A 55,679-nucleotide genomic window follows, 5' to 3' on the forward strand; every position below is an offset into this window, starting at 1 on the left:
TGCTGCGGCCGGAAGGTTCACCGGCTCGCGACGCCCGGCACGGCGCCTCGCCGCGTTGTCGCATCACCCGAGTACATCCGCGCTGTCCAGGCGCTCGGCGTCTACGACGACTTCCGCTTCTGCGCCTGGAGCGACTGCACCACCTGTGCCGCGACCTTCCGGCCGGCGGCCGCGCCGTTGTCCGAGTCGGCCGTCGACATCAGGGTCAGGACGCCCGTGCCGACGCGCGCGGAGATCAGCGTGCTGCCGTTCTCCCAGGAATTGCTGGTGAGCGTGATGGTGTAGGCCTCGTCGCTGAGCCCCGGGGTCTCCTTGCCGGTGACCTTCACCTTGGCGTGGGCCTGGGTGTCGGTGTAGGTCGGGCACGCGGCGACCGCGGCCCGCACGTCCTTCATGACCGACTGCGCGGCCGTGCCCCGGAAGCCGTCCAGTTCCTGCGTGATCTCCTCGGTCTGGTCCGGCTGCTCGGCGAAGTCGGACTGCGCGAACGACACGCCGCCCTTGAGGCCGGTGATGTCCAGCCAGTACGTGTTGCCGAACTTGGCGCAGTCGGTCTTGCCCGAGGCCTTCGCGGGCGGCGAGAGGAACTCGTCACCGCTGTCCGCCGCGCCGTCCTGGACGGGGGTCACGCCCTTCGGCATGAACGAGGCCGGGGCCAGCGCCCGCTTGAGCTGCGTTCCCGTCAGCACACCGGCATCGGGGGCCGCGCTCTCGCTGGGCGACGCCGACGCCGACGCGGGCGCCGCCGCCGGGTCGTCGGAGCCCGAGGAGCCGGAGGAGCAGGCGGCCAGGGAGAGGGCCAGGGGGAGTGCCGCGACGGCGAACGCCGCACGGGCGGCACGGAACGGGAGACGCATCTGGATCCTTGCGTGAAACATGAAAAGTGAGACATGCGCGTGGGGGCCCGGTGAATCTACGGAGTCCGCGGCCACGAAGCGGTCTCAGCTCGCTCAAAGCTGGGCCAAAGGTCCGGGCGGGGCGGCGGTTTCGCGGGGGTACGCGGATCCGGTGGTCTCCGAGTGGCTGACGGCCGCGCCCGCCGCCACTCGGAGGAGACGCGGACGCGAGGCGGCGGCGGTGCCCGAAGTCGCGGTGAATCGTTGGTCCAATGGCTTGGCCGGAGCCCGGCCGCTGCCTACCATCGATCACCGCAAGACTTTGTGCACCGCCGCACAAACTCTCCTCGGGAGGTTTCCTTGCACCGCCGCCGTCGCACCGCGCTCGTCCTGTCCGCCGCGATCGCCGCGGCGGCCCCCCTCCTGACCGCCTGCGGCAGCGACGCGCATCCCGGCGCCGCGGCCGTGGTGGGCGGTCAGCGGATCACCGTCGCGCAGTTGCAGAGCCGGGTGGACGAGGTGCGCCGGGCGCAGCGCGCCGCGGTCCCCGACCAGGCGCAGTACGAGCAGGCCGTCGCCCGCACCGGCACGCTCTCCCGGGACACCCTGCACCAGATGGTGCTCGACCGGGTCCTGGACCGCGCGGCCCGGGACGCGGGCGTCAGCGTCACCCGCCGCGAGGTCCAGCAGCTGCGGACCGGTCTGGAGCAGCGGGCGGGCGGCGCCAAGGCCCTGGAGACCGCCTGGCTCCAGCAGTACGGCGTGGCCCCCGAGCGCCTCGACGACAACCTCCGCCTCCAGGTGGAGGCGCAGAAGCTGGCGACGAAGCTCCACACCGACACCTCCCAGCCCGCCTTCTGGCAGGCCCTGTCCACCGCCTCCGGCGAACTCCGCGTCGACCTCAATCCGCGCTACGGCGCCTGGGACGTCCAGAAGGGCGGCGTCGAGGCCAAGGCGCCGTGGCTGCGGGACGTCACGTCGGCGGGCGCGTCGCCCTTACCCTTCCCATCCCTGGGGGCTGCCGCCCCCAGACCCCCACTGTCGGCCTGAACGGCTTCGTCCTCAAGCGCCGGACGGGCTGGAACAGGCGGGGTGGGTGGGCAAAGGCTGCCGCCCCGGGCCCCGCTGTCGGCCTGAACGGCCTCGTCCTCAAGCGCCGGACGGGCTGGAACAGGCGGGGCGGGTGGGCAAAGGCTGCCGCCCCGGGCCCCGCGTCGGCCTGAACGGCCTCGTTCTCAAGTGCCGGACGGGCTGTTACAGCCGGCCTCGGCCTCGAACGGCGGACGGGCTGTTGCAGCCGGCCCGGGCTTTTGGGCCGGGCCGGCTGAGGGGGCGTCAGGTCATGCTGACGCCGGGGGGTACAGGCTTCTCGGGAGTTGGGCGGCTGCTGCTGTGTCCAGGAGCCAGAGGGTGCGGGTGCGGCCCTGGGCTCCTGCCGCGGGGGCCTGGATCTCGCCCGCGCCCGAGAGGGCCATGGCGACCGCGTTCGCCTTGTCCTCGCCCGCCGCGAGCAGCCAGACCTCACGGGCCGAGCGGATCGCGGGGAGGGTGAGGGAGATACGGGTGGGCGGCGGCTTCGGCGAGCCGTGGACGCCGATCACCGTGCGCTCGGTCTCCCGTACGCCCGGATGCTCCGGGAACAGGGAGGCGACGTGGGTGTCCGGGCCGACCCCCAGCATCAGGACGTCGAAGGAGGGCACCGCGCCGTGGTTCTCGGGGCCGGCCGCGCGGGCCAGCTCCTCGGCGTAGGCGTCCGCCGCGGCCTCCACGTCCGCGCCGTACGGACCGTCCGACGCGGGCATGACGTGCACGCGCTTGGGGTCCAGCTGCACGGAGTCCAGCAGCGCCTCACGGGCCTGCGTGACGTTGCGCTCGGGGTCGCCCTCCGGCAGGAACCGTTCGTCGCCCCACCACAGGTCCAGACGGCCCCAGTCGATCGCGTCGCGGGCGGGCGCGGCGGCCAGCGCGGCCAGCACGCCGTTGCCGTTGCGGCCGCCCGTCAGGACGACGTTCGCCGAGCCCGTCGAGGCCTGGGCGTCCACGATCCTCGTGATCAGCCGGGCCGCTGCGGCCTGCGCCATCAGGTCCTTGTCGCGGTGGACGACCAGCTGTGGAGTGCTCACTTCGCCGTCGCCTTCCGGGTCGGGGCCTTGCGGGCCGTCTTGGCGGCGGCCCGGCGCGCGGGCGCCTTCACCGCCTCCTCCTCGGGGGTGGCGACCGCCACCGGCCCCTGCTCGGCGGGTTCCCGGTCGCCGCCGCCGAGCCGGTCCACGCCGTAGCGCAGCGCCGACGCGTAGGTGTCGTCCGGGTCCAGCCGCCGCAGCTCCTCCGCGATCAGCTCGGCCGTGTCACGGCGCTTGAGCGCCACCGCACGCTCCGGCTGGCCCTCGATGGACAGCGTCGCCAGCCGTCCGTCGGCGCGGTCCAGCCGGATCGAGCCGCAGTTCGTGTCCATGCGGACCGCGGTCAGCCCCGGCCCGGCGGACAGCGTCCGCTTCACCGGCACGTCCAGCCGGTCCGCGAGCCACATCGCCAGCAGCTCACAGCTCGGGTTGGACTCCTCGCCCTCCACCTCGACGCCGCCGACCTCGCAGGTCACCTGGTCGAGCGCGGCGGCCAGCATGGAGCGCCAGGGCGTGATCCGGGTCCACGACAGATCGGTGTCGCCGGGGGCGTACGCCGCGGCCCGCGCCGTCAGCTCCCGTACCGGGTCCTCGCAGGCGTAGGTGTCGGTGACCCGGCGCTGGGCCAGGGCCCCCAGCGGGTCGCCGGCCGGGTCGATCGGGGCGTCCACCGGCCACCACACGACGACCGGCGCGTCCGGCAGCAGCAGCGGCAGCACCACCGACTGGGCGTGGTCGGAGACCTCGCCGTACAGCCGCAGCACCACCGTCTCGCCGGTGCCGGCCTCCGCGCCCACCCGCACCTCGGCGTCCAGCCGCGAGGAGGTGCGGTCGCGCAGGGTGCGCGAGACGCGGCGGATGACGACCAGGGTGCGCGAGGGGTGCTCGCGCGAGGCGTCGCCGGCCGCCTTCAGGGCGTCGTAGGCGTTCTCCTCGTCGGTGACGATGACCAGGGTGAGCACCATGCCGACGGCGGGGGTGCCGATCGCGCGGCGCCCCTCGACCAACGCCTTGTTGATCTTTCCGGCCGTGGTGTCCGTCAGATCGATCTTCATGGCCGGCGCCAGCTCCGTCCGTCTCGTGCGAGCATCTCGTCCGCCTCCGCCGGGCCCCACGTCCCCGACTGGTACTGCGCGGGCCTGCCGTGCGTGTCCCAGTACTCCTCGATCGGGTCGAGGATCTTCCAGGACAGCTCGACCTCCTCCGTGCGCGGGAAGAGGTTGGAGTCGCCGAGCAGCACATCGAGGATGAGGCGCTCGTAGGCCTCGGGGCTGGACTCGGTGAAGGACTCGCCGTAGGCGAAGTCCATCGACACGTCCCGGATCTCCATCGACGTGCCGGGCACCTTGGAGCCGAAGCGCACGGTCACGCCCTCGTCCGGCTGGACGCGGATGACGACCGCGTTCTGCCCGAGTTCCTCGGTGGCGGTGGTGTCGAAGGGCGAGTGCGGGGCGCGCTGGAAGACCACCGCGATCTCGGTGACCCGCCGCCCCAGCCGCTTGCCGGTGCGCAGATAGAAGGGGACGCCCGCCCAGCGGCGGTTGTCGATGCCGAGCTTCACGGCCGCGTAAGTGTCGGTCTTCGACTTCTCGTCGATGCCGTCCTCTTCGAGGTAGCCGGTGACCTTCTCGCCGCCCTGCCAGCCGGCCGCGTACTGGCCGCGCACCGTGTGGGCGCCCAGGTCGTCGGGCAGCCGGACCGCGCCGAGCACCTTCTCCTTCTCCGCCGCGAGCGCGTCCGCGTCGAACGAGGAGGGCTCCTCCATCGCGGTGAGCGCCATCAGCTGGAGCAGGTGGTTCTGGATGACGTCGCGGGCGGCGCCGATGCCGTCGTAGTAGCCGGCCCGGCCGCCGATGCCGATGTCCTCGGCCATGGTGATCTGCACGTGGTCCACGAAGGACCGGTTCCATATGGGCTCGAACATCTGGTTGGCGAAGCGCAGCGCCAGGATGTTCTGGACGGTCTCCTTGCCCAGGTAGTGGTCGATCCGGAACACCTGGTCCGGCGCGAACACCTCGTGGACGATCGCGTTCAGCTCCTCGGCCGACTTCAGGTCGTGGCCGAACGGCTTCTCGATGACCGCGCGCCGCCAGGAACCGCCCGACTGGTCGGCCAGAGCGTGCTTCTTCAGCTGCTGGATGACGACCGGGAACGACTTCGGCGGCACGGACAGGTAGAAGGCGAAGTTGCCGCCCGTGCCCTGCGCCTTGTCCAGCTCGTCGATCGTGCCGCGCAGCCGCTCGAAGGCCTCGTCGTCGTCGAAGGTGCCCTGCACGAAGCGCATGCCCTGGCTGAGCTGCTGCCAGACCTCCTCGCGGAACGGCGTGCGCGCGTGCTCCTTGACCGCGTCGTGCACGACCTGCGCGAAGTCCTCGTCCTCCCAGTCGCGCCGGGCGAAGCCCACCAGCGAGAAGCCCGGCGGCAGCAGACCCCGGTTCGCGAGGTCGTAGACGGCCGGCATCAGCTTCTTGCGGGACAGGTCGCCCGTGACGCCGAAGATGACCAGGCCCGACGGCCCCGCGATACGCGGGAGCCGTCGGTCCGCAGGGTCACGGAGCGGGTTCGCCCCGGTACCGGAAAGGGGTGACAAGGCGTCAGCCCTCCGCGGGGGCGAGGCGCTGCAGCTCCGCCTCGGTCGACTTCAGCAGGTCGTTCCAGGAGCCCTCGAACTTCTCGACGCCCTCGTCCTCCAGCACCTGCACGACCTCGTCGTAGGAGATGCCGATCTTCTCCAGCGCGTCCAGGTCGGCGCGGGCCTGCTCGTAGGTGCCCCTGATCGCGTCGCCGCGGATCTCGCCGTGGTCGTCCGTGGCCTCCAGCGTGGCCTCGGGCATGGTGTTCACCGTGTTCGGCGCGACCAGCTCCTCGACGTACATGGTGTCCTTGTACGCCTTGTCCTTCACACCGGTGGACGCCCACAGCGGACGCTGCTTGTTCGCGCCCGCGTTCTCCAGCGCGTCCCAGCGGTCCGAGGAGAAGACCTCCTCGTAGGCCTGGTAGGCCAGGCGCGCGTTGGCCACGCCCGCCTTGCCGCGCAGGGCCTTGGCCTCGTCGGTGCCCATCTCGTCGATGCGCCGGTCGATCTCGGTGTCCACGCGGGAGACGAAGAACGACGCCACCGAGTGGATCTTGGAGAGGTCCAGGCCGCGCTCCTTGGCCTTCTCCAGGCCGGTCAGGAAGGCGTCCATGACCTTGCGGTAGCGCTCCAGCGAGAAGATCAGCGTGACGTTGACGCTGATGCCGTTGCCGATGGTCTCGGCGATCGCCGGCAGACCCGCCTCGGTTGCCGGGATCTTGATGAGCGTGTTGGGGCGGTCCACCAGCCAGGCCAGCTGGCGGGCCTCGGCGACGGTCGCCTTGGTGTTGTGGGCCAGGCGCGGGTCCACCTCGATGGAGACCCGGCCGTCCTGGCCGTCGGTGGCGTCGAACACCGGCCGCAGGATGTCGGCGGCGTCGCGGACGTCCGCCGTCGTGATCATCCGGATGGCCTCTTCGACGGTGACCTTGCGGGCGGCCAGGTCCGACAGCTGCTGGTCGTAGCCGTCGCCCTGCGAGATCGCCTTCTGGAAGATCGTCGGGTTGGTGGTGACGCCCACGACGTGCTGCTGGTCGATCAGCTCGGCGAGGTTGCCGGACGTGATCCGCTTGCGCGACAGGTCGTCCAGCCAGATCGCGACGCCTTCGTCGGAAAGGCGCTTCAGTGCGTCTGTCATGGAAAATGCATCTCCTACGTGTCGTCTGTGAGCGTCAGCGCTGGGCGGCGGTGAGCGATTCCCGGGCCTTGGCGGCCACGTTCTCGGCGGTGAAACCGAACTCGCGGAAGAGCACCTTGGCGTCGGCGGAGGCGCCGAAGTGCTCCAGCGAAACAATGCGTCCGGCGTCCCCGACGTACTTGTGCCAGGTCAGCCCGACGCCCGCCTCGACCGCGACACGCGCCCGCACGGCCGGCGGCAGCACGCTGTCCCGGTACCCCTGGTCCTGCTCCTCGAACCACTCGACGCACGGCATCGACACCACGCGGGTCGGCACGCCGTCGGCCTGGAGCTGCTCGCGCGCCTCGACGGCGACGTGCACCTCGGAACCGGTGGCGATCAGGACGACCTGCGGCTCGCCGCCCTCGGCCTCCAGCAGGACGTAGCCGCCCTTGGCCGCGTCGTCGTCGGGCTCGTACGTCGGCACGCCCTGGCGGGTCAGCGCCAGCGCGTGCGGGGCGCCCTTGCCGTACTCCTTCGTCCAGCGGCGGTGGATCTCGCGCCAGGCGATGGCGGTCTCGTTGGCGTCGGCCGGGCGGACCACGTTCAGGCCGGGGATGGCGCGCAGCGAGGCGAGGTGCTCGACCGGCTGGTGGGTGGGGCCGTCCTCGCCGAGGCCGATGGAGTCGTGCGTCCACACGTACGTGACCGGCAGGTGCATCAGCGCGGACAGGCGCACGGCGTTGCGCATGTAGTCGGAGAAGACCAGGAAGGTGCCGCCGTAGGCGCGGGTGTTGCCGTGCAGCGTGATGCCGTTCAGCTCGGCGCCCATCGAGTGCTCGCGGATGCCGAAGTGGACGGTGCGCCCGTACGGGTTCGCCTCGGGCAGCGGGTTGCCCTCGGGCAGGAACGACGACGTCTTGTCGATCGTCGTGTTGTTCGAGCCGGCCAGGTCGGCGGAGCCGCCCCACAGCTCGGGAACGACCTCGCCGAGCGCCTGGAGCACCTTGCCGGAGGCGGCGCGCGTCGCGACCGACTTGCCCGCCTCGAACACCGGGATCTTCTCGTCCCAGCCGGTGGGCAGCTCGCCCCGGGCGATGCGGTCGTACTCGGCGGCGCGCTCCGGGTTGGCCTCGCGCCAGGCCCGGAAGGACTTCTCCCACGCGTCGCGGGCCGCGCGGCCGCGCTCCAGGGCGCCGCGGGTGTGGGCGAGGACCTCGTCGGCGACCTCGAAGGTCTTCTCCGGGTCGAAGCCGAGGACGCGCTTGGTGGCCGCGACCTCCTCGTCGCCGAGGGCCGAGCCGTGCGCGGCCTCGGTGTTCTGCGCGTTCGGGGCGGGCCAGGCGATGATCGAGCGCATCGCGATGAAGGACGGCCGGTCGGTGACGGACTTGGCCTCCTGGATCGCGGCGTAGATCGCCGCCGGGTCCAGGTCGCCGTCCGCCTTCGGCTCCACGCGCTGGACGTGCCAGCCGTAGGCCTCGTACCGCTTGACGGTGTCCTCGGAGACGGCCGTCTCGGTGTCGCCCTCGATCGAGATGTGGTTGTCGTCCCACAGCAGGATCAGGTTGCCCAGCTTCTGGTGGCCGGCCATCGACGACGCCTCGGCCGAGATGCCCTCCTGCAGGCAGCCGTCACCGGCGATGCAGTAGATGAAGTGGTCGAACGGCGACTCGCCCTGCGCGGCGTCCGGGTCGAACAGACCGCGCTCGTAGCGGGCGGCCATCGCCATGCCCACCGCGTTGGCGACACCCTGGCCGAGCGGGCCGGTCGTGGTCTCCACGCCCTCGGTGTGCCCGTACTCGGGGTGGCCCGGGGTCTTCGAGCCCCAGGTCCGGAACGCCTTCAGGTCGTCCAGCTCCAGGCCGAAGCCGCCCAGGTACAGCTGGGTGTAGAGGGTCAGGGAGGAGTGGCCCGCGGACAGTACGAAACGGTCGCGTCCCACCCACTGCGTGTCCGCGGGGTCGTGCCGCATCACCTTCTGGAACAGGGTGTAGGCGGCGGGAGCGAGGCTCATGGCCGTACCCGGATGGCCGTTTCCGACCTTCTGTACGGCATCGGCGGCCAGGACACGCGCGGTGTCCACCGCACGCTGGTCCAATTCGGTCCACTCGAGGTCTGTGGTGGTCGGCTTGGTGCTCACCCTGGCTCAGGGCTCCTCTCCACTGTCGGATGCCGGTACACGTGCCCGCGCACCGGCTGCCGGCGTTCTCGGCGTCGGCCGGCCGTTGTTGAGCCTACCCTCGTAAAGACGTGCGTTTTTTCGTGTCATTCAAGAGTGCCGGGACTCTTCGAAATCCGCCTGCCGACCGGCCCGGAAGCGTATTCGGCAACTGAATACGGACCCGCTCATCCGATCGCTCAATCGAGCCGTCACGCGCCCGTCGGAACATTGTTCCGACGCTGTTCGCGGACCCGTCCCACCGGGTTCGCGCACCCGCCCGGCGGCCCCTGCGCGGGGGGTGCGGCCAACACGACCCGACCCCCGCGAATGTCCGGGTCTGGGCAACGTCTACAGTGGCGTGGTACGCGCGAGCCTTTACCGTCGGTTCACATCGGCGGGGCTCGCTGGGAGTCTCTGTCAGGGGTGTGCGTGACGGCCGTCGAATCCCGTCCTGGGGGTCCCTCCCAGACCCTTAAGGTTCTGGGGGAGGGAGCACTCGGTGCAGGCCAGAGCCCGAGCCACCGGCCGTTCGGGGCCCGTGTCAAGGCGTTCGTGGCACTGACCAAGCCACGGATCATCGAACTGCTGCTGATCACCACCGTTCCGGTGATGTTCCTGGCGCAGCAGGGCGTGCCCGATCTGAAGCTGGTGCTGCTCACGTGCCTCGGCGGCTACCTCTCCGCAGGTGGCGCCAACGCGCTGAACATGTACATCGACCGCGACATCGACGCGCTGATGGACCGCACCTCGCAGCGGCCGCTGGTGACCGGCATGGTCAGCCCGCGCGAGTGCCTCGCCTTCGGCATCACGCTGGCGGTCGTCTCGACGCTGCTGTTCGGGTACACCGTCAACTGGCTGTCCGCCTGGCTGTCGCTCGGAGCGCTCCTCTTCTACGTCGTCGTCTACACGATGATCCTCAAACGGCGTACGTCGCAGAACATCGTCTGGGGCGGGATCGCCGGCTGCCTGCCCGTGCTGATCGGCTGGTCCGCCGTCACGAACTCCATGTCGTGGGCGCCGGTCGTCCTCTTCCTCGTCATGTTCTTCTGGACGCCGCCGCACTACTGGCCGCTGTCCATGAAGGTCAAGGAGGACTACGCGCGCGTGGGCGTGCCGATGCTGCCGGTCATCGCCTCCAACAAGGTGGTCGCCCGGCAGATCGTGATCTACAGCTGGGTGATGGTGGCGGTCTCGCTGCTGCTGACCCCGCTCGGCTACACCGGCTGGTTCTACACGGTGGTGGCGCTCGCGGCCGGCGGCTTCTGGCTGTGGGAGGCGCACGGGCTGCAGAACCGGGCCAAGGCCGAGGTGACCGGCGCCAAGCTGAAGGAGATGCGGCTGTTCCACTGGTCGATCACCTACGTGTCGATCCTCTTCGTGGCCGTCGCGGTGGACCCCTTCCTCCGCTAGCCCCCTTCACACCCGCCGACGGGCGGGGTGCGTGGTCAAGGCCACGCACCCCGCCCGTCGCCGTTGGATCTACCGCTGGGTAGCATCCAGCCATGGCAGACGACACGCAGCAGGTTGACCCCAAGGCTGACCCGAAGGCCGAGCGCACGGCGGCCCGCCTGGCGCAGCGCATCGGCTCGTTCTCCAAGGCCCATGGCGGCGCCGAGGGGCAGGTCGCGTACATCGGACAGCGCGGCGCGCGGATCGTCCTGGTCGGCGAGGACGGCGCCTGGGGCGACATCGTGGCCCCCACCTACGCCGTCGCCGAGCAGGCGGTGCGGAAGTCGGGGATCACGGTCCACGAGTCCTTCGACGGCGAGTTCGCGGCGAAGGTGAAGACCGGCCCGTACGAGTGGTCCCGGATGGCCGGGCTCCAGCTCGGCGGCCCCAGCAACGGCTGAACGGACTGAAGGCTCGTGGGGCCGGACAGACACTGTCTGTCCGGCCCCACGAGCCTTCAGAGTGCGGCGAGGCGGCCGGGCGTCCGCCGGGCGCCGCCCGGCCGCGACGTCACGCCGTGGCCAGCTCCGTCTCGGCGGCCGGGCCCGGCAGGCCGGCCACCTGGACGGGCCGCTCGCGCAGCGACAGCAGCACCCGCAGCACCCCGATCCACATCAGGCACGAACCGAGCATGTGCGCGGCGACCAGCGCCTCGGGCAGATGCGTGAAGTACTGGACGTAGCCGATGACGCCCTGCAGCAGCAGGACGACGAACAGGTCCCGCGTCCGGTCCAGCGGGCCCTTGGGCGCGTCGACGGCCTTGAGGACGAACCACAGGGCGAACGTCAGCGTCACCACGATCCAGGCCAGCACCGCGTGCGCCTTGGCGATCGTCTCCCAGTCCAGCGGGATGCGGTCGACCTTGGCCGAGTCGCCCGCGTGCGGGCCCGCGCCGGTCACCACGGTGCCCACCGCGATCAGCAGCACGCTCGCCACGACCAGGAACCACACCAGCTGCTGCACCGCCTTGCCGACCAGCGGACGCGGCTCGGCGTCGCCCTCGCGGGTGCGCTGCCACATCACCGCGGCGACCGCGATCAGCGCCGTCGACAGCAGGAAGTGCGCCGCGACGGTGTAGGGGTTGAGGCCGACGAGGACGACGATGCCGCCGAGCACCGCGTTGCCCATGACGATCCAGAACTGGAGCCAGCCGAGCCGGGTCAGGGCGCGCCGCCACGGCTTCTCGGAGCGCGCGGCGACGATCGCCCAGCCGACGGCGGCGCACAGCACGTACGTCAGCATGCGGTTGCCGAACTCGATCACCCCGTGGAAGCCCATCGCCCGCGTGGTGGTCAGCGAGTCGTCGGTGCAGGTGGGCCAGGTCGGGCAGCCGAGACCCGAGCCGGTCAGGCGGACGGCGCCGCCGGTCACGACGATGACGACCGCCATGACGAGCGCGGCGAGGGCCGCCCGCCGGACGGTCCGCGGCTGCGGGGTCCAGCGTTCGGCGATGAAGGCGAGCGGGTTGCGCGCTGCGGATACGGCGTCGGCGCGAGTCAGCTTTGGCACGCGTCCCATGGTAGGCGTCCGCTTGTGCACGCGTTCACGAGGGTCCCGCGCGCCGCCCGGACGGCCTACTCCCAGCGGAAGAACCGCCCGGCCGCCGCCAGCGCCACGACCGCCCACCCGGCGAGGATCCCGAGGTCGCCCCAGGGCATGCCCGCGCCGTGCTGCAGGACGTCCCGCAGCCCGTCGGACAGGGCCGAGATGGGCAGCAGCCCCAGCACGTCCTGCGCGCCGGAGGGGAACTTGTCCAGCGGGACGATGACCCCGCCGCCCACCAGCAGCAGCAGGAACACCAGGTTCGCGGCGGCCAGCGTGGCCTCGGCCTTCAGGGTGCCGGCCATCAGCAGGCCGAGCCCGGAGAAGGCGGCCGTGCCGAGGACCAGCAGCAGGAGCACCGCGAGCGGGTCGCCGTGCGGGGACCAGCCGAGCGCGAAGGCGATCACGGTCAGCAGGACGACCTGGAGCACCTCGGTGACCAGCACCGACGCCGTCTTGGCGGTCATCAGAGCCCAGCGCGGCAGCGGCGAGGCGGCCAGCCGCTTCAGCACGCCGTAGCGCCGCTCGAAGCCGGTGGCGATGGCCTGTCCGGTGAACGCCGTGGACATCACGGCGAGCGCCAGGACGCCCGGTGTGAGGAAGTCCACGGCCTTGCCCGCGCCGGTGTCCACGATGTCCACCGCGCTGAACAGCACCAGCAGCAGGGTGGGGATCACGACGGTGAGGAGCAGCTGCTCGCCGTTGCGCAGCAGCATCTTCGTCTCCAGCGCCGCCTGCGCCGCGATCATGCGCGACAGCGGAGCCGCGCCGGGCCGCGGGGCGTACGCGCCGGTGGCGGCGCCGCTGTCAGCGCCGGTGCCGGTGGTGAGAGTCATGAGCGCAGCTCCTTGCCCGTCAGCTCCAAGAAGACATCCTCCAAAGTGTGCCGCTCCACCGAGATCCGGTCGGGCATCACCCCGTGCTGCGCGCACCAGGACGTGACCGTGGCGAGCAGCTGGGGGTCGACCTTGCCGACGACCCGGTAGGAGCCGGGGGTCAGCTCGGCGGCCGAGGAGTCCGCGGGCAGCGCCTTGAGCAGGGACGCGACGTCGAGGCCGGGGCGGCCGGTGAAGCGCAGGGTGTTCTCCGCGCCGCCGCGGCACAGCTGCTCCGGGGAGCCCTGGACGACGACCCGGCCCGCGTCGACGATCACGACGTCGTCGGCGAGCTGCTCGGCCTCCTCCATGTAGTGCGTGGTGAGGATCACGGAGACGCCGTCGGCGCGCAGGTCGCGCACCAGGTCCCAGGTGGCCCGGCGGGCCTGCGGGTCGAGACCGGCGGTCGGCTCGTCGAGGAAGACCAGCTCGGGCCGGCCGACCACGGCCATGGCGAGCGCGAGGCGCTGCTGCTGGCCGCCGGAGAGCCGGCGGTACGAGGTCCGGCCGCAGCCGCCGAGCCCGAGCCGTTCGATCAGCGCGTCCACGTCCAGCGGATGGGCGTGCAGCCTGGCGACGTGCCGCAGCATCTCGTCGGCCCGCGCGCCCGAGTACACGCCCCCGGACTGGAGCATCACGCCGATCCGCGGCCGCAGCGCGGCCGACTGCCGCACGGGGTCGAGGCCCAGGACGCGCACCGTGCCGGAATCCGGCTTCCGGTACCCCTCGCAGGTCTCGACCGTCGTGGTCTTGCCGGCGCCGTTGGGACCGAGCACGGCGGTCACGCCCGCCCGGGCCACCAGGTCGAGGCCGTCCACCGCGGTCTTCGTGCCGTACCGCTTCACCAGGGCCTGTACTTCGACCACGGGCTCACTTCGCATGGGTCCAGAGTCTAGGTTCGCGCCGGGCGGCTCAGACCCCCGGGTGGGTGAAGTCGTCCTCGCGGGGCCGGTGCACCGGGAGCCAGCGCTCGGCGTACGCCACCGCGTCCGCCAGGGGGAACAGCCGGGCCTCGGCGGCGCCCGCCCGGCCCCGGACGACCGGCCGGTCGCGTTCGAAGTCGTGCCCGAGTTCGTCGAACCGCTCGGCGCTGATGGACACCTCCGTCAGGACCTCCCAGCCGTCCGGTCCGGGCCGGCCCACCTCGACGAGCGGCGCCGGTATCCGGTACTCGGCCAGGTGGAAACAGGTGCAGGAGCCATATCCGGCGCCGAGCAGCAGCACCCGGGCGCCCGCGGCCTCCAGCTTGGCCAGCGGGCTGCGCTCGCCGAGCCGGCAGTCCACGGCGTGGTCCGCCGTCAGCTCTCCCGCGCGCGGGCCGATCGCCGCGAACGAGGCGTGGGGATGCGCGCTGCGTACGGCGCCCGGCCAGGTGCGCACGGTCTCCGGGATCACGCCGACCCCGCGCGTGGGGGTGGTCCTCGGGTCGTAGACGGGCATCGACGCGCGGATGGTCTCCCACCATTGCCGGGGCACCGGCGGCCGGCTCCACAGGGCGGGATCGGAGAGGCCGCCGGAGTGCGCCGGGACCACCAGCGTGCCGTCCGGACCGAGGGCGTCCAGCAGGGCCTGGACCACCGCGACCGGGCCGCCGCAGACCCAGCCGAGGGAGCTGAGCGAGGAGTGGACGAGGAGGGTCTCACCAGGGCGTACGCCGAGGTCGCGCAGGTCTTCGGCGAGGGTGGCGCGGGTGACGAGAGGGCCGGTCGGCGGGGGTGTGGACATGGTCTGGGAGTGTGGTGCACGGCCCTCGCGGGCGCCACCCGTTTTGATCGATCAAAGATCGTTTCCGCAGGTCAAGTTAGGTCTGCCTAAGTGATGCAGGGCACCACCCATGCGGATCAAGGGCGCTTGTCAGGCCGCGAGGAATTACGCAACAATGGCGTTGTGAAAAACGTCGGCGAGGCTCGGGAGACCCCCACGGGGACCCCCCAGGAGGAGCTAGCGACCGGTGAGCGCTCCACGCGCAACCGGGTCGCGCGGTCCATCCTGGACCACGGCCCGTCGACCGTCGCCGAACTGGCCGGACGGCTGGGACTCACCCAGGCCGCCGTGCGGCGCCATCTGGACGCCCTGCTCGCCGACGACGTCGTCGAGGCGCGCGAGCGGCGGGTGTACGGGGCGCGGACGCGCGGCCGGCCCGCGAAGGTCTTCGCGCTCACCGACTGCGGCCGCGACGCCTTCGACCAGTCGTACGACAAGCTCGCCGCGGACGCGCTGCGCTGGATCGCCGAGCGGGAGGGGGGCCAGGAGGCGGTCGCCGCCTTCGCCCGCGCCCGTATCGCCGCGCAGGCGCGCGCGTACCGCAAGGCCATCGAGGCGGTGGGCCCCGACGAGCGCGCCGGAGCGCTGGCCAAGGCCCTGAGCGCCGACGGGTACGCTGCTACGGCGCGCAGCGCGCCCCTCCCGCACAAGGGCGAGCAGCTCTGCCAGCACCACTGCCCGGTCGCCCACGTCGCGGAACAGTTCCCGCAGCTCTGCGAGGCGGAGACCGAGATCTTCGCCGAGCTGCTGGGCACCCATGTCCAGCGACTGGCGACCATCGCGCACGGCGACGGCGTCTGCACGACGTTCATCCCCCAGATTTCCACTGACGCATCTGCTAGCACGGCCGGGAGGAACCCCGCATGACTCTCCCCACGGAGACTGCCCACCCCGAACTCGAGGGCCTGGGCAAGTACGAATACGGCTGGGCCGACTCCGACGAGGCCGGCGCCTCCGCGAAGCGCGGTCTGAACGAGGAAGTCGTCCGGGACATCTCCGCCAAGAAGAGCGAGCCGGAGTGGATGACCAAGCTCCGCCTCAAGGGCCTGCGCCTGTTCGAGAAGAAGCCCATGCCGAACTGGGGCTCGGACCTGTCGGGCATCGACTTCGACAACATCAAGTACTTCGTGCGCTCCACGGAGAAGCAGGCGGAGTCCTGGGAGGACCTGCCCGAGGACATCAAGAACACCTACGACAAGCTGGGCATCCCCGAGGCGGAGAAGCAGCGCCTGGTCGCGGGCGTCGCCGCGCAGTACGAGTCGGAGGTCGTCTACCACCAGATCCGTGAGGACCTGGAGGAGCGGGGCGTCATCTTCCTGGACACCGACACCGCCCTCAAGGAGCACCCGGACCTCTTCAAGGAGTACTTCGGCACGGTCATCCCGGTCGGCGACAACAAGTTCGCGTCGCTGAACACCGCGGTGTGGTCCGGCGGCTCCTTCATCTACGTCCCGCCGGGCGTCCACGTCGAGATCCCGCTCCAGGCCTACTTCCGCATCAACACGGAGAACATGGGCCAGTTCGAGCGGACCCTGATCATCGTCGACGAGGGCGCCTACGTGCACTACGTCGAGGGCTGCACCGCTCCGATCTACAAGTCCGACTCGCTGCACAGCGCGGTCGTCGAGATCATCGTCAAGAAGAACGCCCGCTGCCGTTACACGACCATCCAGAACTGGTCGAACAACGTCTACAACCTGGTCACCAAGCGCGCCGTGGCCTACGAGGGCGCGACCATGGAGTGGATCGACGGCAACATCGGCTCCAAGGTGACGATGAAGTACCCGGCCGTCTACCTGATGGGCGAGCACGCCAAGGGCGAGACCCTGTCCATCGCCTTCGCCGGCGAGGGCCAGCACCAGGACGCCGGTTCCAAGATGGTCCACATGGCGCCCAACACCTCGTCCAACATCGTCTCCAAGTCGGTGGCGCGCGGCGGCGGCCGCACCTCCTACCGCGGTCTGGTCGAGATCGGCGAGGGCGCCGCGGGCTCCAAGTCCAACGTGCTGTGCGACGCGCTGCTCGTGGACACCATCTCCCGCTCCGACACCTACCCCTACGTGGACGTCCGCGAGGACGACGTGTCCATGGGCCACGAGGCGACCGTCTCCAAGGTCTCCGAGGACCAGCTCTTCTACCTGATGAGCCGCGGTCTGTCCGAGTTCGAGGCGATGGCGATGATCGTGCGCGGCTTCGTCGAGCCGATCGCCAAGGAACTCCCCATGGAGTACGCCCTGGAGCTGAACCGGCTGATCGAGCTGCAGATGGAGGGCGCGGTCGGCTGACGACCGCCCTCCCCAGCGGCGACGGCCCGCCCCCGTGGGCGGGCCGAGGATCACAATTGACGCAGGAAAGAGAGCAGACCGACAGCCATGGCTGAGGCTCAGAACTCCCCCAAGTCCTCGACTTCGCTCGGACAGGGGGCGCCCCCACCGGTGGGCTCCACCACCGCCGGACAGATCGCGGTGGCCGCCGAGTCGACCGTCGCCACGCGCATGAGCGCGCCGCCCTCGTTCGACGTGGCGGACTTCCCGGTCCCGTACGGCCGTGAGGAGGAGTGGCGCTTCACCCCGCTGGACCGGCTGCGCGGTCTGCACGACGGCACCGCGAGCGCCACCGGCGGCGTGAAGGTCGACGTCCAGGCCCCCGAGGGCGTGCGCGTGGAGACCGTCGGCCGCGACGACGCCCGGCTCGGCCGGGCCGGCGCCCCGGTGGACCGCGTCGCCGCCCAGGCCTACTCCGCCTTCGAGCACGCCTCGGTCGTGACCGTCCCCAAGGAGACCGTCCTCACCGAGCCGATCCGCATCGCCGTGCACGGCGAGGGCGGCACCGCCTACGGCCACCAGGTCATCGAGCTGGAGGCCTTCGCCGAGGCCGTCGTCGTCATCGACCACACCGGTGACGCGGTCCTCGCCGCCAACGTCGACTACCTGATCGGCGACGGCGCCAAGCTGACCGTCGTCTCCGTCCAGGACTGGGACGACAGGGCCGTCCACGTGGGCCAGCACAACGCCCTGATCGGCCGTGACGCCGCCCTGAAGTCCGTCGTCGTCACCTTCGGCGGCGACCTGGTCCGGCTGCACCCCCGGGTGACGTACGCGGGCACCGGCGGCGAGGCCGAGATGTTCGGCCTGTACTTCACCGACGCCGGCCAGCACCAGGAGCACCGCCTCTTCGTCGACCACAACACGCCGCACTGCAAGTCGAACGTGGTCTACAAGGGCGCCCTCCAGGGCGACGACGCGCACGCCGTGTGGATCGGCGACGTCCTCATCGAGGCCAAGGCCGAGGGCACCGACACCTACGAGATGAACCGCAACCTGGTGCTGACCGACGGCTCCCGGGTCGACTCCGTGCCGAACCTTGAGATCGAGACCGGCGAGATCGTCGGCGCCGGCCACGCCTCCGCCACCGGCCGCTTCGACGACGAGCAGCTCTTCTACCTGATGGCCCGCGGCATCCCGGAGTACGAGGCCCGCCGCCTCGTGGTCCGCGGCTTCTTCGCCGAGCTGGTCCAGCAGATCGGTGTCTCCGACATCGAGGAGCGCCTGCTCGCCCGGATCGAGGAGGAGCTGGAGGCGTCCGTCGCATGAGCGGTGCCTTTGTCCGCGTCTGCGGGCTGAGCGAGCTGGAGGAGGACACCCCCAAGCGGGTGGAACTCGACGGCACGCCCATCTCCGTGGTGCACACCGAGGGCGAGGTGTTCGCGATCCACGACATCTGCTCGCACGCGAACGTCTCGCTGGCCGAGGGCGAGGTCGACGACTGCCACATCGAGTGCTGGCTGCACGGCTCGCGCTTCGACCTGCGCTCCGGCAAGCCCGACAGTCTTCCGGCGACGCGTCCCGTCCCCGTATACCCCGTAAAGATCGAAGGGGACGACGTGCTCGTCTCCCTCTCCCAGGAGTCCTGAGGCACCCATGGCAACGCTTGAAATCCGAGACCTGCACGTCACCGTCGAGGCCGACAACGCCACGAAGGAGATCCTCAAGGGCGTCGACCTGACCGTGAAGCAGGGCGAGACGCACGCCATCATGGGCCCCAACGGCTCGGGCAAGTCCACCCTCGCCTACTCGCTCGCGGGTCACCCCAAGTACACGATCACCGGCGGCACCGTCACCCTCGACGGTGAGGACGTCCTGGAGATGTCCGTCGACGAGCGCGCCCGCGCCGGCCTGTTCCTCGCCATGCAGTACCCGGTCGAGGTCCCCGGCGTCTCGGTCTCCAACTTCCTGCGCACCTCCGCCACCGCCATCCGCGGCGAGGCCCCCAAGCTGCGCACCTGGGTGAAGGAGGTCAAGGAGACCATGGAGCGGCTCCACATGGACCCCTCCTTCGCCGAGCGCAACGTCAACGAGGGCTTCTCCGGCGGTGAGAAGAAGCGCCACGAGATCCTCCAGCTCGAACTGCTCAAGCCGAAGATCGCGATCCTCGACGAGACGGACTCCGGCCTGGACGTCGACGCGCTGCGGATCGTCTCCGAGGGCGTCAACCGCGTCCGCGAGACCGGCGAGGTCGGCACCCTGCTGATCACGCACTACACGCGCATCCTGCGCTACATCAAGCCCGACCACGTCCACGTGTTCGCCGGCGGCCGCATCGTCGAGTCCGGCGGCCCGGAGCTCGCGGACAAGCTGGAGAACGAGGGCTACGAGGCATACGTGAAGGGTGGCGCATCCGCGTGACACAGCTGCCGGGCCTCCTCGACACCGAGGCGCTCCGCAAGGACTTCCCGATCCTGGACCGCACGGTCCACGACGGCAGGAAGCTCGTCTACCTCGACAACGCGGCGACCTCGCAGACTCCGCGCCAGGTCATCGACGTCCTGGACGAGTACTACGAGCAGCACAACGCCAACGTGCACCGGGGCGTGCACGTGCTCGCCGAGGAGGCCACGGCGCTGTACGAGGGCGCGCGCGACAAGGTCGCCGCGTTCATCAACGCGCCGAGCCGCGACGAGGTGATCTTCACCAAGAACGCCTCCGAGTCGCTCAACCTCGTGGCGAACATGCTCGGCTGGGCCGACGAGCCCTACCGGGTGGACCACGACACCGAGATCGTCATCACGGAGATGGAGCACCACTCCAACATCGTTCCCTGGCAGCTGCTCGCGCAGCGCACGGGCGCGAAGCTGAAGTGGTTCGGCCTCACCGACGACGGCCGGCTCGACCTGTCGAACCTGGACGAGGTCATCACCGAGAAGACGAAGATCGTCTCCTTCGTGCTGGTCTCCAACATCCTCGGCACCCTCAACCCGGTCGAGGCGATAGTCCGCCGCGCCCAGGAGGTCGGCGCCCTGGTATGCGTCGACGCCTCGCAGGCCGCCCCGCACATGCCGCTGGACGTCCAGGCCCTGCAGGCCGACTTCGTGGCCTTCACCGGCCACAAGATGTGCGGCCCGACCGGCATCGGCGTGCTCTGGGGCCGCCAGGAGCTGCTGGAGGACCTGCCTCCGTTCCTCGGCGGCGGCGAGATGATCGAGACCGTCTCGATGCACTCCTCGACGTACGCGCCCGCCCCGCACAAGTTCGAGGCGGGCACCCCCCCGATCGCGCAGGCGGTCGGCCTCGGCGCGGCGATCGACTACCTGAACTCGATCGGCATGGACAAGATCCTCGCCCACGAGCACGCGCTGACCGAGTACGCGGTCAAGCGGCTGGCGCAGGTCCCGGACCTCAGGATCATCGGCCCGACGACGGCCGAGGACCGCGGTGCGGCGATCTCCTTCACGCTGGGCGACATCCACCCGCACGACGTGGGCCAGGTCCTCGACGAGCAGGGCATCGCGGTGCGCGTGGGCCACCACTGCGCGCGGCCGGTCTGCCTGCGCTACGGAATTCCTGCGACCACGCGAGCGTCGTTCTATCTGTACTCCACGCCGGCCGAGATCGACGCCCTGGTCGACGGCCTGGAGCACGTACGGAACTTCTTCGGCTGACGGGACGGGACGAGCGATCGCATGAAGCTGGACTCCATGTACCAGGAAGTCATCCTGGACCACTACAAGCACCCGCACGGGCGTGGTCTTCGGGATGGCGACGCCGAGGTGCACCACGTCAACCCGACGTGCGGCGACGAGATCACCCTGCGCGTGAAGTACGACGGCACGAAGATCGAGGACGTCTCGTACGAGGGCCAGGGCTGCTCCATCAGCCAGGCCTCGGCGTCCGTGCTCAACGACCTCCTGGTCGGCAAGGAACTCGCCGACGCGCAGAAGATCCAGGAGACCTTCCTGGAGCTGATGCAGTCCAAGGGGAAGATCGAGCCCGACGACGCGATGGAGGAGGTCCTGGAGGACGCGGTGGCGTTCGCCGGGGTGTCCAAGTATCCGGCCCGGGTCAAGTGCGCCCTGCTGAGCTGGATGGCCTGGAAGGACGCGACGGCCCAGGCGCTGGACGGCGCCGAAGCCGAAAGGAAGACCGCATGAGCGAGACCGTGGAGATGAAGCCGGCCTCGGAGGAGGAACTCCGCGAGGCCCTGATGGACGTCGTCGACCCCGAGCTGGGCATCGATGTCGTCAACCTGGGCCTGATCTACGGCATCCACGTCGACGACGCGAACATCGCGACCGTCGACATGACCCTGACGTCGGCGGCCTGCCCGCTCACCGACGTCATCGAGGACCAGGCCAAGTCCGCCACGGACGGCCTCGTCAACGAACTGCGCATCAACTGGGTCTGGATGCCCCCGTGGGGCCCCGACAAGATCACGGACGACGGCCGCGAGCAGCTGCGGGCGCTCGGGTTCAACGTCTGAGACCACCGGCGGGAACAGCCCGCGGGAGCGACCACCAGCGGGAACAGCCCGCAGAAGCAAAGGGAACGGCGAGGTCCACCAGGACCTCGCCGTTCTCCGTCTCCCCGGGGCACGGGGGCTCGGCCAGAGGCGATGTGTACGCGCGTACACATGGCTCACTACGCTTCCCCGCATGGGTTACCTGATGCTGGCCGGGGCCATAGCCGCCGAGGTCGTCGCCACCACGGCGCTGAAGTACAGCGAGGGGTTCAGCAGGCTGTGGCCCTCGCTGCTGACGGCGCTCGGGTACGTGATCTCCTTCGTGCTGCTCGCCCAGGCGCTGAAGTCGGTGCAGATCGGCACCGCGTACGCGATCTGGTCGGGAGTGGGCACCGCGGCCATCGCCGTGCTCGGGCTGCTGCTGTTCGGGGAGGAGCTGACCGCGGCCAAGGTGGGCGGCATCCTGCTGATCGTCGGGGGAGTGGTGGTGCTCAACCTCGGCGGGGCGAGTCACTGATGCCCCGGCGCCACGACCCCGACCGGCGCCGGCGCATCATCGACGCGGCGATCCGCGTGGTCCGGCGCGCCGGCATCGCGGGACTCAGCCATCGCACGGTGGCGGCGGAGGCGGACGTGCCGCTCGGCTCCACGACGTACCACTTCGCCACCCTGGACGAGCTGATGGTCGCGGCGCTGCGCCAGTCGGGCGAGGGCTTCTGCCGGGTGGTCGCCGCGCGCGAGGGACTGACCGACCCCGGCGGCGACCTGGCCGGCGAACTCGCCGCCGCCCTGGGGGAGTGGCTGGCCGCCGGCCGCGCCGGAGCGGAGCTGGAGTACGAGCTGTACCTCGCCGCCCTGCGCCGGCCCGCCCTGCGCCCGGTGGCCGCCGGATGGGCGGACGACCTCGCCGCACTGCTGGCCCCGCGCACCGATCCGCTCACCGCCCGCGCCCTGGTCGCGCTGATGGACGGCATCTGCCTGCACGTGCTGCTGACGGGCGGTTCGTACGACGAGGAGTACGCGCGGGAGGCGCTGGCCCGGATGATCCCCTGAACCGGCGCCCGGCACATGAGACACGGTTCGCTCCCGCGCCCCGCCCCACGTTAGGTTTTCCCCATGACCGACACTGCTTCCCGTACCACCGGCGCCGTGGCCGCCGGCCTCGCCACGATCGCCGCCGACGGCACCGTTCTCGACACCTGGTTCCCGGCTCCCGAACTGACGGACGAGCCCGGCCCGGCCGGCACCGAGCGACTCTCCGCCGAGCGGGCCGCCGAACTCCTCGGCGGCGGCGCGACCGCGGCGACCGGCCCGGACAACCGCCGGGGCGTCGAAGTGGTCGCGGTCCGCACGGTCATCGCCTCGCTGGACGAGAAGCCCATCGACGCGCACGACGTGTACCTGCGTCTGCACCTGCTCTCCCACCGGCTGGTCAAGCCGCACGGCCAGAACCTGGAGGGCATCTTCGGCCACCTCGCCAACGTCGCCTGGACCTCCCTCGGCCCGGTCGCCGTGGACGACATCGAGAAGGTCCGCCTCAACGCGCGCGCCGAGGGCCTGCACCTCCAGGTCACCTCGATCGACAAGTTCCCGCGCATGACGGACTACGTCGCCCCCAAGGGCGTCCGCATCGCCGACGCCGACCGCGTCCGCCTCGGCGCGCACCTCGCCGAGGGCACCACCGTGATGCACGAGGGCTTCGTCAACTTCAACGCGGGCACCCTCGGCACCTCCATGGTCGAGGGCCGCATCTCCGCGGGCGTCGTGGTCGGCGACGGCTCGGACATCGGCGGCGGCGCCTCCACGATGGGCACGCTCTCCGGCGGCGGCAACGTGATCATCTCCATCGGCGAGCGCTGCCTGGTCGGCGCGGAGGCGGGCGTGGGCATCGCGCTCGGCGACGAGTGCGTGGTGGAGGCCGGCCTCTACGTCACCGCGGGCACCCGCGTGACCATGCCGGACGGAGAGATCGTCAAGGCCCGCGAACTCTCCGGCGCCTCCAACATCCTCTTCCGCCGCAACTCGGTCACCGGCGCGGTGGAAGCCCGCCCGAACAACGCGGTCTGGGGCGGCCTGAACGAGATCCTGCACAGCCACAACTGACCACGGGCGGCCGTGACCTGCGGCCGCCGAGTCGATCAACGTCCTGACCTGCTGCTGAGCTGTCGGTAGCTGTCGACGTTGGTCATCGTTGAGCGCCCTTCTACGGCCCGAGGGTGGCGCGGGAGGGCGCTCGTGCGTGAGCACCGCTTTAGGAGTTCGATCTACCCCTGTCCTGAATGGGGCTTGCCCCGTGTACCGGTGCCAGACGTGGATGCTGGGTGTCGCCGCCGTCCGAGCTCGTTGATGTCAGTGATGGACGTCAGAACAGCCCAGGATCGGGCAGGCCTCCGGTAGGCCCGCCAGCCGTCGCCCTTCCGCTTGGAAAGGACGAAGCCGCCAGACTTCATGGACTGGCTGCACTCAGGATAAGCCGGGGCGTAGGGTGGCTCGGCGACGCTCGCGTCAGCGGGAGTCCTCTGTATCTTCAGGAGCCCAATTTCCGCCAACTGTTGGCCGAATGTTCTCCTCTAGGTCCCTGCGGAACCGATCGATCTCAGAATCGACTTGCTGTAGCTGCTCGTGAACGCCTCTCGCTCGGAGACGGGCTTCTTCGAGTTTATCCGTCAGCTGAGCGAGTTCCACTTTCATCTGATTGGCCTGGGGAGGGTTGGTGGATAGATAATCCCGCACATTCTTCTGCTTTGCCTTGAATAGCCTGATCTGATGACCAGCATCCGCTACAAGCTGTCTCGCCTGCTCGCGTCTAACGATTAGTTCTTTTGCTCTTTCGTAAGCCTCAGAAGGGGCTGCATCGTCCTCTTGCATCCTGATCAGCAGCTCGTCCAAGGTCTTGGCTCGGGCCATTGAAACACGCATCCCTTGAGTTCTGGCCGCTGGCACAGGATTGTCAGGAATGTTGAGGGCTACCGCTTTCAAGGTTTCTTTACTAACCTTGGTACCAAGATGCTCCTGAGCCAGCGCAAGAAATTCGCTGGGGCGCACTAGATAGAATCGCACCCCCGCCCTCTTTTTCATTTCTGCCACCAACTCTGGCCGAGGCCCCAAACGGTACTCCCTATCTCTCCTCACCCAGTCCTCCTTGTTGTCACGGGTGACGAAAAGTACCGATCTTGAGCCGCTTCCAGCCTCCTTCAGTATCTGCTCCCAGAGAACCAAATCACCCACAGCTCTGGCCTTGTCCTTATGTGCATCGCAGTAGCCGGGCGGGATCTTCTTCTCAAACCTAACCTCTGCCTGCTTGGAGACGCGATCAAGCTCTTCGGTAGATAGAGGTGGTCCGACCTTGCCTTTGAGTATTTCATCCACAGCACGCAAGATGTGGTCGTCGCGCAACGCACTCTCGATACTAATGTCAGACGAATCTCGCATCGCGCTGACTTCGTCGATAATGCGGGAGATGGACTTAGAAAGTGCGCGCGCTGCCCCGGAAAAGCTGTCCTGCGGTGCGCCGCACGCCTCCCTGAGGCGCTCAATCGATGCGAAAGCCTGCTTCTTTACGCCTTCGAATTCTTCAAGGCAATTCTTAAACAATGCGGCCTGGTCGCGAATTGCGTTGAATCGACGCTCGTGAAACTCCTGACCCACACGATTGGGGACCCAGAGTCTTTCCCCCACCGCCCTGAACGCATTAATCTGCTCAGCTCGCACATCCGGAATTACGCGATAGAAGTCGAGTAGGACATTTGCGTCGAGTACGACAGTGGCCTCTTTGAGGGCTTCTTCTAATTCTGTCGCGGTAGGGCTATAGTGCCCCGGAAACCAGTCTCTGAGATCCCCTGCTGGTAAAACGTCTTCCTGCTCCATGTTCGACCCCCAAGTACGCGAGCAAGGAGAGAAGCATATAGGATCTTCCGGGCGCATTCACGCGGTTTGTGGTACTTACGTGACCCAGGTCGGCGTAGCGGCTTTGGCCTGGAGCTGCTTTGGGGCGAGTGATCATGGCCCCGTAAGCTTGCGGCGCGTCGGGCAGTCTGTGGACCTGCCCGTTAAAGCACGACGTTGGGGCCATGATCTTAGAGGCTCGCCCCAAAGTGGCTGCCTAGAGCCGTGGAGCCGACCGCCCTAGCCACAGAGGGTTTCTATCCACGCCATGCCCGCAGCCGCCGGGCCGCGCCGTAGAGGCGGCGCGCGCCCGCTCCGTGCGCGGGCCTTGATGAAGTGCGGAAAGTTGTACCGCGCCCATGATCGGCATCGCTCGGTCATCGCCCTGTCGGCTCACCGCGCCTCTTGGATACCGATCCGGTATGCCTTCTGCACTGGACACGCCCCAGGGAACGTCTGCACTCGCCGAGTCCCTGCTTCCTCAGCTCGGGAACCGCTGGCTGCATACTCAGGCAGTGGCCGCCCGTGCTCAAGAGGCTGCCGCGGCTGTGCCCGAGGCTGATCGGGGTCTTCTCGTCGCCGCTGCGTGGCTGCACGACATCGGGTATGCACCCGAACTGCGGGATACCGGGTCCATCCCCTCGACGGCGCCCGTCACCTGGAGGCGCTTGGTGCGCCGGCGCGTCTGGTTGCCCATCACTCCGGGGCCGTGTACGAGGCAGAGCAGCGCGGGCTGTCCGCAGAGCTGGTCGTCTCTACGAGCGGGAGGACTCCCCGGTCCTCGATGCGCTGATCTTCGCCGACATGACGACCGGTCCTGCCGGGGAGTCTTTCGACTTCGACACCCGGATTGACGAGATTCTCGTCCGCTATGAGCCGGGCAGCGAAGTGCACACCGCGATCAGCAAGGGATGTATGTACCTCCACGCCGCCGTGGAGCGGGCCCTCGACCGCCTGGCCGTTCAGCCGATGTAGGCCTCCGTCCGCCCGGCCAATCCGTGCTCGGCCCGCATGTGCATCGGCGGGTGGGTGTTCTGCTTGTCCAGCGACTTCCCTCCGTGTTCTCGCTGCTCGTCCGCGGTCGGCCGTCGATGCTCCGGGCGTGACGGGCCTCGCCGTCGTCCTACGCCATGACCTGCCCAGGATTCGTGTAGATGACGACCAGGCGGCCGGTTGCCTCCGCGTCGAAAGACCGATGTCTTACTGGCTCGCGTACCGTCGCGTCGGCTGCGGAGGGGGCGAGGCTGGATAGGTCAGCAGGTCGTAACGCGTTCGTACGTTGCCAGGAGGGACGCTGTCGTCTCCGGGTCGGCGGGGCGTAGTGGGGGGCGGGGTGGGCCTGCGGGGTGGTTCAGGGTGGTGAGGAGGGTCTTCGTGGTTACTGTGCCGGGGAGGGGGGTGTGCATGATCGATTCGATGAGGGGCGTGGCCTGGTGTTGGAGGCGGGCGGCCCGCTTTGTGTCGCCCTTGTCGAATTCGTCCAGGACGGAGCGGAGTTGGGCCGGGATTACGTTTGCCACCGTGCTTACGTAGCCCGTGGCGCCGACCGCGTAGAGGGCGAGGTTGCGTTCGTCGCAGCCCGCGTAGTACGCCAACTCCGTGCGGGACAGCAGCTTCTGGGCGGCGAGGAAGTCGTTGGAGCAGTCCTTGACCGCCACGATCGACGGGTGCTCGGCCAGTCTCAGCAGCGTGTCCGGTTCGATGCGGACGCCGGTGCGCGCGGGGATGTCGTACAGCATCACCGGGACTCCGGAGGCGTCCGCCACCGTGCGGAAGTGTTCCTCGATCGCCTCCTGCGGCGGCCTGCTGTAGTACGGCGGCACGACCAACACCGCGTCCGCGCCCGCCTTCTGCGCCGCGTGGGTCAGTTCCACCGTGTGCCGGGTGTCGGCCGTGCCCACGCCGGACACGATCGGGGCGCCGTCGCCCACCGCCTCCCGTACCGCCCGGATCAGCTCCGACTTCTCCGCGTCCGTGGTGGTCGGCGACTCGCCCGTCGTGCCGTTCAGCACCAGGCCGTCGCATCCCTCCGCCACCAGACGCGCGGCCAGCCGCTGGGCTCCGGCCAGGTCGAGAGCCTCGCCCCCCGCCGTGAACGGCGTGATCATCGCGCACAGGGCGCGGCCGAAGGGAGCGGGGGCGGGAGGGGTGCGTGGTGTCGTGGGTGTCTTCATGGACGGTAGTCTCGGGGAGCAGAAGGTGAAGCTCCACTTAAATCTTCTACGGGGTATTGCGTAGCAGTGCTGGATTCGCCTCCGTGCGCTGTGTCCAAAAGGGCCGGTCTGGGTCACCATGGGCATGAGGTCCATCGAGGCCCACCGACGGGCAGCTCATGGGAGGCGTCATGAAGCTCGGCAAGGCACTGGCCACCGGAGTAGCGCAGGAGCGGCAGCAGCCGCGGGGCGAGGAGGAGAGCCCCGGACGTCCCGTGGAGATCCAGCAGGAGCAGCAGCCGCGGACCGCCGCGCCCGAAGAGGTGCCGGCCGCCCGATGAGGCTGCGGCTGCCGACCGAGCACCCGGCGGAGCCGCCGACCGGCTACAAGATCGCCCACCCCGTGCTGTCCCAGGACGGCGTCCGGGCCGGTTTCACCGGGGTGTCGCTCGGCGGCGCGCTGCCGTACGGCGTCGTCGCCGACGCGTCCTGTCTCTACGGCCGCCGGCACCGGCCGCCCGCCCGCCTGTGCGACTGCGGCTTCCACTGCGTGCACGACCGGGCGGCCGCCGAGGCCCTGCTGTGCACGGCCGAGCACCGGGGCGCCGTGCTCCTGGAGATCACCGTCCTCGGCGCCTACATCCGCTTCGAGCACGGTTTCCGCTACGCCCGGCAGCGGGTGCGTACGGCGACGGTCGGGCCGTGCGGCTGCGGCGCGCCCGCCGTCGCGCTGGCCGACGCGGGCTGGGGCCGGCCCGGCCGCCTCGCCCTGGCCGCCGCCTGCGCGGGCTGCGTCCGCGGTCGTACGTCCGTCACGCTCGCCGCCTTCGCCCGGCTGGCCGGGGAGGGGCTGCGGGTCGTGGCCGCTCCCGCCGTCGCCCCCGCCACTGCCGCCGCTCCTGCCTCCGCCTCGCGCACGGTCGGTGCGGCCGCCCTGCCCGACGGGCTCGGCGTGCCCGAACTCGTCGCCGAGGCCGCCCTGTTGCAGGCACGGCTCGACTGGTTCCAGAGCCAGCTGGCCCGCCTCGGCGAGCACGGCACCGGCGGCACGGCGGACCGGGACTGAGGGGACTGAGGGACAGGGGCAGGGCGGGAGGGGGCAAGAGAGGGGTGGGTACGGCCCCGTCCCCATCCGGCGGCCTCCGCAGCGCGCGCCCCGCGTGCGACGCCGAGGGTAGTAGCCCCGGCCACGCGGGGTACCCGGGTGTTCCGAACCGAGAGGAGGCGGGACACCGTGACCGGGACCATCGACGCCAGGCCTGCCAGGCCGGTACGCGAAGAGCGCCCCTTGGTGGGCGACCGCCCGGCGGGCGAGCACTCGGTGGGCGAACTCGTCCACCAGGCGACCGAACAGATCTCCCTGCTGATCCGGCAGGAAGCGGCCCTCGCCAAGGAGGAGCTGACCGCCAAGGGCCGCAGCATGGGCCGGGGCGGAGGGCTGCTCGGCGCCGCGGGAGCCGTCGCCTACGTCGGGCTGTTCGCGCTCGCCGGTACGGGCGTCGCCGCGCTCTCGCTGGTGCTGCCCGTGTGGGCCGCGGCGCTCATCGTGACGGGCGTGCTGTTCGCGATCGCGGGCCTGCTGGCGCTGACCGGCCGGGCCCAGCTGCATCGCGCCGGACCGCCCACGCCGCAGCAGACGATCGGCAGCGTCAAGGCGGATGTCGAGGAGATCAAGGAAAGGGCGCACCACCGATGACGGACAGGACGCAGGGGGCGGGCGGCGGATCGACGGGAGCCGTCGGCGCGAAGGGCCCCGACGAGCTGCGGCAGCAGATCGAGCGGACCAGGAGCCAACTCGGCGACACCGTCGAGGAACTGGCCGCCAAGGCCGATGTGAAGGGCCGGGCCAAAGCCCGCGCGGCCGACCTGAAGGACAAGGCCGGCGCGCTGACGGTCCAGCTGCGCAGCACCGCGGCGCAGGCCGGCCACCGGGTCCAGGAGAAGACCGCGCTGGCCGGGCACCGGGTCCAGGAGAAGACGGCCGAAGCGGGCCACAGGGTCCAGGAGAAGACCGCCGAGGCGGGGCACCGGGCGCAGCTGACGGCGCAGCGGGCCGGGCACACGACCGGGGACTCGGTCCGGCGGCCGGTGTCGGGCGCGGTCGAGGTCTGCCGGCGTCACCCGCGCCAGTTGATGATCGTGGGCGCCGTCGGCGCCGCCGCGCTGGTGGCCGGGCTGCTGGCCCGCCGCCGCGGCAGCGGGTGCCACTGACGTGACGCGTCGCCGCTGACGCCGGGCGGCAGCGCGTACGTGTCCGCCGCCCCCGCGGGGCGGATGGGCGAGCGCCCCTCGTAGGAGAGCGGAAGGCGCAGGGAAAGAAGCGGGAGGCCGCCTCCACCCAGGACGGGTGGAGGCGGCCTCCCGCTGTGCCGCCGCCCGGTTACGGGCGGAACCTCAGCACCTGCGGGTCGTGGTCGCTGATCTGGTCGTGGAACTCCGAGTTGATGTGCACGCTGTCGTACGCGAAGTCGCCGCGCCGGATCGACGGGCTGACCAGGATCTGGTCCAGGACCTGCTCGTTGCCCTGGTAGTCGTAGGTGTACCGCTCGTTCTTCGGGAGCGACTTGATCGCCGACCAGAGTTCGCCGCGGCCCTCCAGGATCTTCGCGGTGTCGGAGAACTCGAAGTCGTTCATGTCGCCGAGCGCGATGACGTCCGCGTTCTTCTGGACCTTCAGGATGTCCTTGACGAAGGCGTTCACCTCGGTCGCCTGGAGGTGGCGCTGCGTCTCGGAGCTGCGCGCCGGCGGCTGGTACTGCGCGGTCAGCCCCTGGTCGCCGCCCTTGGAGGCGAAGTGGTTGGCGATCACGAAGACCGTACGGCCGCGGAAGACGAACTCGCCGGCCAGCGGCTTGCGGCTGGACTTCCAGGCGTCGCTCGCCGGATCTATGCGGCCCGGGGAGGCGGTCAGGGCGGCCTTGCCGTGCACCTTGGTCACGCCGACGGCGGTGGTGGAGTCGCCGCCCGGGCGGTCGGTGAAGGAGACCCGCGCGGGGTTGAACAGGAAGACCTGGCGGATGTTGCCGCCGGGCTCGCCGCCGTCCTGGTCGTTGACCGGGTCGATGGAGCGCCACTCGTAGCGGGGGCCGCCGGCCGCGACGATCGCGTCGATCAGCTTGGTCACGGTCTTGCTCGCGCCGACCGTGCCGTCGTCGGTGGCGCCGTTGTCGTCCTGGATCTCCTCCAGGGACACGATGTCGGGCGAGTTGAGGTTGTGCACGATCGCCGAGGCGTGGGCGTCGAAGGTGCTGTCCGACGGGTCGAGGTTCTCGACGTTGTACGTGGCGACCGCCAGCTCGCCGCGCGACTGCTTGGCCGTCGTCTCGCGCTCGAGGCCCCCGCTCCTGAGGGTGCCGAGCTGCGCGGCGACCAGCGTGTAGCCGCCGAACTGGTTGTAGTCGAGCGGGCCGACGGTGGACCCGGCGAGCGTGTCGCCGACGTTCGCGACGGGGAAGTCGGCGGTCGAGCCGAGCGACTGGATCTGGAGCCGGCCGGTGTTCTGGGAGTCGTAGGAGCCGTACACCGTGCCGCCGCGGCGGCTCTTGTGCTCGTTTGGCTTCACCGTGACCCACAGCTCGGTGTACGGGTCGGTGCCGGTGACCACGCGGGCGTCGGCGACCTTGACGTTCATGCCCTCCAGCGACTCGTAGTAGTCGAGGGCGTACTTCGCGGGCCGCAGCGTCAGGCCGCCGATGGAGCCGTTCGCGGCCGGGTCGCCCGCCGGGGTGTAGGCGGCCGGGACCGACCGGGCGCTGATCACGACCGGGGCGGGCACCGCGTTGCCGCTGGAGACCACGGTGACGACGGGCTTGGTGATCTCCGTGACGGACTGGTTGCCGGAGGAGACGCCGCCGGGCACGTACTCCGAGACCGTGCCGGTCACCGTCACCGAGTCGCCCACGGCGACCTTCGGGGCGGAGCTGGTGAAGACGAAGACGCCTTCGCTGGTGGCCGGATCGGCGTCCGGGGTCGGGTCCTGCAGCCAGAAGCCCTTGGACGAGCCGTAGCCGCGCACGCCGGTGACGATTCCGGCCACGTCCGTGACCTTCTGGCCGGCGTACGGGGACGTGCGGGTCGTGCCCTGGATGTCGTGGATGCGCACGGACTCCGCGTGCGCGGGCGCGGTGAACAGGATCGTGGACGCCGCGGAACAGGCGGCGGCGACGGTCAGCGCGGCGAGACGCGCGGAAGACTTGCTCGGCAAGGAAATCCCTCCGGGGACATGACAAGCGCCGGGACGAGGGTGGAACAGTGGTGGAACTGAGGTGGTACGGGAGTGGAACAGGTGTGGCGCTGTGGTGACGCGCGTAGAAGAGGGGTGCGGTGCACAGCCGTCACCCGACTTCTACGCGCGTCAATCTCCTGCGTGGCCAGTGCAGTTGTCAAGGTTTCGGCCATGTACGGAACCCGACGGGGAGATGAACCGGGCGGCATGGGTGGAAATCCGTCTAGGCTGAGCGGTTGAGTCGTCAGGCTTTCCGGGCCCGCCGGCGTCCATGCCCGCGAGGCCCCCAGGTCCGCTAGGAGAAACCAGCCGATGTCAGACAGGTCCCCGCTCCCGCCGGTGCGGCTCGCTTCCGAACCGGAGCTGGCCCGGGACGCCCTCGCCACCCCGCTGCTCGCGCGCGCCGCCCGGCTCGCCCGCTGGGCCGGGCCCGCGACGCGGATCGACGCCGGCGGCGCGCTGGTGGAGGAGCAACTGCCCGCGGCGGCCGAGGTGCTGGGCCTGAGCGGCGACGACGCGGCGGCCGAGGCGAGCGAGGCCTGGCGCACCGCCGTGGACACCGGGCTGGTCGAGATCACCGACGAGGACACCGGCGCGGTCGCCGCCGGCCCGGAGCTGCGCCTGCTCACCGGCGGCTCGCCGCACGACGTGCTCACCGTCTGGCTGAGCGCGCTGGACGCGGTGCTCGCGGACGCCAGCGTGCCCGACCTGGACGGCCTGCTCGACGCGATGGACGAGGGCGGCACGGTCGACTTCGACTCGCTCCCGTGGGACCCGCAGGCCGAGGCGGACTTCCTCGACGGGGTGCTCACCAACCTCTATCTGCTCACCGTGGGCGAGGACGGCCCCGGCGGACCGGTGCCGCTGCCCGCGCTCGCCGCCTCCGTGATCGTCCCCGGCGACATGGGCGAGCCCACCAACGACATGCTCCAGCAGGTCTCCGACGCGATGATGCGGCTGGACGACCAGTTCCGGCTGCTGGAGCCGGTGGGGCTGGTCGAGTACCGGCCGGTGGACGAGGCGCTGCTCGGCGAGGACGACGACGAGGACGAGGACGGAAGCGGGGCCGGGGGAGCGGCCGCCGGGGCCGGCGGCGCGGCCGGGGAGGCCGGCGGTGACCCGTCGGCGCCGGTGGACGAGGTGGACGTCAGCCGCTACGGCATGGTGCGGCTCACCCCGCTCGGGCTGTACGGCGTACGCGCCCGGCTGCTCGACGCCGGACACGACGCCCCCGCGGTGGGCGACCTCGCGGACAAGGGCGCGGACGCGCTGCTCGACGGCACCGCCGCCTTCCCGCCCGCGGCCGCGCACGCCGAGACCGAGCAGTGGCTGGCCCGCCGCGAGCCGCTGGCGGCGGCCGCGGAACTGCTCGCCGCCGCGCGCGGCACGGACGGCGGCGCCCCGCTGCGGCGGCTGCGCTGCCAGCAGGCGCTGTCCCTGGTGGGCCCCGCCGCCGAACCCGCGCTGCGGGAGGTCCTCGACGACCGCGAGCTGGGCGGCCTGGCCCGGGTCTGGCTGACCGAACGGGGCCTGGCCGACGTGCCGCCGCCGTCCGAGGACATGATCTTCTGGCTCACCATCGACACGGTGGCCGCGCAACTGGCCGCCGAGGGCGACTCCGCCGAACTGCACGCCCTCGTCCAGGGCCTCGCGGAGCAGCACGGCGGGTTCTTCGCGGCGGCCTGGCGGGTGGACCACCCGCAGACGGCGGACGTCCTGGAGGCGATGGGCCGCCTCCACCCCGACAAGCGCATCGCCAAGGAGGCCCGCAAGGCGGCGTTCAAGGCGCGCAGCGCCCGGGGGGAGTAGGGCGGCCTCCGGCCCCCGCTACGGTCGCGCCGCAGCGGGGGCCGCACCGGGGAGCGGTGTCCGCCCGGGTGGGTGCGGCGGCGTCGAACACCCCTCACGTGCAGTCGAACACCCCTCACGTGCAGTCGAACGCCCCTCACGAGCGGTCGAACACCCGTCCCGAGCACGGGAATTAATTCGCTCGCCCCGCCCGCGGCCTCCCCCTAGAGTGATCCACGTCCAGGTGCGACAGGCAGGACCTACTTCCACTCTTATGGGGAGGCCGCGGGTTCGACTCCCGCCATCGGCACCACGCGCCGGTGTAGCTCAGTGGCAGAGCACCAACCGTCGGTTCCGCCGCCCTCGATCTCTGGACACCGAAGACTTCACGCACCTCCCGGTGCGCAGGCAGCGGCTACTTCGTCGTGATCGAACCGTGCCGCCGCCGAACCTGATCTCGGGAGGCGCGGCTCATGGTGGGCGCCCGGTGCGCGGGCGACGGTTACTTCAGGGTCGGACGGTTGCGGGTTCGAGTCCCGTCACCGGCGTACGGCCGGTGTAGCTCAATCGGCAGAGCATCTGGAAAAAGGTCCGTCGCCGACTCCCGATCTCGGGCGCCTTCCATCCGCCGTGCCTCCCCGCGGAACGCGACTGCCAAGTCGTATGCGAAAAGGGGGATTTCAGCATGGCCCGTTTCAACACCAAGACCGCCCGGCCGCGGTCCGCCTCGCCGGTGGTGACCACCGGACGCGCGCTGCGCACGTACGAGGGCGGCCGGGGTCACGAGCGCGACGCGCGCTCCGAACTCTTCCTGCTCGCGGTCTCGAACATGGTCTCGCAGCAGACCTTCTACGAGTCCGCCGGCGACCGTGACGACCGGTTCGCCCGGCTGGTGCGCGAGCTGGCCGTCGCCGACCCGTCCTGGACGGCCGGCCTGCTCGGCTGGCTGCGCGGCGAGGGGAACATGCGCACGGCGTCCCTCGTCGGCGCCGCCGAGTACGTACGGGCCCGGCTGACGGCCGGCGCGACCGACGGGCCCACCGGCCGGCAGCTCGTGGCCTCCGTGCTCCAGCGCCCGGACGAGCCCGGCGAGCTGCTGGCGTACTGGACGGCGGCGTACGGGCGCAACGTGCCCAAGCCGGTCAAGCGCGGCGTCGCCGACGCCGTACGGCGGCTGTACCACCCGAAGTCGCTGCTGAAGTACGACACCGCGTCCAAGGGATACCGCTTCGGCGACATCCTCAACCTGGTGCACGCCTCGCCCGACCCGGCCAAGCCCTGGCAGGGCGAGCTGTTCCGGTACGCCCTCGACCGGCGGCACCACCCGGACACCGCCGTACCGCCCGCCGCGCTCCCGCTGCTCACCGCGCACCGCGAGCTGATGGCGCTGCCCGTCGAGCGGCGCCGGGCCGTCGTCACCGGGCCCGGCGGCGCCGAGCGGCTGGCGGCGGCGGGCATGACCTGGGAGGCGCTGGCGGGCTGGCTGCAGGGGCCGATGGACAAGGCGGCCTGGGAGGCGGTGATCCCGTCCATGGGGTCGATGGCGCTCGTGCGGAACCTGCGCAACTTCGACGAGGCCGGGGTCTCGGACGAGGTCGCCGCTCGGGTCGCGGCGAAGATCAGCGACCCGGCGGAGGTCGCGCGCTCGCGCCAGTTCCCGTTCCGGTACCTGGCCGCGTACCAGCACGCACCCTCGCTGCGCTGGGCCTACCCGCTGGAGCAGGCGCTCGGCCACTCGCTGGCCAACGTGCCCGCGCTGCCGGGCCGGACCCTGGTGCTCGTGGACCGCTCGGGCTCGATGTTCTGGTCGCGGGTGTCGGAGCGCTCGCAGCTCACCCGGGCCGACGCGGCGGCCGTCTTCGGTGCCGCGCTCGCGCTGCGGGCCGCCGACGCCGACCTCGTGCAGTTCGGCTCGACCAGTGCCGCGGTGGAGTTCCGCCGGGGGGAGTCGGTGCTGAAGGTCCTGGAGCGCTTCGGCGACCTGGGCGGCACCGACACCACCGAGGCGGTGCGCCGCCACTACCGCGGGCACGACCGGGTGCTGATCGTCACCGACGAGCAGTACAGCGCGCACCAGCACGGCGACCCGACCGCGCAGATCCCGGACCGCGTCCCGGTCTACACCTGGAACCTGGAGGGCTACCGGGCCGGGCACGGGCCGTCGGGGACGGGCAACCGGCACACCTTCGGCGGGCTCTCGGACTCGGCTTTCCGGATGGTTTCCCTGCTGGAGTCGGCGCGGGACGCGGACTGGCCGTGGCTGGGATGACGGTCGCGGGACGCGGTGCGGCCGGCGGCTGTCGGCTGTCGGCTGTGTCTGTCTGGGCTGATGGCCTCCGGCCGTGGTGCGGTCGGCGGTCATCGGCCATGACTCGGCTGACGCCGCCGACCTCGGCTCGGCCGGCGGACACCTCGGCGCGGCCGGCGGTCACCGGCCGTGGGCTCGGCTGATGCCGACTGGCGCGGTGGGGCGTGGCCGGTCGGTGGGTGTGACCGGACGGTGGGGGTGCCGCCTGGACGTGACCGGCTGGTGGGGCGTGTCGGCCGGTGGGGCGTGGCCGGTCGGTGGGGCGTGGCCGGTTGGTGGGGCGTGTCGGTTGGTGGGGCGTGACCGGTCGGCGCGGGCGCGGGCCGCACCTGGTGCGGCGGCCCGGGGGTGGCCGGACCTGACGCGTCAGTCCTGGTCGCGGCCCGCCGGGGGAGCGGCCGCGGCCGCGTCCATGTAGTCGCGCACGTGCACGAGCAGGCCGTCGCGGACGCGCAGCACCAGCAGGCCGGGTACCGCGAAGGGCCGCCCGGCGGGAACGAGCGTCCCGGCGACCGTCTGCTCCACCACGATCACCTCGGGGTCGGCGGTGGCGTGGACGGCGACCTCGTCGATCCGCTCCGGCCGGGCCGGGCTCGCGCCCCACAGCGCCCGGTACCCGGCGCGCACCTCCTCGCGCCCGTGGTAGCGCCGGGGCAGGCCCGGGAAGGCGAACGGGAACTCGTGCACGGCGTCGGCCGCGTAGAGGTCGGCGAGGTCGTCGGCGGACCGGTCGAGGATCGCCTGCCGGTAGCGGGCCAGCACCTCGCGCGGGCCGGTGTCGGCCGGGCGGGGAAGAGTCACGGCCGGACTCCTTCCGGGAGGAAACGGGGACTGTCTCCGTTTCGGTGTCCGATACCATACGGAGATGGTCTCCGGCTCGCAAGGAGTATCTGGATGACGCAGGTCAGGCCCATGCGCGCGGACGCCCGGCGCAACTACCAGCGGCTGCTGGAGGTGGCGGCGGAGGCCTTCGCCGAGCACGGTGAGAACGCCTCGCTGGACGACATCGCCAAGCGGGCGGGGGTCGGTTCCGGCACGCTGTACCGGCACTTCCCCAACCGCCGGGCGCTGCTGGAGGCGGCGTACACCGACCGGATGGCGGCGCTGGCCGCGCGAGCCGACGAACTGGCGGCCGAGCTGGCGCCGGGCGAGGCGCTGGTGGCGTGGCTGACCGAGCTGGCCGTCGGGACGGTGCAAGTGCGCGGGCTGAAGGCGCTGCTGGGTTCGGCCGTCACGGACGGCGACTCGGCCGCGGTCACGGTGTGCGCCGCGTCGATCAAGGGCGCCGCGGCCCGGCTGGTGGCCGCCGCGCAGGGTGCGGGCGCGCTGCGGGGCGACATCGACTCGGTCGACGTGCTGCGGCTGGCGCACGGTGTGGTGTCCGCCTCGGAACTGGCGGACGGCCAGGACCGGCACATCCGCCGGTACCTGTCACTGCTGATGGAGGGACTACGGGCGTAACCGCCCCCGAACGGGCCCCGGCCCGGCCCCGATGGGCACTTCGTCCTCGACCGTCCCGGCCCGAACGGGCACTCGGTCCTCGACCGTCCCGGCCCGAACGGGCACCCGGCCTCGACCGGCCCCGGCCCGGACAGGCTCAGCCGCAAGCGGCCCGAGCCCTGATCGGCCTCAGCCCTGGCGACCCCGGCCGGTCTCAGCCCTGGCCGCCCCCGACCGGCCTCAGTCCCGGTCGACCGTCGACCACCGAACGCCACTGAACGCCGCCGAACGTCGACCGGTCCCGACCCGGTCGGCTCCGCCTCGACCGTCCCGGCCCCCACCGGTTCCTGCCCCGACCGGCTCAGCCCGGACCGGTCCCGGCCCCTACCGGCTCAGCCGCAGCCGATCCCAGCGCCGACTGGCCTCATTCCTGGCCGGCCCCGGCCTCCGGCCGGTCCTGACTCCGGCCGATGCCGGTTCCGACCGGCTCAGCCGAAACCGGCCCCAGCCCGACCGGTCTCAGCCCGACCGGCCCCAGCCCGACCGGTCTCAGCTCGGCCGGTCTCAGCCCTGGCCGACCCGGGCCCGACCGGCCTTGGTCCTGGCCGACCGACACCGAACGTCGACCGGTCCCCGCCCCGGCTCCGCCGGTCCCAGCCGCGATCCGGTCCGCCCCGCGACCGGGTCCGCCCCCGCGACCGGGGGCCGCCCCGCCGCGGGGGCGGACCCCGTCGCCCCGTAGTCCGCTACAGCGCCTGCGCCGCCGGCTTGACCATGTTGCGTACGGTGCGGGCCTTGAGGAAGTCGCCCATGGCCGTCATCTCCCACTCGCCGGAGTACTGGCGGATGAGCTTGGCCATCAGGACGCCGGTCTGGGGCTCGGCGGAGGTGAGGTCGAAGCGGACCAGTTCCTCGTCGGTGGCGGCGTCCAGCAGCCGGCAGTAGGCCTTGGCGACGTCGGTGAACTTCTGGCCGGAGAAGGAGTTCACGGTGAAGACCAGACCGGTGACCTCCTGGGGGATGCGGCCGAGGTCGACCACGATCACCTCGTCGTCGCCCGCGCCCTCGCCGGTGAGGTTGTCGCCGGAGTGCTTGACCGCGCCGTTCAGGATGGCGAGCTTGCCGAAGTAGCAGCTGTCGATGTGGTTGCGCTGCGGGCCGTAGGCGATGACGGAGGCGTCCAGGTCGATGTCCGCGCCGCGGAACGCCGGCTCCCAGCCGAGCCCCATCTTCACCTGGGACAGCAGCGGGCGGCCGCCCTTGACCAGGGACACCGTCTGGTTCTTCTGCAGGCTGACCCGGCCCTTGTCCAGATTGACCTTGCCCGTGCCCGGCGCGGGCGCGGCGGCCGGCGGGGCCGGGGGAGCGGCGGGGGCGGGAGGGGTGACCTGGGGCTGCATCGCGGGCGGGGGAGTCACCGGCTGCGGCGGGACGCCCGGGTGCGGGGCGGCGGCCGGGGCGGGCGCCGGTTCCTCCACCGAGACGCCGAAGTCGGTGGCGATGCCCGCGAGCCCGTCGGCGTACCCCTGGCCCACGGCGCGCGCCTTCCACTGGCCGGCGCGCCGGTAGATCTCCATGACGACCAGCGCCGTCTCGGCGCCGAGCTGCGGGGGTGTGAACGTGGCCAGCGCGGCGCCGGTGTCCGCGTCGCGCAGGGTGGCGGTGGGCTCGATGCCCTGGAAGGTCTGTCCGGCGGCGTCGGGGCTCGCGGTGACCACGATCTTCTCGATGCCCGGCGGCACGGCGGCGGTGTCCACGCTGATCGCGTCGGGGGCGGCGCCGCCGCCCGAGCGGTAGGTCACGCCCGGTCCGCTGGGCTGGTTGTAGAAGATGAAGTCGTCGTCGGAGCGCACCTTGCCGTCGGCGGTGAGCAGCAGGCCCGAGACGTCCAGCCGCACCGGGGCGGCGACGTCCACCGCCACTCGGGTGGCGGTGAGCGGGATGTTCGAGCCGGGGGTCATAGCTGTCATGTGGGGGGTAACGAACGAGTCCGTTTTACCGTTCCCTTACCTGCCGAACGGGTGACGGGCGCGCGCTGACGGCGTACCGGGCGCGCGCGGGACGCGGGACGCGGGCCCGGTACGCCCGGACCGTCACCGCGGCCGGACCGTCACCGCGGCCGGACCGTCGTCAGTACGGCCAGATCGGCGGGTCGGTCACGAAGTGGCCGCCGAGGTACGCCTGCGCCTCGTCGTCCGGGTCCGGCTCCCCCTGCTCGGCGATCAGCTTCGCGGCGTACGGCTCGGAGTCGTCCCGCGGTTCGTAGCCGAGCGCCCGCGCGCTGGTCAGGTCCCACCACAGGCGGGTGTTGGCGGAGGAGCCGTAGACCACGGTGTGGCCGACGTGCTCGGCGGTCAGCGCGGCGTGGAAGAGACGCGCGCCGTCGGCGGGGCTCAGCCACAGCGACAGCATCCGCACACTCGTCGGCTCCGGGAAGCAGGAGCCGATGCGCACCGAGACGGTCTCCAGGCCGTGCCGGTCCCAGTAGAGCTGGGCGAGATCCTCGCCGAAGGACTTGGACAGGCCGTAGAAGGTGTCGGGGCGGCGCGGGGTGTCCACGGGGATCAGCGGGTCGGCGCCGCGCGGGCGGGGGGTGCGGCCGACGGCGTGGTTGGAGGAGGCGAAGACGATCCGGCCGACGCCCTCCGCGCGGGCCTCCTCGTACAGGTGGTAGGTGCCCTCGATGTTGGCCTTGAGGATCTTCTCGAACGGGGCTTCCAGGGAGATGCCCGCGAGGTGGACGATCGCGTCGACGCCCCGGACCGCCTCGCGCAGCGCCGCCGGGTCGCAGAGGTCGGCGGTGACGGCGTCCGGCTCGTCCTCGATCGGCCGCAGGTCCAGCAGGCGCAGGTCGTAGCCGTACCCGGGCAGCAGGCCCCGCATCAGGGTGCCGAGCCCGCCGGCGGCACCGGTGAGCAGAACGGTGCGGGGAGCGGGCATCGTCGGCCTCCTGGCGTCGAACGTCGAACGGCTGTATGTGTGGATGCTATTCACATGCGTGGACACGCTAGGGATGCGGGTCCTGCTCCGTCAAGTAGGGCGTGCCGGCCCAAGTGGGGCGTGCGGGCCGGGAGTCGGGCGCCGTGCGGCCGTCGCGCGCGCTTGACCGGCCGTTATCGGGCCGCGTAGCGTGGCGTTGTTCATGCATATGGACACCGATCAGAAACGTGAGCGCCTGCCCCCAGGGAGAGCCCGTGCCGCCAGCCGCCCCCCTCGCCGAACGCCTCAGCATCCCCAGCGGGCCGCTGTTCTTCCCCGTCACCGCCTACGGCCCCGACGGCCGCGTCGACCTCGACGCCTACCGCGCCCACGTCCGCCACGGCATCGACCACGGCGCCGCCGCCGTCTTCGCCTGCTGCGGCACCGGCGAGTTCCACGCGCTCACCCCCGAGGAGTTCCAGGAACTGGTGCGCGCCGCCGTCGAGGAGAGCGCCGGACGCGTGCCGGTCGTCGCGGGAGCCGGCTACGGCACCGCCCTCGCCGTCCGCTACGCCCGCCTCGCCGAGGACGCCGGCGCCGACGGGCTGCTCGCCATGCCGCCCTACCTCGTCGTCGCCGGCCAGCAGGGACTGCTGCGCCACTACCGCGAACTGGCCGCCGCCACCGCCCTGCCGGTCGTCGTCTACCAGCGCGACAACGCCGTGTTCGCCCCCGAGACGGTGGTCGAACTGGCCCGCACCGACGGCATCATCGGCCTCAAGGACGGCCTCGGCGACCTCGACCTCATGCAGCGCGTCGTCAGCGCCGTGCGCACCGAGGCGCCGGGCGACTTCCTGTACTTCAACGGCCTGCCCACCGCCGAGCAGACCCAGCTCGCCTACCGCGGCATCGGCATCCACCTGTACTCCTCCGCCGTCTTCTGCTTCGTCCCCGAGATCGCCCTCGCCTTCCACCGGGCGCTGCGCGAGGGCGACGACAGCACCGCGCACCGCGTCCTGGACGGCTTCTACCGCCCCTTCGTGGAACTGCGCGCCCAGGGCGCCGGGTACGCCGTGTCGCTGGTCAAGGCGGGCGTACGGCTGCGCGGACTCGACGTCGGCGAGGTGCGGCCGCCGCTGCACGAACCCGCCGACGAGCACGTCGAGCGGCTCGCCCGGCTGATCGAGCACGGCCGCGCGCTGCTCGGGGAGGACGTGTGAGGGCGGGCGCGTTCCTCTACCCCTGGGACGTCGTCGGCGACCCCGGCGCACCCGAACGCGTCGTGGCGCTCGGCGTCCGGTCGGTGACCCTCGCCGCCGCCTACCACTCCACCCGGGCGCTCACCCCCCGCCACCCGCGCCACCGCGTGGTCACCGCCGGGCACGCCGCCGTGCTCTACCCGCCCGGCGACCGCTGGGCGGGCCGCGCCCTCAGGCCGTACCCGGCCGGCGACTGGGCGCCCGGCGACGCGTACGGCGAGGCGGCGCGGGCCCTGGCCGGGGCCGGTCTGGAGGTGCACTCCTGGGTGGTCCTCGCCCACAACTCCCGGATGGGCGCGGAGCATCCGCAGACCTCCGTCGTCAACGCCTACGGCGACCGCTACCCGTGGGCGCCGTGCGTCGCGCAGCCCGCCACCCGCGCCTATCTGACCGACCTGGCCGCCGAGGCGGCGGTGCGGCCCGGCGCGCACGGCACCGAGCTGGAGTCGCTCGGCTGGTACGGCCTCGCCCATCCGCACGCCCACGACAAGACCGCCGGGGTGGCGCTCGGGGAGGCCGGGCAGTACCTGATGTCGCTGTGCTTCTGTCCGTACTGCCGCACCGGCTACGGCGAACACGGCCTGGACGCCGACCGGTTGGCCCACGCGGTGCGCACCGCGCTGGAACCGGTGTGGCGGGGCGCGCCCGAGGACGAGGGCTGGGCGGGCGTGGAGAGGCTGCTCGGCGAGAGCACGGCACGGGCCACCCGCGCCTGGCGCGAGGAGCGGGCGCGCACGCTCCAGGAGGCGGCGGTCGCCGCGGTCCGCGCGGCGGCCCCCGAGGGCTTCCGGGTGCTGCTGCACGCCGACCCGGCGCCGTACCGCTGCGGCGCCAACGCCGGGGTGGACCCCGCGCACATCCTCTCGGTCGCCGACGGCGTCGTGGTGCCCTGCACGGGCGGGGCCGGTCTGCTCGCCCCGTTCGCCGGGCAGGGCCGCCCGGACGCCGTCCTGGCCGCGAACCTCACCGTCGTCTCCGGCATGGGCGGCCGCCCGGACACCCTGGCCGCCGACGCGGCCCGCGCACGCGACCTCGGAGCGAACGAACTGCGGCTGTACCACGCCGGGTTGGCGTCGGACGCCGATCTGGCGGCGGTGCGCTCGGCGCTCGGGCGGTTCTGAGCGGGCCGGTTCCCGTCCTCCGGGCACACGGGCCTGTGGAGGACCGGGCATGCCACGTTGCCGCCGCCCGGCCGGAGCGCCCCGCAACTGCTTCGGCGCGGCGGCGCAGCGGCTCAGCCCAGACGCCACAGGGCGTAGGCCGCGACCACCAGCAGCAGCCCCGCACCCGCCATGACCGCGCCCAGGAACCGCAGGTACCCGACCGAGGAGTAGAACGTCGTCGGCCCGCCGAGCCGCCCCATGTCCGCCCACCTCTCCTGGCTCTTCCGGCGGATCCGCTCGGCCCTGCGCGTGGCGATCCCCCGGACGTCGAACGCCCAGTTCACCCCGCACCACAGGGCGAGCAGGCCGCCTGCGGCGAAAACGATCTGGATCACTGTTGGATGTTCTCCCCTCATCGGCAGGACGCGGACCGGGCCGTACCGGTGACGGTCCTTGTCCGCCTGGTTCATGGTCGAGACGTCAGCCGGTGGTCTGGACGGTGACGGATCCGGGATCGGGGAGTTCCGTGGGCGGGGTGTCCCCGTACCAGGTGAATTCGAGCGCTGAGAGCCTCCCGTCGCTCACCCAGACGAGGAGTTCACCGAAGAGGTCGCCCGAGCTGTCGACGACGGTGCCGGCGGCCGGAAGGACCCCGTCCCCGATCGGTGCCGCCGGCACCGAGTCCGGCACTTCCACGTCGATGCTCGGGGAGTCGGCTCCCCAGTGACCCTTGACGCGGGCTTTCGGTAGCTGGTTCCTCAGCTCCGCCACACCGGGGAACTCCGACCCGAGGAGTTTTCCGAAGATCTTCAGCTCAAGAGGGGAAAGAGGCCTGCTGGACGGGTGATCTGTCATGGTGTGGATCCTGGGAACTTCGAGGAGATGAAAGCGGTGCCCACGCGCGGGCCAGGAGGCGCTGCGGTGCACGGGCACCCGTACGTCGTCGACCGCGTCGGCGAAGGTCCGCCAGGCCGTCGCCGCGTCGCGCAGCTTCCCGGAGTCGGCCTCGGGCCACCACAGGCCCATCTTCAGCAGGATCTTGCGGGCCTCGTCCTCAATGCTCACCCGTGCCGCCGTTCTTGCCGGGGACCTTCACCTCGGTGAAGACGCCCGCGACGAGTTCGTCGTGGTCGACGTGCCCGTCCGCCATGTCGGCCATGGCCTCGTGAATGCTCGTCAGCCCGAGCACCAGGACGCCCCGCCGCGCTCTCGGTCTTCTTCTGGAGCAGCTCGCAGTACCCCCGTTCGCGACAGCGGCTCCCGATCCTAGGGAAGGCGCGTCAAGGGAAGGTCATGTCGTGCTCATGTGCGGGCAACGCCCCGGGCGAAGGAATCGCGTATCGATCGGGTAACGCCTCTCGCGTCCCGGACGTGATGCGCGTAGACAATGCGTGACCTGGTGCATCAACCACTCATCAGACCCGGAGAATCCATGCGGAAGTCCCTCAAGGCGACGGCCATCGCCGCCAGTTGTGCCGTCGCCGGCGTCGCCCTCTACGGTGCGGGCGCCGCCACCGCCGGCCAGTCCACGGCCAACTCCACGCACGAGCCCTACAACATCGGGCTGCTGACCAAGGACATCGACACCTACTACGGCACCGCGCTCGACGCCGACGGCGTGTACCAGGCGTCGCCGAGCAGCCAGTACGCCAAGGACCTGGCGCGCATCGACGCCGACGCCAAGCGGCACATCGACCAGGCGGCCCGCAAGGCGCAGCAGCACCACCACCAGGGCAAGAAGCCCGCCGTCGTCTTCGACATCGACGACACGCTGCTGCTCAGCCTGGACTACGAGAAGAAGAACAACTACGGCTACAACAGCGCCACCTGGGCCGCCTACGTCGACCAGGCGAACCGGCCCGAGGTCTTCGGCAGCCCCGAACTCGTGCGCTACGCCGCGAAGAAGGGCGTCGCCGTCTTCTACAACTCGGGCCTGTCCGAGGCGCAGCGCACCGCCGCCGTGCAGAACCTGAAGAGGGTCGGCGCGGACGTCAACCTCGACGCCGGCCACATGTTCCTCAAGGACGCGGCCAACCCGCCGGCGTACCTGAAGGACTGCGCGACCCCGGGCGCCTGGAAGTGCACCACCGTCCAGTACAAGTCCGGCACCCGCAAGCACATCGAGGACCTCGGCTACGACATCGTCGCCAACTTCGGCGACCAGTACTCCGACCTCGACGGCGGCTACGCCGACCGCACCTACAAGCTGCCGAACCCGACGTACTTCGTCAGCTAGGCCTTCGAGGGACCGCACGGGTGTGCCCCCGCCGACGCCGGCGGGGGCACACCCGGGTCCCGTGCTCAGAGCCTGCGGGTGGCGAGGGTCAGCCGGTCGCGGGCGTCGAAGAGGGCGTCCTTCACCATCTGCTCGTGCGCGGGCGTCAGCCGCGCCACCGGGACGGAGCAGCTGATCGCGTCCCGCGCCGGGGTGCGGTAGGGGATCGCCACGCCGAAGCAGCGCAGACCGAGGGTGTTCTCCTCGCGGTCCACGGCGAAACCCTGCTCGCGGATCTGGTGCAGCTCCTCGATCAGCTTCTCGCGGTCGGTGATGGTGTTCTCGGTCAGCGCGGGCAGCGTCTTTGGGAGCAGCTTGCGCACCTGCTCGTCGGTGTACGTGCTCAGCAGCGCCTTGCCGAGCGAGGTGGAGTGGGCCGGCAGCCGGCGGCCGACGCGGGTGAAGGGGCGCAGATAGTGCTGCGACTGGCGGGTGGCGAGATAGACGACGTTGGTGCCGTCCAGCCGCGCCAGGTGGATGGTCTCGGTGGTGTCGTCGGAGAGCCGGTCCAGGGTCGGCCGGGCCGCCGCGACCACCTCGTCGCCGTCGATGTAGGAGGTGCCGACCAGCAGCGCCCGCACGCCGATGCCGTAGCGCGTGCCCGTCGCGTCGGTCTCCACCCAGCCCAGCTCGACCAGGGTGCGCAGCAGCATGTACAGGCTGGACTTGGGATAGCCGACGGCCTCCTGGACCGCGGCCAGGGAGTGCATGCCGGGCCGGCCGGCGAAGTACTCGAGCAACTCAACGGTCCGCACCGCGGACTTGACCTGCGCCCCGCCGCCTGTCTCGCCTGCCGACATCGCCCTTGACCCCTTCGTTCCACGGGAAATAGTCTCCGACGCATATTCATCATCAGAGACAGCGTTCAGTATATCGAACAACCCTGATGGACGACCCATGTACTGCGGCAGGACATCCGCACGACATCTGGAGGGACCCGCGGTGGCAGCAGCACCAGTCTGGAGCGTCGATCCCCGTACCGGGAAGCAGCGGGAACAGGTTGCGGTGGAGGCCACAGCCGAGGAGGTGGACGCCGCCGTCCGCGCCGCCCACGACGCCCGCGCCGCGCTCGCCGACCGCACCGTACGGGCCGCCTTCCTGCGCGCCGCCGCCGACCGGCTGGCGGCAGCCGAGGACCGCCTGGTCGAGGCCGCCGACGCCGAGACCGCCCTCGGCCCGGTCCGGCTCACCGGGGAACTCGCCCGGACCTGCTACCAGTTGCGGGCCTTCGCGGACATCGTGGACGAGGGCGCGTTCCTCGACGTGATCATCGACCACCCCGACGACACCGCCACCCCGCCGATCCCGGACCTGCGCCGCTACAAGGTGCCGCTCGGCGTCGTCGCCGTCTACTCCGCCTCCAACTTCCCCTTCGCCTTCTCGGTCGCCGGCGGCGACACCGCCAGCGCCCTGGCCGCCGGCTGCCCGGTGGTCGTCAAGGCCCACCCGGACCACCCGGCGCTGTCCGAGCTGGTCGCCCGGCTGGTGCGCGGGGCCGCCGCCGAGCACGGCGTCCCGGGCGGCGTCCTCGGCCTGGTCCACGGCTTGGAGGCCGGCGTCGAACTGGTCCGGCACCCGCTGGTGGCCGCCGCCGGTTTCACCGGCTCGGTGCGCGGCGGCCGGGCGCTGTTCGACGCGGCGGCGGCCCGCCCGGCGCCGATCCCCTTCCACGGCGAACTGGGCTCGCTCAACCCGGTCCTGGTCACCGAGGCCGCCGCCGCCGAGCGGGCCGAGGCCGTCGGGGCCGGGCTCGCCGGGTCGATGACGCTCGGCGTCGGGCAGTTCTGCGTCAAGCCCGGCCTGGTCCTCGTCCCGGCGGGCGCGCCCGGCGACCGGCTGGTCGAGTCCCTCACGGACGCCGTCAGCGACACCGCCTCCGGCGTCCTGCTCGACCACCGGATGCGCGACGCCTTCCTCGCGGGCATCGCCGAGCGCACCGCGCTGCCCGACGTCGACACCCCGGTCACCCCGGGCGCGGGCGGTGAGCACACGGTGAGCCCGGGCTTCCTGACCGTCCCCGCCGCCAGGCTCACCGGCGAGGGCGCCCACGACCTGCTGCTGGAGGAGTGCTTCGGGCCGGTGACCGTGGTGGCCCGCTACGCCGACGAGGCGGAGGCCACCGCCGTGCTGTCCCGGCTGCCCGGCAACCTCACCGCGACCGTCCACCTCTCCACCGGGGAAGCCGCCGGTGAAGGCGACGGCGCGCGGCTCCTGGCCGAGCTGACCCCGCTGGCCGGACGCGTCGTCGTCGACGCCTGGCCGACCGGCGTCGCCGTGGCCCCCGCCCAGCACCACGGCGGCCCCTACCCGGCGACGACCTCCACCTCCACCTCGGTCGGCGGCACCGCGATCGAACGCTGGATGCGGCCGGTGGCGTACCAGAACGCGCCGCAGGCGCTGCTCCCGCCGGAGCTGCGCGACGACAACCCGCTGGGGCTGCCGCGGCGCTACGACGGGCGGCTGGAACGCTGAGGTTGACGGGCGGGGCGGCGACGCCGACCCGCGGGGCGGGCGGTGCCGACCCGGCGGGCGGCGCACCGGCCGCCCGCCCCGCCGCCGCCGACGGCGCCTCCGGTCCGGGGCCAGCGCCGTCCGCGCCGGGGAATGAACCGCGCTGCTTGAACGTTCACATACGGCGCGGAGGGCGGCCGCCCGCCGCGTTCCGTACGAGCTGGAGAGAACCGAGAACATGCGCGTCGAGATCTGGTCGGACATCGCCTGCCCCTGGTGCTACGTGGGAAAGGCGCGGTTCGAGAAGGCGCTGGCGGGCTTCGCGCACCGTGACCGGGTCGAGGTCGTGCACCGCTCCTTCGAGCTGGACCCGCACCGCGCCAAGGACGACGTCCAGCCCGTGCTCACCATGCTCACCGAGAAGTACGGCATGAGCGAGGCGCAGGCGCAGGCCGGCGAGGACAACCTCGGCGCCCAGGCCGCCGCCGAGGGACTGGACTACCGCACCCGGGGCCGCGACCACGGCAACACCTTCGACATGCACCGCCTGCTCCACCTCGCCAAGGAGCACGGCCGCCAGAGCGAGCTGCTGGACGCGCTGTACCGGGCGAACTTCGCCGAGGAGCGCTCGGTGTTCGCCGAGGGCGACGAGCGACTGGCCGAGCTGGCGATCGCCGCCGGGCTCGACGCCGACGAGGTGCGCCGGGTCCTCGCCGACCCGGACGCCTACGCCGACGAGGTCCGCGCCGACGAGCGGGAGGCCGCGCAGCTCGGCGCCACCGGGGTGCCGTTCTTCGTCCTGGACCGCAGGTACGGCGTCTCCGGCGCCCAGCCCGCCGAGGTCTTCGCGCAGGCCCTCGCCCAGGCGTGGCAGGAGCACACCCCGCTGACCCTCCTCCAGGGCGGCGACGGCGGCGCGGACGCCTGCGGCCCGGACGGATGCGCCGTGCCGCACGCCTGACGTAGCGCCGTTTCCGCAGGCCGGCGCGGGGCCAGGAGGCGGCCTCGGGGAAGCCGCGGCGACCTGGGCGATGGACCACGACTCCACGGGGCCGCACAGTGGACCCATGGAGACCTTCGAGAACCTCGTCCGTGCCGAGTTCGCTCCGAGGAACACCTATCTGAACACCGCGACCCTCGGGCTGCTCCCGGCCCGTGCGGTCACGGCGCTGCGCACCGCCGTGGACGCCGCTGCCGCCGGGCGGCCCACCGACATGTTCGCGGACGTCGAGGCGGCCCGCGCGAGCTTCGCCCGGCTGCTGCGGGTCCCCGACCGCCGGGTCGCGGCCGGCGGTTCGGCCGCCGTCTACAGCGGCCTGATCGCCGCCGCGCTGCCCGAGGGCGCCGAAGTCGTCACCGCCGAGGACGACTTCACCTCCACGGTCAACCCGTTCCACGTGCGCGGCGACCTGAAGGTGCGCACCGTCCCGCTGGACCGGCTCGCCGACGCGGTACGGCCCGGCACCGCCCTGGTCGTGGTGAGCGCCGCGCAGTCGGCGGACGGCCGGATCGCCGACCTGCCCGCGATCCGCGCGGCGGCGCGCGAGCACGGGGCGCGCACCTACGTCGACGCCTCCCAGGCGGCCGGCTGGCTGGACCTCGACGCCGACCACTACGACTTCGTCTCCGCCGTCGCCTTCAAGTGGCTGCTGTGCCCGCGCGGCATGGCCTTCCTCGTCGTCCCCGAGGACCTCGGCGGACTGCGCCCGCTGTTCGCCGGCTGGGTGGCGGGGGAACGGCCCTGGGACAGCTGCTACGGCCCGATCGGCGAACTCGCCCGCTCCGCGCGCCGGTTCGACGAGAGCCCCGCCCTGTTCTCCTACGCCGGCGGGCGCCGCTCACTGGAACTCGTGGCGGAACTGGGGGTGGACGCGATCCGCGCCCACGACCTCGCCCTCGCCGACCGGTTCCGCGCCGGGCTGCGCTCCCTCGGCCACGAACCGGTCCCCGCGCCCGCCTCCGCGATCGTCTCCGTGCCCGGACTCGGCCGTCGGCAGGGTGAGTTGAGCGAGGCGGGCGTCGAGGTCGCGAACCGCGCGGGCCATCTGCGGGCCGCGTTCCACCTCTACAACACGCAGGCCGACGTGGACCGCCTCCTGGACGTGCTCGCCGGCTGAACCGCGAAACGGCAGGGGCCCTCTCGTCCCACCCGAGAGGGCCCCTGCCGATCTTGTGCGGAACGCGCTCACCTCACCGGAGTGAAGTCCCGCGCCCCGATGAACTCGGGGCGGCGGACCGGGGCCGCGAACGGCTCCACCGCCGTGTTCTCCACGCTGTTGAACACGATGAACACGTTGCTGCGCGGATACGGCGTGATGTTGTCGCCGGAACCGTGCATGCAGTTGCAGTCGAACCAGGTCGCCGAGCCGGCCCGGCCGGTGAACAGCCGGATGCCGTGCTCCCCGGCCAGCGCGGTCAGCGCCTCGTCGGACGGCGTGCCCGCGTCCTGCATCTGCAGCGACTTCTTGTAGTTGTCCTTCGGCGTGGCGCCCGCGCAGCCGAGGAACGTCCGGTGCGAACCGGGCATGATCATCAGGCCGCCGTTGGTGTCCAGGTTCTCGGTCAGCGCGATCGAGACGGACACCGTGCGCATGTTCGGCAGACCGTCCTCGGCGTGCCAGGTCTCGAAGTCCGAGTGCCAGTAGAAGCCGCTCGCCCCGAAGCCCGGCTTGACGTTGATCCGGGACTGGTGGACGTACACGTCCGAGCCGAGGATCTGCCGCGCCCGGCCGACGACGCGCTCGTCGCGCACCAGCTTCGCGAACACCTCGCTGATCCGGTGCACCTCGAAGACCGAGCGGATCTCCTTCGACTTCGGCTCGACGATCGACCGCTCGTCGGCCCGGATCGCCGGGTCGGCCACCAGCCGGTCCAGCTCACGCCGGTAGACGGCGACCTCGTCGTCGGTGATCAGCTGGTCGACGGCGAGGAAGCCGTCCCGCTCGAACGCCTGGAGGTCGGCGGTCGCGATCGGGCCGGGTGTGTCCGGGGAACCCCAGACGACCGGGTCCTGGCGGGCAACGGTCACCTCGGTGGCGCCGCGGGTGGGGTACAGGTCCTTCACGGGGGCGACGGTCATGGTCCTCACACCTCCTCGGGCTCGGTGAGCAGCGGGTAGACGCCGTTCTCGTCGTGGTCCTCCCGTCCGGTGACGGGCGGGTTGAACACGCAGATGCAGCGGAAGTCCTCCTTGACCTTGAGCGTGTGCCGCTCGTGGCCGTTGAGGAGGTACATGGTCCCGGGCGTGATCGTGTACGTCTTCCCGGTCTCGCGGTCGGTCAGCTCGGCCTCGCCCTCCACGCAGACGACGGCCTCGATGTGGTTGGCGTACCACATCGACGTCTCGGTGCCCGCGTAGAGGATCGTCTCGTGCAGGGAGAAGCCGACCCTCTCCTTGGCCAGGACGATGCGCTTGCTCTCCCAGGTGCCGGACGCCGCCTTCACGTGCCGGTCGGTGCCTTCGATCTCCTTGAACGAACGGACGATCACGGTGCTGTGTGCCTCCTTGCAGGTGGTGACGGTGCTTCTGGCAGGTGTGCCGCGCGGGTGTGCCGCAGGTGTGCCGCGGGTGTGCGCAGGCGTGCCGCGGGTGTGTCCCGGGGCTCAGGCGGTCTCGCGGACCGCGCGGGCGAGCAGGCTCATGCCCTCGTCCAGTTCCTCGGGTGTGACGGTCAGGGCCGGCAGCAGCTTGACGACCTCGCTCTCCGGGCCGGAGGTCTCCACCAGCAGGCCGAGTTCGAAGGCGCGGCGCGCGATCCGCCCGGCGCGCTCCTTGTCGTGGAACTCCACGCCCCACACCAGGCCGCGGCCCCGGTACTCCTTGATGTCGGCGAGGTTCTCCTCCGTGATGGAGACGAGCCACTGCTCGACCTGCTCGCCGCGGGCGCGGGTCTGCTTCTCCATCGCCGACCCGTCGGTCCAGTACGCCTCCAGGGCGGCGGTGGCGGTGACGAAGGCGGGGTTGTTGCCGCGGAAGGTGCCGTTGTGCTCGCCCGGCTCCCAGATGTCCAGCTCGGGCCGGAACAGGCACAGCGACATCGGCAGGCCGTAGCCGCTGATGGACTTGGACACCGTGACGATGTCCGGGGTGATGCCCGCCTCCTCGAAGGAGAAGAAGGCGCCGGTGCGGCCGCAGCCCATCTGGATGTCGTCGACGATCAGCAGCATGTCCTGCCGCTCGCACAGCCCGGCCAGGGCGCGCAGCCACTCGGGGCGGGCGACGTTGATGCCGCCCTCGCCCTGCACGGTCTCCACGATCACCGCGGCCGGCTTGTTCAGCCCGGAGCCCTGGTCCTCCAGCAGCCGCTCGAACCACAGGAAGTCCGGCACCTGGCCGTCGAAGTAGTTGTCGAACGGCATCGGCGTGCCGTGCACCAGCGGGACGCCGGCGCCGGCCCGCTTGAAGGAGTTGCCGGTCACCGCCAGCGAGCCCAGCGACATGCCGTGGAAGGCGTTGGTGAACGACACGATCGCCTCGCGCCCCTTCACCTTGCGGGCCAGCTTCAGCGCCGACTCCACCGCGTTGGTGCCGGTCGGGCCGGGGAACATCACCTTGTACGGCAGGTCGCGCGGGCGCAGCACCAGGTTCTGGAAGGTCTCCAGGAAGCGGCGCTTGGCCGTGGTCGACATGTCCAGACCGTGGGTGATGCCGTCCCGGTCCAGGTAGTCGAGCAGCGCCCGTTTCAGCACCGGGTTGTTGTGCCCGTAGTTGAGCGAGCCGGCGCCGGCGAAGAAGTCGAGGTACTCATGGCCGTCCTCGTCGTACAGACGGCTGCCGCGCGCGCGGTCGAAGACGGTGGGCCAGCCGCGGCAGTAGCTGCGCACCTCGGACTCCAGGGTCTCGAAAACGCTCAGGTCCGGCTGGGTGATGGTCACGACGAATCGCTCCTCGGGTGGGGGAGTGGGAGGTCGGTCGAGTCGGGAGAGAAGAGGCGGGGCGGGGCGGGGCGGTGGTGCGCGCGGTTCAGCGGGCGAGCGGGCCGATGCGGTACAGGACCTCGGGGTCGTGCGGTCCGTCGGGGAACTGCTCGGTCGCGAACAGGACGTCGCGCTCGCAGCGCGCGCCGTGCCGGGCGGCGAAGGAGGTGAACAGCCGCTCGGAGGCGGTGTTGCCCGGGGTGATGGTGGTCTCGAGGTCCGTGACGCCCTGCTCGGCGGTGACGCGGGCGGCGAGCGCGTCCAGCAGCCGGGCGGCCAGGCCGCGGCCGCGGTGGCCGGCGTCGACGGCGACCTGCCACACCAGGAGGGTGCCGGGGCGGTCGGGCCGTACGTATCCGGTGACGAAGCCGACCGGCTCGCCGTAGGCGTCGCGCGCCACCACGGAGGTGGCGGCGAAGTCGCGGCACCACAGCAGATAGCTGTACGAGGAGTTCACGTCCAGCGTCCTGGAGTCCTTGGCCAGCCGCCACAGCGCGGCGCCGTCGGCGACCGAGGGACGCCCGAGGGACACGGCGCCGGATTCGGCGCGGGAGATGTCCTCGGATACGGCGTTCGGCATTTCCGGTCGGTCGGTTCGCAGGTCTGCTTGTGCGGCAGTCATGCGAATTGAACTTACCGAGCTGAATTGAAAAATGCATCGCCCCGGGCCCTTACGTGGGCGCGGTCCATGTGTTATCGCGTGTGCGCGCAGTCGCGCGAGGGGGCGGCGTGATGTGGGGGTTTGCCCGTGCATTACCGGACAAAAGGCCCCGCTTTGTGGAGTGCGTCACAATGACGTAACCCCGCCGAGACCTCGCGGAATTACACCACCGGACCTTCTTCGAATCGTTGGGTTTACGGATTGGGAAACGGGGCAGGAGAAGACGGGCAGCTACCCCGACTGAATTCCCGGAATTGTATTGTTTTCCTGTTCCGATAAAACCGGCCGGCGACTACTGCCGCCATGCCTCGGCGACGGCGCGGCGCGCGCCCTCGAGGTCCGCCCGAGCGCCCTCCTCGGCGGCCAGCGCGGCGCCCAGGGCCGTCACGGACGCCTCGACCGCCTCCCGGGTCGCGTCGGGGCCGTAGTGGTTGACCCGGATCATCTCCTTGGCGAGGGCGCCGCCGCCGGCCGCCAGCGGCAGACCGGGCTCGCCCGCCAGCGCGCGGGCCACCAGATCGAAGGCGGCGACCCCCGCCGTCACCCGCAGCGTGGTGGCGACCGGCGCCGCCTCGGACGCCTCGCGCACATACGGCTCCAGGCCCACGCCGAGCGCCCGCACACCCGCCCGGGTGGCCGCGGCCGCGGCCCGGTGGCGGCCCATCACCGCGTCCAGGCCCACCGCCTCGATGCGCTCGACACACGCCTCCAGGGCCAGCATCTCCAGCTGCGCCGGGGCGTGCAGCAGCGCCTTGCGGCCGCCGTCGATCCAGCGCTCCTTCCAGTCCAGCAGGGACAGGTAGGAACGCCGCGGAGCCTTCGGGTTGGCCGCCATCCGGGCCCAGGCGCGCTCGCTCACCGACACCGCCGACACACCCGCCGGGCCGCCCATCGCCTTCTGCGCCCCGATCACGCACAGGTCCACGCCCCACGCGTCCGGCAGCACCGGCTCCGCGCCGATCGACGCCACCGCGTCCAGGTAGAACAGGGCGCCCTGCTCCCGCACCGCCTCGCCGATCTCGGCGACCGGGTTGGTGTTGCCGGTCGCCGCCTCCGCGTGCACCAGCGACACGAAGTCGATCTCCGGGTGCTCGGCGAAGGCCTCCCGCACCTGCGCCGCGGTCACCGCCGTGTGGAACGGCACCGCCAGGTCGTGCACCGTCGCGCCGCAGTCCCGCAGCCAGTCGCCGAACGTCTGCCCGTACGGGCCGGTGATCACGTTCAGGGCCACCGTGCCCGGCCCGGCCGCGGCGCGGATCGCGCCCTCCAGCGGCAGCAGCGCCTCGCCCTGCGTGATCAGGACGTCCTGCTCGGTGGCGAGCAGCCGCGCCACCCGGTCCTCGATGGAGGCGAAGCGGTCGGCGCTCAGCGGGGCGAGGTCCAGGAACGGGTGCGTCACGGCGTGCTCTCTTCTCGGTCGGCTCTCGGTCGTCGCGGGGACGACCGCCTCTGGGTCGTCGCGGGTACGACTGGGTCGAGGGTAACCGGCGGCCCTCCCACCCCCTCCCACCGGTGACTTAGGGTGCCAGGCATGAGCGATGACGCGGTGCTGCACGTGACGGGGCGGGTGCTGGCGGGCCCGCGCGAGGACCAGGTCCACGACGAGCTGTGGGTGGTCGGCGGCCGGATCGCCTACGAGCGTCCCGCCGGAGCGCGGGACGTGCGGACGGTGCGCGGCTGGGCGCTGCCCGGCCTCGTCGACGCCCACTGCCACGTCGGCCTGGACGCGCACGGCCCGGTCCCCGAGGACGTCGCCGAGAAGCAGGCGCTGACCGACCGGGAGGCCGGGACGCTGCTGATCCGCGACGCCGGATCGCCCTCCGACACCCGCTGGATCGACGACCGCGACGACCTGCCGAAGATCATCCGGGCCGGCCGGCACATCGCCCGCACCCGCCGCTACATCCGCAACTACGCCTGGGAGATCGAACCGGAGGACCTGGTGGCGTACGTCGCCCAGGAGGCCCGGTGCGGCGACGGCTGGGTCAAGCTCGTCGGCGACTGGATCGACCGCGGCCTCGGCGACCTGTCCGCCTGCTGGCCGCGCGAGGCCGCCGAGGCAGCGATCGCCGAGGCCCACCGCCTGGGCGCCCGCGTCACCGCGCACTGCTTCGCCGAGGACTCGCTGCGCGACCTGGTCGAGGCGGGCATCGACTGCGTCGAGCACGCCACCGGCCTGACCGAGGACCTGATCCCGCTGTTCGCCGAACGCGGCGTCGCCATCGTCCCCACCCTGGTCAACATCGCCACCTTCCCCTCCCTCGCGGCCGGCGGCGAGGAGAAGTTCCCGCGCTGGTCGGCCCATATGCGCCGGCTCCACGAGCGCCGCTACGACACGGTCCGCGCCGCCTGGGACGCCGGCGTCCCGGTCTACGTCGGCACGGACGCCGGCGGCTCCCTGCCGCACGGCCTGGTCGCCGCCGAGGTCGCCGAACTCGTCAAGGCCGGCATCCCGCCGCTGGACGCCCTGTCGGCGACGGCGTGGGCCGCGCGCGAGTGGCTCGGCCGCCCCGGCCTGGAGGAGGGCGCGCCGGCCGACCTGGTGGTGTACGAGGAGGACCCGCGGGCGGACGTACGGGTGCTGGCGGGGCCGCGGCGGGTGGTGGTGAACGGACGGGTCGTGGGATAGGCGCACCTTTCGCCCGCCGACCCGCCTTCGCTCGCGCGCACGGAGCGCGACTGCCGCCTGTGTTGACGGGGCGTGACCGGCGCCCCGGCGGGTCGTTGTGCACTCCGTCGTACGCGCCGGTGCGTCAACCAGGGCGTTCGTACGCGAGGGGCGTGTGGGTGACGCGGAGGAACACCTGTGCCGAAGGAATCGAAAAGACGGCCGGAAACCCCTCGTTGGAGTGAAGTCACGCTGGATCGCCGCCCGTTCACTCTCGGTGCGTAATCCTTTCGGGGTCCCAAGCACTCCTCTGAGGGGGTCCCACACCTTGAACGGCCACACCTTCCGCACGCCCGCGCGCCGCTGCGCCACCCTCGCCGCCGTCACCGCCCTCGCCGCCGGCCCCGCCGCCCTGTCCGGGGCGGGCGCCGCGCACGCGACCGACGGGGGCGGCCAGGGCCGCGCGAGCGCGTCCGTGCTGCGCACCGACCTCGACGTGTCCCTGCT

Annotated in this window: 55 protein-coding genes (1 of these 55 running past the window's edge); 31 read left to right on the forward strand and 24 right to left on the reverse strand. The window is 71.6% G+C overall.

Annotated features, from left to right (window positions below):
- Positions 1–101 precede the first annotated feature (101 nt).
- Entirely contained in the window at positions 102–857 is a 756-nt protein-coding gene (locus K7787_RS09670; RefSeq protein ID WP_223001132.1) for a hypothetical protein, read from the reverse strand.
- 339 nt (positions 858–1,196) lie between these two features.
- On the opposite strand from K7787_RS09670, the gene K7787_RS09675 reads away from it, so the two are divergent.
- Positions 1,197–1,886, forward strand: coding sequence for a SurA N-terminal domain-containing protein (locus tag K7787_RS09675; protein ID WP_223001133.1), 690 nt, complete (start codon positions 1,197–1,199; stop codon positions 1,884–1,886).
- 290 nt (positions 1,887–2,176) lie between these two features.
- Here the strand turns inward: K7787_RS09675 and pgl are convergent, their stop codons facing one another.
- Genes pgl through tkt form a run of 5 tightly spaced genes read right to left on the reverse strand, consistent with a single transcriptional unit; the run spans position 2,177 to position 8,794 of the window.
- A complete protein-coding gene (gene pgl / locus K7787_RS09680) occupies positions 2,177–2,959 on the reverse strand; it encodes a 6-phosphogluconolactonase (RefSeq protein ID WP_223001134.1) in 783 nt (260 codons plus the stop codon).
- The gene (gene opcA / locus K7787_RS09685; RefSeq protein WP_009187985.1) at positions 2,956–4,014 is read right to left on the reverse strand and encodes a glucose-6-phosphate dehydrogenase assembly protein OpcA; all 1,059 of its coding nucleotides are present in this window, start codon (positions 4,012–4,014) and stop codon (positions 2,956–2,958) included. Before opcA ends, pgl begins: the two co-directional genes overlap by 4 nt.
- Positions 4,011–5,549 (reverse strand): glucose-6-phosphate dehydrogenase, encoded by a 1,539-nt coding sequence (gene zwf / locus K7787_RS09690; protein WP_009187984.1) that lies wholly within the window; start codon positions 5,547–5,549, stop codon positions 4,011–4,013. The genes opcA and zwf overlap by 4 nt, the downstream gene beginning before the upstream one ends.
- A 4-nt stretch (positions 5,550–5,553) precedes the next feature.
- Complete coding sequence (gene tal / locus K7787_RS09695; protein WP_019982849.1) at positions 5,554–6,672, reverse strand: transaldolase; 1,119 nt, start codon at positions 6,670–6,672, stop codon at positions 5,554–5,556.
- Positions 6,673–6,706: 34 nt separating this feature from the next.
- Positions 6,707–8,794, reverse strand: a complete 2,088-nt coding sequence (gene tkt, locus K7787_RS09700; protein WP_009187982.1) for a transketolase — start codon at positions 8,792–8,794, stop codon at positions 6,707–6,709.
- Between the two features lie 444 nt (positions 8,795–9,238).
- Here tkt and K7787_RS09705 point away from each other — a divergent pair, with 444 nt between their 5' ends.
- Both K7787_RS09705 and K7787_RS09710 read left to right on the forward strand, forming a co-directional pair.
- The gene (locus tag K7787_RS09705; protein WP_078512000.1) at positions 9,239–10,225 is read left to right on the forward strand and encodes a heme o synthase; all 987 of its coding nucleotides are present in this window, start codon (positions 9,239–9,241) and stop codon (positions 10,223–10,225) included.
- A gap of 92 nt (positions 10,226–10,317) precedes the next feature.
- Entirely contained in the window at positions 10,318–10,665 is a 348-nt protein-coding gene (locus K7787_RS09710; protein ID WP_019982852.1) for a hypothetical protein, read from the forward strand.
- Positions 10,666–10,774: 109 nt separating this feature from the next.
- Here K7787_RS09710 and K7787_RS09715 read toward each other — a convergent pair whose 3' ends face one another.
- The 4 genes from K7787_RS09715 to K7787_RS09730 are packed head-to-tail and all read right to left on the reverse strand — an operon-like array spanning position 10,775 to position 14,406.
- On the reverse strand, positions 10,775–11,782 hold the full coding sequence (locus tag K7787_RS09715) for a COX15/CtaA family protein (RefSeq protein ID WP_223001135.1): 1,008 nt from the start codon (positions 11,780–11,782) through the stop codon (positions 10,775–10,777).
- A gap of 56 nt (positions 11,783–11,838) precedes the next feature.
- Positions 11,839–12,642 (reverse strand): ABC transporter permease, encoded by an 804-nt coding sequence (locus K7787_RS09720; RefSeq protein WP_009187979.1) that lies wholly within the window; start codon positions 12,640–12,642, stop codon positions 11,839–11,841.
- Positions 12,639–13,562: an ABC transporter ATP-binding protein gene (locus K7787_RS09725; RefSeq protein ID WP_009187978.1), complete on the reverse strand. Its 924-nt coding sequence runs from the start codon at positions 13,560–13,562 to the stop codon at positions 12,639–12,641. Before K7787_RS09725 ends, K7787_RS09720 begins: the two co-directional genes overlap by 4 nt.
- A 31-nt stretch (positions 13,563–13,593) precedes the next feature.
- A complete protein-coding gene (locus tag K7787_RS09730) occupies positions 13,594–14,406 on the reverse strand; it encodes an AAC(3) family N-acetyltransferase (RefSeq protein WP_009187977.1) in 813 nt (270 codons plus the stop codon).
- A gap of 162 nt (positions 14,407–14,568) precedes the next feature.
- On the opposite strand from K7787_RS09730, the gene K7787_RS09735 reads away from it, so the two are divergent.
- From K7787_RS09735 to dapD, 11 genes are all read left to right on the forward strand, one after another.
- Positions 14,569–15,312 carry a helix-turn-helix transcriptional regulator gene (locus K7787_RS09735; protein WP_009187976.1) on the forward strand — a complete coding sequence of 248 codons (744 nt, stop codon included), beginning with the start codon at positions 14,569–14,571 and terminating at the stop codon, positions 15,310–15,312.
- The gene (gene sufB, locus K7787_RS09740) at positions 15,309–16,730 is read left to right on the forward strand and encodes a Fe-S cluster assembly protein SufB (protein WP_223001136.1); all 1,422 of its coding nucleotides are present in this window, start codon (positions 15,309–15,311) and stop codon (positions 16,728–16,730) included. Before K7787_RS09735 ends, sufB begins: the two co-directional genes overlap by 4 nt.
- A gap of 87 nt (positions 16,731–16,817) precedes the next feature.
- Positions 16,818–18,038, forward strand: a complete 1,221-nt coding sequence (gene sufD, locus K7787_RS09745; RefSeq protein ID WP_223001137.1) for a Fe-S cluster assembly protein SufD — start codon at positions 16,818–16,820, stop codon at positions 18,036–18,038.
- Positions 18,035–18,358, forward strand: coding sequence for a non-heme iron oxygenase ferredoxin subunit (locus K7787_RS09750; protein WP_009187973.1), 324 nt, complete (start codon positions 18,035–18,037; stop codon positions 18,356–18,358). Before sufD ends, K7787_RS09750 begins: the two co-directional genes overlap by 4 nt.
- A 7-nt stretch (positions 18,359–18,365) precedes the next feature.
- Positions 18,366–19,130 (forward strand): Fe-S cluster assembly ATPase SufC, encoded by a 765-nt coding sequence (sufC, locus tag K7787_RS09755; RefSeq protein WP_009187972.1) that lies wholly within the window; start codon positions 18,366–18,368, stop codon positions 19,128–19,130.
- On the forward strand, positions 19,127–20,383 hold the full coding sequence (locus K7787_RS09760) for a cysteine desulfurase (RefSeq protein ID WP_009187971.1): 1,257 nt from the start codon (positions 19,127–19,129) through the stop codon (positions 20,381–20,383). Before sufC ends, K7787_RS09760 begins: the two co-directional genes overlap by 4 nt.
- 21 nt (positions 20,384–20,404) lie before the next feature.
- Positions 20,405–20,872, forward strand: coding sequence for a Fe-S cluster assembly sulfur transfer protein SufU (sufU, locus tag K7787_RS09765; protein ID WP_009187970.1), 468 nt, complete (start codon positions 20,405–20,407; stop codon positions 20,870–20,872).
- Positions 20,869–21,201, forward strand: a complete 333-nt coding sequence (locus K7787_RS09770) for a metal-sulfur cluster assembly factor (protein ID WP_009187969.1) — start codon at positions 20,869–20,871, stop codon at positions 21,199–21,201. Before sufU ends, K7787_RS09770 begins: the two co-directional genes overlap by 4 nt.
- Positions 21,202–21,373: 172 nt before the next feature.
- Entirely contained in the window at positions 21,374–21,697 is a 324-nt protein-coding gene (locus K7787_RS09775) for a DMT family transporter (RefSeq protein WP_009187968.1), read from the forward strand.
- Positions 21,697–22,233 carry a TetR/AcrR family transcriptional regulator gene (locus K7787_RS09780; RefSeq protein WP_223001138.1) on the forward strand — a complete coding sequence of 179 codons (537 nt, stop codon included), beginning with the start codon at positions 21,697–21,699 and terminating at the stop codon, positions 22,231–22,233. Before K7787_RS09775 ends, K7787_RS09780 begins: the two co-directional genes overlap by 1 nt.
- Positions 22,234–22,296: 63 nt before the next feature.
- Positions 22,297–23,283 carry a 2,3,4,5-tetrahydropyridine-2,6-dicarboxylate N-succinyltransferase gene (dapD, locus tag K7787_RS09785; RefSeq protein ID WP_009187966.1) on the forward strand — a complete coding sequence of 329 codons (987 nt, stop codon included), beginning with the start codon at positions 22,297–22,299 and terminating at the stop codon, positions 23,281–23,283.
- Between the two features lie 402 nt (positions 23,284–23,685).
- Here the strand turns inward: dapD and K7787_RS09790 are convergent, their stop codons facing one another.
- Entirely contained in the window at positions 23,686–25,047 is a 1,362-nt protein-coding gene (locus K7787_RS09790; RefSeq protein WP_223001139.1) for a PIN-like domain-containing protein, read from the reverse strand.
- A 440-nt stretch (positions 25,048–25,487) separates the two neighbouring features.
- Between K7787_RS09790 and K7787_RS32400 the strand changes: the two genes are divergently transcribed.
- Both K7787_RS32400 and K7787_RS31675 read left to right on the forward strand, forming a co-directional pair.
- The gene (locus K7787_RS32400; RefSeq protein WP_247720724.1) at positions 25,488–25,919 is read left to right on the forward strand and encodes an HD domain-containing protein; all 432 of its coding nucleotides are present in this window, start codon (positions 25,488–25,490) and stop codon (positions 25,917–25,919) included.
- Positions 25,870–26,040: a metal-dependent phosphohydrolase gene (locus K7787_RS31675; protein WP_247720725.1), complete on the forward strand. Its 171-nt coding sequence runs from the start codon at positions 25,870–25,872 to the stop codon at positions 26,038–26,040. The genes K7787_RS32400 and K7787_RS31675 overlap by 50 nt, the downstream gene beginning before the upstream one ends.
- 278 nt (positions 26,041–26,318) lie before the next feature.
- Here K7787_RS31675 and dapA read toward each other — a convergent pair whose 3' ends face one another.
- Positions 26,319–27,239 (reverse strand): 4-hydroxy-tetrahydrodipicolinate synthase, encoded by a 921-nt coding sequence (gene dapA, locus K7787_RS09800; RefSeq protein WP_223001140.1) that lies wholly within the window; start codon positions 27,237–27,239, stop codon positions 26,319–26,321.
- Between the two features lie 170 nt (positions 27,240–27,409).
- On the opposite strand from dapA, the gene K7787_RS09805 reads away from it, so the two are divergent.
- The 4 genes from K7787_RS09805 (at position 27,410) to K7787_RS09820 (ending at position 29,429) form a co-directional block, all read left to right on the forward strand.
- Positions 27,410–27,559 carry a hypothetical protein gene (locus K7787_RS09805; protein ID WP_203620404.1) on the forward strand — a complete coding sequence of 50 codons (150 nt, stop codon included), beginning with the start codon at positions 27,410–27,412 and terminating at the stop codon, positions 27,557–27,559.
- Entirely contained in the window at positions 27,556–28,284 is a 729-nt protein-coding gene (locus K7787_RS09810) for a hypothetical protein (protein ID WP_223001141.1), read from the forward strand. Before K7787_RS09805 ends, K7787_RS09810 begins: the two co-directional genes overlap by 4 nt.
- A gap of 168 nt (positions 28,285–28,452) precedes the next feature.
- Positions 28,453–28,914, forward strand: a complete 462-nt coding sequence (locus K7787_RS09815; RefSeq protein ID WP_009187960.1) for a phage holin family protein — start codon at positions 28,453–28,455, stop codon at positions 28,912–28,914.
- Entirely contained in the window at positions 28,911–29,429 is a 519-nt protein-coding gene (locus tag K7787_RS09820) for a DUF3618 domain-containing protein (RefSeq protein WP_019982865.1), read from the forward strand. The genes K7787_RS09815 and K7787_RS09820 overlap by 4 nt, the downstream gene beginning before the upstream one ends.
- A 169-nt stretch (positions 29,430–29,598) precedes the next feature.
- Here the strand turns inward: K7787_RS09820 and K7787_RS09825 are convergent, their stop codons facing one another.
- Positions 29,599–31,422 (reverse strand): DUF8508 domain-containing protein, encoded by a 1,824-nt coding sequence (locus K7787_RS09825; protein ID WP_223001142.1) that lies wholly within the window; start codon positions 31,420–31,422, stop codon positions 29,599–29,601.
- Positions 31,423–31,755: 333 nt separating this feature from the next.
- Here K7787_RS09825 and K7787_RS09830 point away from each other — a divergent pair, with 333 nt between their 5' ends.
- Entirely contained in the window at positions 31,756–33,252 is a 1,497-nt protein-coding gene (locus K7787_RS09830; RefSeq protein WP_223001143.1) for a hypothetical protein, read from the forward strand.
- 664 nt (positions 33,253–33,916) lie between these two features.
- Positions 33,917–35,500 (forward strand): TROVE domain-containing protein, encoded by a 1,584-nt coding sequence (locus K7787_RS09835; RefSeq protein ID WP_223001144.1) that lies wholly within the window; start codon positions 33,917–33,919, stop codon positions 35,498–35,500.
- A 405-nt stretch (positions 35,501–35,905) separates the two neighbouring features.
- On the opposite strand, the gene K7787_RS09840 is transcribed toward K7787_RS09835, so the two are convergent.
- Positions 35,906–36,340 carry a nuclear transport factor 2 family protein gene (locus tag K7787_RS09840; protein ID WP_223001145.1) on the reverse strand — a complete coding sequence of 145 codons (435 nt, stop codon included), beginning with the start codon at positions 36,338–36,340 and terminating at the stop codon, positions 35,906–35,908.
- 93 nt (positions 36,341–36,433) lie between these two features.
- On the opposite strand from K7787_RS09840, the gene K7787_RS09845 reads away from it, so the two are divergent.
- A complete protein-coding gene (locus tag K7787_RS09845; RefSeq protein ID WP_043260656.1) occupies positions 36,434–37,000 on the forward strand; it encodes a TetR/AcrR family transcriptional regulator in 567 nt (188 codons plus the stop codon).
- A 725-nt stretch (positions 37,001–37,725) separates the two neighbouring features.
- Here K7787_RS09845 and K7787_RS09850 read toward each other — a convergent pair.
- The gene (locus tag K7787_RS09850) at positions 37,726–38,940 is read right to left on the reverse strand and encodes a TerD family protein (protein WP_199293369.1); all 1,215 of its coding nucleotides are present in this window, start codon (positions 38,938–38,940) and stop codon (positions 37,726–37,728) included.
- A gap of 169 nt (positions 38,941–39,109) precedes the next feature.
- Positions 39,110–39,919, reverse strand: coding sequence for an NAD-dependent epimerase/dehydratase family protein (locus K7787_RS09855; protein WP_223001146.1), 810 nt, complete (start codon positions 39,917–39,919; stop codon positions 39,110–39,112).
- A 254-nt stretch (positions 39,920–40,173) separates the two neighbouring features.
- Here K7787_RS09855 and K7787_RS09860 point away from each other — a divergent pair, with 254 nt between their 5' ends.
- Positions 40,174–41,118, forward strand: coding sequence for a 5-dehydro-4-deoxyglucarate dehydratase (locus K7787_RS09860; protein ID WP_223001147.1), 945 nt, complete (start codon positions 40,174–40,176; stop codon positions 41,116–41,118).
- Complete coding sequence (locus K7787_RS09865) at positions 41,115–42,278, forward strand: hypothetical protein (RefSeq protein WP_223001148.1); 1,164 nt, start codon at positions 41,115–41,117, stop codon at positions 42,276–42,278. The genes K7787_RS09860 and K7787_RS09865 overlap by 4 nt, the downstream gene beginning before the upstream one ends.
- A gap of 113 nt (positions 42,279–42,391) precedes the next feature.
- Here the strand turns inward: K7787_RS09865 and K7787_RS09870 are convergent, their stop codons facing one another.
- Positions 42,392–42,655 carry a hypothetical protein gene (locus tag K7787_RS09870; RefSeq protein WP_223001149.1) on the reverse strand — a complete coding sequence of 88 codons (264 nt, stop codon included), beginning with the start codon at positions 42,653–42,655 and terminating at the stop codon, positions 42,392–42,394.
- A gap of 85 nt (positions 42,656–42,740) precedes the next feature.
- On the reverse strand, positions 42,741–43,325 hold the full coding sequence (locus K7787_RS09875; RefSeq protein ID WP_223001150.1) for a hypothetical protein: 585 nt from the start codon (positions 43,323–43,325) through the stop codon (positions 42,741–42,743).
- Positions 43,326–43,692: 367 nt separating this feature from the next.
- Here K7787_RS09875 and K7787_RS09880 point away from each other — a divergent pair, with 367 nt between their 5' ends.
- Positions 43,693–44,496: an HAD family acid phosphatase gene (locus K7787_RS09880; protein ID WP_223001151.1), complete on the forward strand. Its 804-nt coding sequence runs from the start codon at positions 43,693–43,695 to the stop codon at positions 44,494–44,496.
- Positions 44,497–44,561: 65 nt separating this feature from the next.
- On the opposite strand, the gene K7787_RS09885 is transcribed toward K7787_RS09880, so the two are convergent.
- Entirely contained in the window at positions 44,562–45,335 is a 774-nt protein-coding gene (locus K7787_RS09885) for an IclR family transcriptional regulator (RefSeq protein WP_019982880.1), read from the reverse strand.
- 142 nt (positions 45,336–45,477) lie between these two features.
- Here K7787_RS09885 and K7787_RS09890 point away from each other — a divergent pair, with 142 nt between their 5' ends.
- From K7787_RS09890 to K7787_RS09900, 3 genes are all read left to right on the forward strand, one after another.
- Entirely contained in the window at positions 45,478–47,007 is a 1,530-nt protein-coding gene (locus tag K7787_RS09890; protein WP_223001152.1) for an aldehyde dehydrogenase (NADP(+)), read from the forward strand.
- Between the two features lie 217 nt (positions 47,008–47,224).
- On the forward strand, positions 47,225–47,947 hold the full coding sequence (locus tag K7787_RS09895; RefSeq protein WP_223001153.1) for a DsbA family oxidoreductase: 723 nt from the start codon (positions 47,225–47,227) through the stop codon (positions 47,945–47,947).
- A 106-nt stretch (positions 47,948–48,053) separates the two neighbouring features.
- On the forward strand, positions 48,054–49,103 hold the full coding sequence (locus K7787_RS09900) for an aminotransferase class V-fold PLP-dependent enzyme (protein ID WP_164388086.1): 1,050 nt from the start codon (positions 48,054–48,056) through the stop codon (positions 49,101–49,103).
- Positions 49,104–49,171: 68 nt separating this feature from the next.
- Here the strand turns inward: K7787_RS09900 and thpD are convergent, their stop codons facing one another.
- The 5 genes from thpD to K7787_RS09925 all read right to left on the reverse strand — a co-directional run bounded on the left by thpD (position 49,172) and on the right by K7787_RS09925 (position 53,963).
- The gene (gene thpD, locus K7787_RS09905; RefSeq protein WP_009187943.1) at positions 49,172–50,065 is read right to left on the reverse strand and encodes an ectoine hydroxylase; all 894 of its coding nucleotides are present in this window, start codon (positions 50,063–50,065) and stop codon (positions 49,172–49,174) included.
- A 5-nt stretch (positions 50,066–50,070) separates the two neighbouring features.
- Entirely contained in the window at positions 50,071–50,475 is a 405-nt protein-coding gene (locus tag K7787_RS09910) for an ectoine synthase (protein ID WP_009187942.1), read from the reverse strand.
- A gap of 114 nt (positions 50,476–50,589) precedes the next feature.
- Positions 50,590–51,861: a diaminobutyrate--2-oxoglutarate transaminase gene (ectB, locus tag K7787_RS09915; RefSeq protein WP_009187941.1), complete on the reverse strand. Its 1,272-nt coding sequence runs from the start codon at positions 51,859–51,861 to the stop codon at positions 50,590–50,592.
- Between the two features lie 88 nt (positions 51,862–51,949).
- Complete coding sequence (ectA, locus tag K7787_RS09920; RefSeq protein WP_223001155.1) at positions 51,950–52,525, reverse strand: diaminobutyrate acetyltransferase; 576 nt, start codon at positions 52,523–52,525, stop codon at positions 51,950–51,952.
- Between the two features lie 331 nt (positions 52,526–52,856).
- A complete protein-coding gene (locus K7787_RS09925; RefSeq protein ID WP_223001156.1) occupies positions 52,857–53,963 on the reverse strand; it encodes a pyridoxal-phosphate-dependent aminotransferase family protein in 1,107 nt (368 codons plus the stop codon).
- Between the two features lie 132 nt (positions 53,964–54,095).
- On the opposite strand from K7787_RS09925, the gene K7787_RS09930 reads away from it, so the two are divergent.
- Positions 54,096–55,193: an amidohydrolase family protein gene (locus K7787_RS09930; RefSeq protein ID WP_223001157.1), complete on the forward strand. Its 1,098-nt coding sequence runs from the start codon at positions 54,096–54,098 to the stop codon at positions 55,191–55,193.
- 307 nt (positions 55,194–55,500) lie between these two features.
- Positions 55,501–55,679 carry the 5' end (the start) of an SCO1860 family LAETG-anchored protein gene (locus tag K7787_RS09935; protein ID WP_223001158.1) on the forward strand. Its footprint extends 757 nt past the window's final position, so 179 of the gene's 936 nt are visible here — the first part of the coding sequence; it begins with the start codon at positions 55,501–55,503; its stop codon lies off the right edge, out of view.

Origin of the sequence: Streptomyces sennicomposti (genome assembly GCF_019890635.1) — a bacterium.
In the GTDB taxonomy this organism is placed as follows: Bacteria; Actinomycetota; Actinomycetes; order Streptomycetales; family Streptomycetaceae; genus Streptomyces; species Streptomyces sennicomposti.

Excerpts from the sequence above, each read along its gene's own strand:
- K7787_RS09670 (WP_223001132.1), bottom strand. The coding sequence starts at position 857 with ATGCGTCTCCCGTTCCGTGCCGCCCGTGCGGCGTTCGCCGTCGCGGCA.
- opcA (WP_009187985.1), bottom strand. The coding sequence starts at position 4,014 with ATGAAGATCGATCTGACGGACACCACGGCCGGAAAGATCAACAAGGCG.
- tal (WP_019982849.1), bottom strand. The coding sequence starts at position 6,672 with ATGACAGACGCACTGAAGCGCCTTTCCGACGAAGGCGTCGCGATCTGG.
- K7787_RS09710 (WP_019982852.1), top strand. The coding sequence starts at position 10,318 with ATGGCAGACGACACGCAGCAGGTTGACCCCAAGGCTGACCCGAAGGCC.
- K7787_RS09715 (WP_223001135.1), bottom strand. The coding sequence starts at position 11,782 with ATGGGACGCGTGCCAAAGCTGACTCGCGCCGACGCCGTATCCGCAGCG.
- K7787_RS09720 (WP_009187979.1), bottom strand. The coding sequence starts at position 12,642 with ATGACTCTCACCACCGGCACCGGCGCTGACAGCGGCGCCGCCACCGGC.
- K7787_RS09725 (WP_009187978.1), bottom strand. The coding sequence starts at position 13,562 with ATGCGAAGTGAGCCCGTGGTCGAAGTACAGGCCCTGGTGAAGCGGTAC.
- K7787_RS09730 (WP_009187977.1), bottom strand. The coding sequence starts at position 14,406 with ATGTCCACACCCCCGCCGACCGGCCCTCTCGTCACCCGCGCCACCCTC.
- sufB (WP_223001136.1), top strand. The coding sequence starts at position 15,309 with ATGACTCTCCCCACGGAGACTGCCCACCCCGAACTCGAGGGCCTGGGC.
- sufD (WP_223001137.1), top strand. The coding sequence starts at position 16,818 with ATGGCTGAGGCTCAGAACTCCCCCAAGTCCTCGACTTCGCTCGGACAG.
- K7787_RS09750 (WP_009187973.1), top strand. The coding sequence starts at position 18,035 with ATGAGCGGTGCCTTTGTCCGCGTCTGCGGGCTGAGCGAGCTGGAGGAG.
- sufC (WP_009187972.1), top strand. The coding sequence starts at position 18,366 with ATGGCAACGCTTGAAATCCGAGACCTGCACGTCACCGTCGAGGCCGAC.
- sufU (WP_009187970.1), top strand. The coding sequence starts at position 20,405 with ATGAAGCTGGACTCCATGTACCAGGAAGTCATCCTGGACCACTACAAG.
- K7787_RS09770 (WP_009187969.1), top strand. The coding sequence starts at position 20,869 with ATGAGCGAGACCGTGGAGATGAAGCCGGCCTCGGAGGAGGAACTCCGC.
- K7787_RS09775 (WP_009187968.1), top strand. The coding sequence starts at position 21,374 with ATGGGTTACCTGATGCTGGCCGGGGCCATAGCCGCCGAGGTCGTCGCC.
- K7787_RS09780 (WP_223001138.1), top strand. The coding sequence starts at position 21,697 with ATGCCCCGGCGCCACGACCCCGACCGGCGCCGGCGCATCATCGACGCG.
- dapD (WP_009187966.1), top strand. The coding sequence starts at position 22,297 with ATGACCGACACTGCTTCCCGTACCACCGGCGCCGTGGCCGCCGGCCTC.
- K7787_RS09790 (WP_223001139.1), bottom strand. The coding sequence starts at position 25,047 with ATGGAGCAGGAAGACGTTTTACCAGCAGGGGATCTCAGAGACTGGTTT.
- K7787_RS32400 (WP_247720724.1), top strand. The coding sequence starts at position 25,488 with ATGCCTTCTGCACTGGACACGCCCCAGGGAACGTCTGCACTCGCCGAG.
- K7787_RS31675 (WP_247720725.1), top strand. The coding sequence starts at position 25,870 with ATGACGACCGGTCCTGCCGGGGAGTCTTTCGACTTCGACACCCGGATT.
- dapA (WP_223001140.1), bottom strand. The coding sequence starts at position 27,239 with ATGAAGACACCCACGACACCACGCACCCCTCCCGCCCCCGCTCCCTTC.
- K7787_RS09805 (WP_203620404.1), top strand. The coding sequence starts at position 27,410 with ATGAAGCTCGGCAAGGCACTGGCCACCGGAGTAGCGCAGGAGCGGCAG.
- K7787_RS09810 (WP_223001141.1), top strand. The coding sequence starts at position 27,556 with ATGAGGCTGCGGCTGCCGACCGAGCACCCGGCGGAGCCGCCGACCGGC.
- K7787_RS09820 (WP_019982865.1), top strand. The coding sequence starts at position 28,911 with ATGACGGACAGGACGCAGGGGGCGGGCGGCGGATCGACGGGAGCCGTC.
- K7787_RS09830 (WP_223001143.1), top strand. The coding sequence starts at position 31,756 with ATGTCAGACAGGTCCCCGCTCCCGCCGGTGCGGCTCGCTTCCGAACCG.
- K7787_RS09835 (WP_223001144.1), top strand. The coding sequence starts at position 33,917 with ATGGCCCGTTTCAACACCAAGACCGCCCGGCCGCGGTCCGCCTCGCCG.
- K7787_RS09845 (WP_043260656.1), top strand. The coding sequence starts at position 36,434 with ATGACGCAGGTCAGGCCCATGCGCGCGGACGCCCGGCGCAACTACCAG.
- K7787_RS09850 (WP_199293369.1), bottom strand. The coding sequence starts at position 38,940 with ATGACCCCCGGCTCGAACATCCCGCTCACCGCCACCCGAGTGGCGGTG.
- K7787_RS09855 (WP_223001146.1), bottom strand. The coding sequence starts at position 39,919 with ATGCCCGCTCCCCGCACCGTTCTGCTCACCGGTGCCGCCGGCGGGCTC.
- K7787_RS09880 (WP_223001151.1), top strand. The coding sequence starts at position 43,693 with ATGCGGAAGTCCCTCAAGGCGACGGCCATCGCCGCCAGTTGTGCCGTC.
- K7787_RS09885 (WP_019982880.1), bottom strand. The coding sequence starts at position 45,335 with ATGTCGGCAGGCGAGACAGGCGGCGGGGCGCAGGTCAAGTCCGCGGTG.
- K7787_RS09895 (WP_223001153.1), top strand. The coding sequence starts at position 47,225 with ATGCGCGTCGAGATCTGGTCGGACATCGCCTGCCCCTGGTGCTACGTG.
- K7787_RS09900 (WP_164388086.1), top strand. The coding sequence starts at position 48,054 with ATGGAGACCTTCGAGAACCTCGTCCGTGCCGAGTTCGCTCCGAGGAAC.
- thpD (WP_009187943.1), bottom strand. The coding sequence starts at position 50,065 with ATGACCGTCGCCCCCGTGAAGGACCTGTACCCCACCCGCGGCGCCACC.
- ectA (WP_223001155.1), bottom strand. The coding sequence starts at position 52,525 with ATGACTGCCGCACAAGCAGACCTGCGAACCGACCGACCGGAAATGCCG.
- K7787_RS09930 (WP_223001157.1), top strand. The coding sequence starts at position 54,096 with ATGAGCGATGACGCGGTGCTGCACGTGACGGGGCGGGTGCTGGCGGGC.